General features: G+C 66.1%; 54 protein-coding genes (2 of these 54 cut by a window edge). 35 read left to right on the top strand and 19 right to left on the bottom strand.

Annotation, left to right across the window (positions count from 1 at the left end):
* Together gatB and FYJ91_RS02795 are read left to right on the top strand one after the other, a co-directional pair.
* Positions 1-678 carry the end of an Asp-tRNA(Asn)/Glu-tRNA(Gln) amidotransferase subunit GatB gene (gene gatB, locus FYJ91_RS02800; RefSeq protein WP_149520747.1) on the top strand. The gene continues 822 nt to the left of window position 1, outside the view, so 678 of the gene's 1500 nt are visible here — the last part of the coding sequence; its start codon lies off the left edge, out of view; it ends in the stop codon at positions 676-678.
* Between the two features lie 127 nt (positions 679-805).
* Positions 806-3934, top strand: coding sequence for a hypothetical protein (locus tag FYJ91_RS02795; protein WP_149520746.1), 3129 nt, complete (start codon positions 806-808; stop codon positions 3932-3934).
* On the opposite strand, the gene FYJ91_RS02790 is transcribed toward FYJ91_RS02795, so the two are convergent.
* A complete protein-coding gene (locus FYJ91_RS02790; RefSeq protein ID WP_181008316.1) occupies positions 3931-5340 on the bottom strand; it encodes an ArnT family glycosyltransferase in 1410 nt (469 codons plus the stop codon). The genes FYJ91_RS02795 and FYJ91_RS02790 overlap by 4 nt on opposite strands.
* Positions 5341-5441: 101 nt before the next feature.
* Here FYJ91_RS02790 and FYJ91_RS02785 point away from each other — a divergent pair, with 101 nt between their 5' ends.
* From FYJ91_RS02785 to FYJ91_RS02770, 4 genes are read left to right on the top strand one after another with little or no spacing between them, the layout of a single operon-like run.
* Entirely contained in the window at positions 5442-5882 is a 441-nt protein-coding gene (locus FYJ91_RS02785) for an iron-sulfur cluster assembly scaffold protein (protein ID WP_181008315.1), read from the top strand.
* On the top strand, positions 5879-7690 hold the full coding sequence (locus FYJ91_RS02780; protein WP_149520743.1) for a cation:proton antiporter domain-containing protein: 1812 nt from the start codon (positions 5879-5881) through the stop codon (positions 7688-7690). Before FYJ91_RS02785 ends, FYJ91_RS02780 begins: the two co-directional genes overlap by 4 nt.
* Positions 7665-8021: a DUF423 domain-containing protein gene (locus tag FYJ91_RS02775; protein ID WP_149520742.1), complete on the top strand. Its 357-nt coding sequence runs from the start codon at positions 7665-7667 to the stop codon at positions 8019-8021. Before FYJ91_RS02780 ends, FYJ91_RS02775 begins: the two co-directional genes overlap by 26 nt.
* Positions 8021-9463 carry an amidohydrolase family protein gene (locus FYJ91_RS02770; RefSeq protein ID WP_149520741.1) on the top strand — a complete coding sequence of 481 codons (1443 nt, stop codon included), beginning with the start codon at positions 8021-8023 and terminating at the stop codon, positions 9461-9463. Before FYJ91_RS02775 ends, FYJ91_RS02770 begins: the two co-directional genes overlap by 1 nt.
* Before the next feature lie 126 nt (positions 9464-9589).
* Here the strand turns inward: FYJ91_RS02770 and FYJ91_RS02760 are convergent, their stop codons facing one another.
* Complete coding sequence (locus tag FYJ91_RS02760) at positions 9590-10774, bottom strand: serine hydrolase domain-containing protein (protein WP_149520740.1); 1185 nt, start codon at positions 10772-10774, stop codon at positions 9590-9592.
* Between the two features lie 26 nt (positions 10775-10800).
* On the opposite strand from FYJ91_RS02760, the gene FYJ91_RS02755 reads away from it, so the two are divergent.
* Both FYJ91_RS02755 and FYJ91_RS02750 read left to right on the top strand, forming a co-directional pair.
* Positions 10801-11895, top strand: coding sequence for an MBL fold metallo-hydrolase (locus tag FYJ91_RS02755; RefSeq protein WP_149520739.1), 1095 nt, complete (start codon positions 10801-10803; stop codon positions 11893-11895).
* An 84-nt stretch (positions 11896-11979) separates the two neighbouring features.
* Positions 11980-12162, top strand: a complete 183-nt coding sequence (locus FYJ91_RS02750) for a hypothetical protein (protein ID WP_149520738.1) — start codon at positions 11980-11982, stop codon at positions 12160-12162.
* Here FYJ91_RS02750 and FYJ91_RS02745 read toward each other — a convergent pair.
* The 7 genes from FYJ91_RS02745 to FYJ91_RS02715 form a co-directional block, all read right to left on the bottom strand.
* Positions 12147-13439, bottom strand: a complete 1293-nt coding sequence (locus FYJ91_RS02745; RefSeq protein WP_149520737.1) for an MFS transporter — start codon at positions 13437-13439, stop codon at positions 12147-12149. The two genes, FYJ91_RS02750 and FYJ91_RS02745, sit on opposite strands and share 16 nt — an antisense overlap.
* A gap of 116 nt (positions 13440-13555) precedes the next feature.
* Positions 13556-14392: an arylamine N-acetyltransferase family protein gene (locus FYJ91_RS02740; RefSeq protein WP_149520736.1), complete on the bottom strand. Its 837-nt coding sequence runs from the start codon at positions 14390-14392 to the stop codon at positions 13556-13558.
* The gene (locus FYJ91_RS02735) at positions 14383-14841 is read right to left on the bottom strand and encodes a DUF3617 domain-containing protein (protein ID WP_149520735.1); all 459 of its coding nucleotides are present in this window, start codon (positions 14839-14841) and stop codon (positions 14383-14385) included. The genes FYJ91_RS02740 and FYJ91_RS02735 overlap by 10 nt, the downstream gene beginning before the upstream one ends.
* A gap of 217 nt (positions 14842-15058) precedes the next feature.
* Positions 15059-15844, bottom strand: a complete 786-nt coding sequence (locus FYJ91_RS02730; protein ID WP_149520734.1) for a metal-dependent hydrolase — start codon at positions 15842-15844, stop codon at positions 15059-15061.
* Entirely contained in the window at positions 15841-16962 is a 1122-nt protein-coding gene (locus FYJ91_RS02725) for an epoxide hydrolase family protein (protein WP_149520733.1), read from the bottom strand. The genes FYJ91_RS02730 and FYJ91_RS02725 overlap by 4 nt, the downstream gene beginning before the upstream one ends.
* The gene (locus FYJ91_RS02720) at positions 16959-17984 is read right to left on the bottom strand and encodes a zinc-dependent alcohol dehydrogenase (RefSeq protein WP_149520732.1); all 1026 of its coding nucleotides are present in this window, start codon (positions 17982-17984) and stop codon (positions 16959-16961) included. Before FYJ91_RS02720 ends, FYJ91_RS02725 begins: the two co-directional genes overlap by 4 nt.
* Before the next feature lie 64 nt (positions 17985-18048).
* On the bottom strand, positions 18049-18891 hold the full coding sequence (locus FYJ91_RS02715) for a 2OG-Fe(II) oxygenase (RefSeq protein WP_149520731.1): 843 nt from the start codon (positions 18889-18891) through the stop codon (positions 18049-18051).
* Positions 18892-18976: 85 nt separating this feature from the next.
* On the opposite strand from FYJ91_RS02715, the gene uvrB reads away from it, so the two are divergent.
* The 4 genes from uvrB to FYJ91_RS02695 all read left to right on the top strand — a co-directional run bounded on the left by uvrB (position 18977) and on the right by FYJ91_RS02695 (position 24392).
* A complete protein-coding gene (gene uvrB, locus FYJ91_RS02710; protein ID WP_149521308.1) occupies positions 18977-21172 on the top strand; it encodes an excinuclease ABC subunit UvrB in 2196 nt (731 codons plus the stop codon).
* 185 nt (positions 21173-21357) lie between these two features.
* Positions 21358-22974: a flavin monoamine oxidase family protein gene (locus FYJ91_RS02705; RefSeq protein WP_149520730.1), complete on the top strand. Its 1617-nt coding sequence runs from the start codon at positions 21358-21360 to the stop codon at positions 22972-22974.
* Complete coding sequence (locus FYJ91_RS02700) at positions 22971-23384, top strand: c-type cytochrome (RefSeq protein WP_149520729.1); 414 nt, start codon at positions 22971-22973, stop codon at positions 23382-23384. Before FYJ91_RS02705 ends, FYJ91_RS02700 begins: the two co-directional genes overlap by 4 nt.
* Before the next feature lie 162 nt (positions 23385-23546).
* Positions 23547-24392 (top strand): LLM class flavin-dependent oxidoreductase, encoded by an 846-nt coding sequence (locus FYJ91_RS02695; protein ID WP_246152374.1) that lies wholly within the window; start codon positions 23547-23549, stop codon positions 24390-24392.
* Positions 24393-24536: 144 nt separating this feature from the next.
* Here the strand turns inward: FYJ91_RS02695 and FYJ91_RS02690 are convergent, their stop codons facing one another.
* From FYJ91_RS02690 to FYJ91_RS02680, 3 genes are all read right to left on the bottom strand, one after another.
* Positions 24537-24779, bottom strand: a complete 243-nt coding sequence (locus FYJ91_RS02690) for a hypothetical protein (RefSeq protein WP_149520727.1) — start codon at positions 24777-24779, stop codon at positions 24537-24539.
* Positions 24780-24980: 201 nt separating this feature from the next.
* Positions 24981-25583 (bottom strand): YdeI/OmpD-associated family protein, encoded by a 603-nt coding sequence (locus tag FYJ91_RS02685; protein WP_149520726.1) that lies wholly within the window; start codon positions 25581-25583, stop codon positions 24981-24983.
* A gap of 3 nt (positions 25584-25586) precedes the next feature.
* Entirely contained in the window at positions 25587-26108 is a 522-nt protein-coding gene (locus FYJ91_RS02680; protein ID WP_149520725.1) for a hypothetical protein, read from the bottom strand.
* 128 nt (positions 26109-26236) lie between these two features.
* Here FYJ91_RS02680 and FYJ91_RS02675 point away from each other — a divergent pair, with 128 nt between their 5' ends.
* Genes FYJ91_RS02675 through FYJ91_RS02665 form a run of 3 tightly spaced genes read left to right on the top strand, consistent with a single transcriptional unit; the run spans position 26237 to position 28123 of the window.
* Positions 26237-26752, top strand: coding sequence for a hypothetical protein (locus tag FYJ91_RS02675; protein ID WP_149520724.1), 516 nt, complete (start codon positions 26237-26239; stop codon positions 26750-26752).
* Between the two features lie 47 nt (positions 26753-26799).
* Positions 26800-27549 carry a hypothetical protein gene (locus FYJ91_RS02670; RefSeq protein WP_149520723.1) on the top strand — a complete coding sequence of 250 codons (750 nt, stop codon included), beginning with the start codon at positions 26800-26802 and terminating at the stop codon, positions 27547-27549.
* Between the two features lie 46 nt (positions 27550-27595).
* Positions 27596-28123, top strand: a complete 528-nt coding sequence (locus FYJ91_RS02665) for a hypothetical protein (protein ID WP_149520722.1) — start codon at positions 27596-27598, stop codon at positions 28121-28123.
* Positions 28124-28335: 212 nt separating this feature from the next.
* On the opposite strand, the gene FYJ91_RS02660 is transcribed toward FYJ91_RS02665, so the two are convergent.
* Positions 28336-28731: a DUF4345 domain-containing protein gene (locus tag FYJ91_RS02660; protein WP_149520721.1), complete on the bottom strand. Its 396-nt coding sequence runs from the start codon at positions 28729-28731 to the stop codon at positions 28336-28338.
* The gene (locus tag FYJ91_RS02655) at positions 28728-29198 is read right to left on the bottom strand and encodes a DUF2721 domain-containing protein (RefSeq protein ID WP_149520720.1); all 471 of its coding nucleotides are present in this window, start codon (positions 29196-29198) and stop codon (positions 28728-28730) included. The genes FYJ91_RS02660 and FYJ91_RS02655 overlap by 4 nt, the downstream gene beginning before the upstream one ends.
* A gap of 243 nt (positions 29199-29441) precedes the next feature.
* On the opposite strand from FYJ91_RS02655, the gene FYJ91_RS02650 reads away from it, so the two are divergent.
* Positions 29442-29729: a hypothetical protein gene (locus FYJ91_RS02650; protein ID WP_246152373.1), complete on the top strand. Its 288-nt coding sequence runs from the start codon at positions 29442-29444 to the stop codon at positions 29727-29729.
* A 78-nt stretch (positions 29730-29807) separates the two neighbouring features.
* Here the strand turns inward: FYJ91_RS02650 and FYJ91_RS02645 are convergent, their stop codons facing one another.
* The gene (locus tag FYJ91_RS02645; protein WP_149520719.1) at positions 29808-31016 is read right to left on the bottom strand and encodes an LL-diaminopimelate aminotransferase; all 1209 of its coding nucleotides are present in this window, start codon (positions 31014-31016) and stop codon (positions 29808-29810) included.
* A gap of 125 nt (positions 31017-31141) precedes the next feature.
* Between FYJ91_RS02645 and FYJ91_RS02640 the strand changes: the two genes are divergently transcribed.
* From FYJ91_RS02640 to FYJ91_RS02620, 5 genes are all read left to right on the top strand, one after another.
* Positions 31142-32914 carry a PHA/PHB synthase family protein gene (locus FYJ91_RS02640; protein ID WP_149520718.1) on the top strand — a complete coding sequence of 591 codons (1773 nt, stop codon included), beginning with the start codon at positions 31142-31144 and terminating at the stop codon, positions 32912-32914.
* A gap of 191 nt (positions 32915-33105) precedes the next feature.
* Positions 33106-33927 (top strand): phasin family protein, encoded by an 822-nt coding sequence (locus FYJ91_RS02635; RefSeq protein ID WP_149520717.1) that lies wholly within the window; start codon positions 33106-33108, stop codon positions 33925-33927.
* Between the two features lie 210 nt (positions 33928-34137).
* On the top strand, positions 34138-34464 hold the full coding sequence (gene clpS / locus FYJ91_RS02630; protein WP_149520716.1) for an ATP-dependent Clp protease adapter ClpS: 327 nt from the start codon (positions 34138-34140) through the stop codon (positions 34462-34464).
* Positions 34465-34566: 102 nt separating this feature from the next.
* Positions 34567-35847, top strand: a complete 1281-nt coding sequence (murA, locus tag FYJ91_RS02625) for a UDP-N-acetylglucosamine 1-carboxyvinyltransferase (protein WP_149520715.1) — start codon at positions 34567-34569, stop codon at positions 35845-35847.
* A gap of 11 nt (positions 35848-35858) precedes the next feature.
* The gene (locus FYJ91_RS02620) at positions 35859-37142 is read left to right on the top strand and encodes a VOC family protein (RefSeq protein ID WP_149520714.1); all 1284 of its coding nucleotides are present in this window, start codon (positions 35859-35861) and stop codon (positions 37140-37142) included.
* On the opposite strand, the gene FYJ91_RS02615 is transcribed toward FYJ91_RS02620, so the two are convergent.
* Positions 37139-38806, bottom strand: a complete 1668-nt coding sequence (locus tag FYJ91_RS02615; protein ID WP_149520713.1) for a tetratricopeptide repeat protein — start codon at positions 38804-38806, stop codon at positions 37139-37141. The genes FYJ91_RS02620 and FYJ91_RS02615 overlap by 4 nt on opposite strands.
* Before the next feature lie 357 nt (positions 38807-39163).
* On the opposite strand from FYJ91_RS02615, the gene FYJ91_RS02610 reads away from it, so the two are divergent.
* The 14 genes from FYJ91_RS02610 (at position 39164) to FYJ91_RS02545 (ending at position 52672) form a co-directional block, all read left to right on the top strand.
* On the top strand, positions 39164-39538 hold the full coding sequence (locus FYJ91_RS02610; protein ID WP_149520712.1) for a DUF983 domain-containing protein: 375 nt from the start codon (positions 39164-39166) through the stop codon (positions 39536-39538).
* Positions 39539-39652: 114 nt separating this feature from the next.
* On the top strand, positions 39653-40417 hold the full coding sequence (locus FYJ91_RS02605; protein ID WP_149520711.1) for a type II secretion system protein N: 765 nt from the start codon (positions 39653-39655) through the stop codon (positions 40415-40417).
* A gap of 5 nt (positions 40418-40422) precedes the next feature.
* Complete coding sequence (gene gspD, locus FYJ91_RS02600; RefSeq protein ID WP_149521306.1) at positions 40423-42573, top strand: type II secretion system secretin GspD; 2151 nt, start codon at positions 40423-40425, stop codon at positions 42571-42573.
* On the top strand, positions 42570-44075 hold the full coding sequence (locus FYJ91_RS02595; RefSeq protein ID WP_149520710.1) for a GspE/PulE family protein: 1506 nt from the start codon (positions 42570-42572) through the stop codon (positions 44073-44075). The genes gspD and FYJ91_RS02595 overlap by 4 nt, the downstream gene beginning before the upstream one ends.
* Positions 44068-45291 (top strand): type II secretion system inner membrane protein GspF, encoded by a 1224-nt coding sequence (gene gspF / locus FYJ91_RS02590; RefSeq protein WP_149520709.1) that lies wholly within the window; start codon positions 44068-44070, stop codon positions 45289-45291. The genes FYJ91_RS02595 and gspF overlap by 8 nt, the downstream gene beginning before the upstream one ends.
* Positions 45291-45806: a type II secretion system major pseudopilin GspG gene (gspG, locus tag FYJ91_RS02585; protein WP_149520708.1), complete on the top strand. Its 516-nt coding sequence runs from the start codon at positions 45291-45293 to the stop codon at positions 45804-45806. Before gspF ends, gspG begins: the two co-directional genes overlap by 1 nt.
* Positions 45781-46245: a GspH/FimT family pseudopilin gene (locus FYJ91_RS02580; RefSeq protein ID WP_181008372.1), complete on the top strand. Its 465-nt coding sequence runs from the start codon at positions 45781-45783 to the stop codon at positions 46243-46245. Before gspG ends, FYJ91_RS02580 begins: the two co-directional genes overlap by 26 nt.
* On the top strand, positions 46235-46603 hold the full coding sequence (gspI, locus tag FYJ91_RS02575; protein ID WP_149520706.1) for a type II secretion system minor pseudopilin GspI: 369 nt from the start codon (positions 46235-46237) through the stop codon (positions 46601-46603). The genes FYJ91_RS02580 and gspI overlap by 11 nt, the downstream gene beginning before the upstream one ends.
* Positions 46600-47208 (top strand): type II secretion system minor pseudopilin GspJ, encoded by a 609-nt coding sequence (gspJ, locus tag FYJ91_RS02570; RefSeq protein ID WP_181008314.1) that lies wholly within the window; start codon positions 46600-46602, stop codon positions 47206-47208. The genes gspI and gspJ overlap by 4 nt, the downstream gene beginning before the upstream one ends.
* Positions 47205-48188: a type II secretion system minor pseudopilin GspK gene (gspK, locus tag FYJ91_RS02565; RefSeq protein WP_181008313.1), complete on the top strand. Its 984-nt coding sequence runs from the start codon at positions 47205-47207 to the stop codon at positions 48186-48188. Before gspJ ends, gspK begins: the two co-directional genes overlap by 4 nt.
* Entirely contained in the window at positions 48185-49279 is a 1095-nt protein-coding gene (gene gspL / locus FYJ91_RS02560) for a type II secretion system protein GspL (protein ID WP_149520704.1), read from the top strand. The genes gspK and gspL overlap by 4 nt, the downstream gene beginning before the upstream one ends.
* On the top strand, positions 49276-49749 hold the full coding sequence (gspM, locus tag FYJ91_RS02555; protein WP_149520703.1) for a type II secretion system protein GspM: 474 nt from the start codon (positions 49276-49278) through the stop codon (positions 49747-49749). Before gspL ends, gspM begins: the two co-directional genes overlap by 4 nt.
* 23 nt (positions 49750-49772) lie before the next feature.
* Positions 49773-50477 carry a type II secretion system protein N gene (gene gspN, locus FYJ91_RS02550; protein ID WP_149520702.1) on the top strand — a complete coding sequence of 235 codons (705 nt, stop codon included), beginning with the start codon at positions 49773-49775 and terminating at the stop codon, positions 50475-50477.
* A gap of 167 nt (positions 50478-50644) precedes the next feature.
* Positions 50645-52672, top strand: coding sequence for a protein-disulfide reductase DsbD family protein (locus tag FYJ91_RS02545; protein WP_149520701.1), 2028 nt, complete (start codon positions 50645-50647; stop codon positions 52670-52672).
* A gap of 89 nt (positions 52673-52761) precedes the next feature.
* Here the strand turns inward: FYJ91_RS02545 and FYJ91_RS02540 are convergent, their stop codons facing one another.
* The 3 genes in view from FYJ91_RS02540 to FYJ91_RS02530 are tightly spaced (each overlapping or abutting the next) and all read right to left on the bottom strand, a layout consistent with a single transcriptional unit that may run on beyond the window.
* The gene (locus tag FYJ91_RS02540; RefSeq protein WP_149520700.1) at positions 52762-53088 is read right to left on the bottom strand and encodes a DUF952 domain-containing protein; all 327 of its coding nucleotides are present in this window, start codon (positions 53086-53088) and stop codon (positions 52762-52764) included.
* The gene (locus tag FYJ91_RS02535) at positions 53085-54368 is read right to left on the bottom strand and encodes a PepSY-associated TM helix domain-containing protein (RefSeq protein ID WP_246152371.1); all 1284 of its coding nucleotides are present in this window, start codon (positions 54366-54368) and stop codon (positions 53085-53087) included. Before FYJ91_RS02535 ends, FYJ91_RS02540 begins: the two co-directional genes overlap by 4 nt.
* A protein-coding gene (locus FYJ91_RS02530; RefSeq protein ID WP_149520698.1) for a TonB-dependent receptor crosses the window boundary here: on the bottom strand, positions 54365-56152 show its 3' portion. The gene runs 510 nt beyond the window's last position; the window shows 1788 of its 2298 coding nt (coding positions 511-2298); its start codon lies beyond the right edge, outside the window; its stop codon occupies positions 54365-54367. Before FYJ91_RS02530 ends, FYJ91_RS02535 begins: the two co-directional genes overlap by 4 nt.

Here is a 56152-nt window from a genome sequence, read left to right as displayed (position 1 = left end):
ATGCGGTCGAAGGAAGATGCGCATGATTATCGCTACTTTCCCGATCCGGACCTGCTGCCGCTTGAACTGAGCGACGAATTCCTGGCCGAGTGCGCGGCGAGCCTGCCCGAATTGCCCGACGCCAAGATCGCGCGCTATCGTGAGGTGTTGGGGGTGTCTGCGGGGAATACCGAAGTCATCACCGCCGACGTCGCCAACACCCGCTGGTTCGAAGCATTGCTGCGTGAAGCCGCGGCGAAGCAGGGCAAGTCGGAGGCCGATGTCGCCAAGGCCGCGTCCAACTGGCTGGTGTCCGATCTGTTCGGCGGCCTCAACCGCGTCGGCAAGTCGATCGAGGACAGCCCGATCTCGGTCGCGCAGGGTGCCGAACTGATCGCGCTGATCGCCGATGGGACACTGTCGGGTTCGCTTTCCAAGCAGGTGTTCGAAATCATGCTCGAAACCGGCGATGATCCCGCGAAGATCGTCGAGGAGAAGGGCCTGAAGCAGACCAGCGACACCGGCGCGATCGAAGCGGTGATCGCCGAGGTCATGGCCGCGAACGAGGACAAGGTCGCCGATTATCGCGGCGGCAAGGACAAACTGTTCGGTTTCTTCGTCGGCCAGACGATGAAGGCGATGGGCGGCAAGGCCAATCCGGGCGTCGTCAACGATCTGCTCAAGAAGGCGCTGGGCTGAAGCGCATGCTGTCGCCTCTGTCCTCGTCATTGCGAGGAGCCGGAGGCGACGAAGCAGTCCATTCCGAACGGCGGATTGGATTGCTTCGCTACGCTCGCAATGACGAGTGGAGGAGGATGTAGCGGCGATGATCTACGGCGATCCCGGCAGCATCATCTCTCTCGGCCTCCAGCCGCGCAGCGAGGGTCCGTTCCGTCTTTCGGTGCCCGATGGCCTGAACCTCGTCCGCGTCGGACGGGTCGACCGGGTCCAGCGCCGCGCCGCGACGTGGCGTTTCGATGGGGATGGCGGTCGCTTCGCAAGCGAGGGTGATGCCTTTACCGCACCGATCCCGCTGGGCGTGCGGAACGGCACCGGCCCGATCACGGGCGGGCTGATGACCCTGCGGCGCGAGGCGTTCCTTCAAACCGCGCCGCTCGGCCTCTCTTTCGACGACGATCCCGCCGCTCGCGGCACGCCGTTGCGGATGCGACTGTCGTTCGCGGGCGTCGTGCCGCTCGATGCGGGGCCGCCGCTCCTCGACATCTTCGCCTGGGGCAAGGGCCGCTTCTCGCTCTATGCGAGCGGAGAGCGCGGCCGGCTGTCCTGCAACATCGAGGGTAAGGGCGGCTCGAACAACTTTTCCAGCACCATCGGCCGCAACGGCACGACCGAGCAATTGCTCGAAGTCGAATGGACCGACATCGTCGGTACGCCGGGCGGCACGCTCGCCTTCTTCATCGACGGCAAGCCGGCCGGCGGCCCCTTCGCGACCAATATCAAGCCGCACCTCCCGCCCGAGGTGGAGATCGAGACCAACGCCTCGCTCGGCAATACGCGCGACAGCGCCGCCATTCGGGTGCGGCGGATCGGGATCAGCTTCGACCACAAGGTTGCCGATCCGGACTATCGCGCGGTCGCACCCGGCTTTCTCCTGTCCGATGCCGACCTCGCGGCGCTCGCGGTCGATGCGCGGCGGGTGACCGCGCCGCAACCGCCGCGCACGATCGGCTTTGCCGGGCTCGACGGGCAGGTGACGACGATCGACGTCACGATTGGCCCGCTCGTGGTGCCAGCCGGGCAGGCCTATAAGGCTGTGCTGGTCGACTGGTCGTCGGGGCAGGGGGCGCCGCACCCGAACGAACTGGTGATGACGCGGATCGCCGCGCAGAATTGCCAGTTCGAAGATGCTTTGCTTGGCGCACGGCAGGCGCCGTGGATCGAATGCCTGCCGCGGGGTCCGGTCCCCAATATCGCGGGCATCGATTATCGGTGCGAGGCGATACGCTGCGGCGACTATGTCCAATTCCAGTTCGGTTACGATTGGGATGCCGCGACCATGCCGGCCAATCCGTTCGGCGATCCCACCGGCAAGCATAGCTATATGATCCCGCACACATGGCTGGTGCAGGATGCGGAAGGGCGGACGATCGCGACGATCGCGCGGCCCGATGGTGGCCCGCTCAACGGCACCGATATCCCGCGCATGTTCGAAGGGCCGTTCGACGGGCGCGGCTGCGCGAAGACGGACAAGACGCACCGTTGGTATCCGCACGGCACGGTGCGGGCGGGGATCATCTGGCGCTCGGCCGATCCGCCGGCGCATGCGCAGGGCGATGTGCGCGCGATGGTGCCGCTCTACGATCAGTCGGTCCCCTTCGGCAGCCATTGCGACTTTTCGGTCAACGGCTTCGATCTGCGCATCTTCGCGGGCGGATCGGGCAATGACGGACAGGCGAACGGCTTCGCCAATTGTCGGGTGATGAGCTGGGAGCCGAGCGACTATCCGTCGATGCAGAGCGAAGGCGGGCGCACCCGCGATCCCTATCGCGCCTCGCTTTATTCATCCAATTCGCTCGCCGCCAATGCCGCCGTCTGGCTGCGCTATACCCCGTTCAACGTGCAGGGCCGTTCCCCGACGACGGGACCGGGCGGCACCCGCGACGATCGGCAGATCATCGCCGAACCGGTCGCCCGCTATGCCAGCGACCCGGCCGCCACCCGCGCGCATGACGGGCGGCCATGGCGCGCGATCGCGCTCGATTATCTGACCGGCTATGCCAGCGATCCGGTCCACGCCTTCGAACGCGGGCGCAACGTGCCAGTGTTCAAGGGCAATCCGAACCGCACCGTCACCCTGCGCAATCACTATTACGGGCAGGGCAATATGGGCCTTCCCGCGTCGCAGGCCTGGTATGCGCAGGGCGGCCGCCTGAGCGATTGGCAGACGGGGACCAGTCCGTTGCGCGTCGCGGTCCCATATGCGGGCGATGCGCCGGATGCGCCTTATTTCGGCGGCTCGCAGATCGACAAGTCGCACGCGCACCAGTTCCCCGGCTGGGGAAGCCTGTTGTTCCGCACCCCCGAATTCGCCTTTCTCGGCACGCGTTTCTGGGATCAGAACCGGCTCTACAGCAACGATATTCTGACGATCGGCCAATGGTCGTCGCGCGACGGCGCCTGGGCCTTCATGCACGCGGCGCTCGCGTGGAAGACGGGGAGCGCCAGTTCGACCCGTCTCTACAGCCGCTCGGAAATTCTGGCCTTTGTCGCCGCCGATTTCGAGCGTTTCCATGACGAACATTACGCAACAACCCCCGGATTCGCGCATCCGCCTACAAACATCCTGATCGACGGACGGTTCGACGGGCTGAAGGCGATCTATGCCGCCGCCGCGCTTTTCGGGCCGGTCACGGCGGATAATGGCGATCGGCTGATCCAGCTCGATTTCCAGCTCGGCTACTGGCTGACGGCATTGGGTGCGGCGGAGAAGATGGGCTTCAACGATGCGCTGCGGGCGTGCGGACCCAAGGTGCGCACGGTGATCGACTGGCTGATCGCCGCGCATCGCCGCCGCGTGGTCGGGCGGATCAACGGCGCCCCGCACATCCTGCACGCCGACGCCACGCCCTATCTGACGCCTTTGTGGACGCGCGAGATGATCATGGCGGCTGGCGGCGATGTCGCGCAACTGCCGCAGGACTATGCCGCGATGCAGGCGGCCTTCGGCGCGAGCGAACGCTGGGATGTCTTCACGCACGAAGGGCGCGAAGCTTCGCGCGACGGGCAGGCGATGGACCAGTTGATCGCCGCTCCCGCGACGTTGCGCTATCTGCTGCGCCAGTCCGGCGATGATATCGACCGCGCGATGGCGACCACCGCCGGCTGGCGTCGCGAGAAGATCGCTGCGGAACTCAGGAAGGGTGAGGATGCCGGCAGCGGCTGGTTCCTCTACCTTCAGGCGACGAACAACCCGCCGACGGCGGCGCAGTCCTAGCGGATCGTCCGTACCTCGGCCGCATCGCCCGGCGCCGACAGCCGCTTCCGTGCGCCACCGGGCAGCGCGCCTTCCAGTCCGATCGCGCGGAATAACGCCCCGATTACGGTCGATGGTGGCGCGATCGGCGTGGCGGCCTCGCCTGGCGCACCGTCGCACGGTCCGCAGACGTAGAGCGAACCCGCTGCAGGTGCGCCGATCTTCACGTTGCGGACGCCTGCGAAGCGAAGCGGAAGGGCTGCGCGATCATAGGTCGCCTTGTCGGTGAAGATGGTCCGCTTCGGGTTCGCTTGCGCAGTTATAACCAGCATCTCGCTCGCCCAATGCGGATGACGATTGGCGAGCGACAGGGCCGCGAAATTGGTGGCCACCAGCACCATAAGCAACACCGCGCGCAGCACCGGCCGCAACTTCACCAGCCATAGCGCCACCACGATCGTCGCGGTCACTGCCGCCAGGACGAAATAGCGCGGGTTGAGGACCAGTTCGTGCACCAGCGCGCCGACGACGAAAAACGCCGCCACCGCCATCGCCGCCAGGATCAGTAGCCGCGCCTTAGCGCGCTCGCGCAAACCCGCCCACGGCCGCGCGATTACGGCGGGGATCAGCAGCCAGAACAGCAAGGCGAAATCGTCATTGATCAGCAGGACGAGCAGCGGGTCGATCGCCGGGTGGAGCAGGAAATTGCCCTCGGCATTGGCGGCGCGGTCCATCTTGTCGTCATGGTTGATCGCAAGGCCATAGCGGTGGAGCGGATCGCCCGTCACCGCCCACTGGAACAGCGCCTCGGCCCCCTGCACCGCGAAGAAGCCGACCCCCGCGGCGATCAGCGCGCACCGCCCGACCGGCCGTCCGATCAGGAAGATCGGCACCAGCCCGACCAGCGGCAGGATCGCCGTCTCGCGGCTCAGGAAGGCAAGGCCGAAGCAGAGTCCCGCCGCAAAACCCTTGCGCTGATCGTCGCGCCCGACGGGGAGCAGCGCGATCCCGCCGAGCATGAAGACCAGTTCGGGCATGTCGCAGTTGACGATCGATGCGAAGGTCGCCAGCACCGGCATCGTGCCGGTCAGCATCACGGCGATCCACCCCGCGCTCGCGCCGCCGATCCGCTTCGCCGTCAGTCCCACTGCCGCCAGCAAAGCCGCGCACCAGCCCAGCGACATGGCGTGGAAGGCCGCGAAGCCCTTTCCAAAGATCGCGATCGCCGCCGCGAAGCTCAATTCGACCGGAAAACGCGTCGTCCAGTGATCCACCCCGGAATAAGGTGGGCTATCGACCCACTTCACCGCGCCGAAATAATAGAGGCCGTCGTCCGATGCGATGAAGCCTACCCAGCCTAGCCACAAGGCGATCGCCACCACGATCACGGTCGGCACCGCCCAGCGCCAGCTTTGGTCGTTCTGCATCGTCACCCCCAAAGCTTTCGTAAGCGGAATCCCGATACAGGCAAATCCCATCCCACCGATGAGGAAACGAACCTCTCGCAACCGTCGCCTTTCCCCCCTAAATGGCTCGCATGTCGGCCGATCTTTACAACCCCACGATCCTGCGGCTGGCGGCGACCATCCCGCACCATTCCCGCCTCCCCGATCCGCAGGGGAGTGCCGCGAAGCGTTCGCCCATCTGCGGCAGCCGGGTGACGGTCGACGTTCGCCTCGACGGGGATGGCCGGGTCGCCGAACTCGGCCTCGAGGTGCGCGCCTGCGCGCTCGGCCAGGCATCGGCGTCGTTGATGGGCGCCCATGCGATCGGGCGCAGTCTTGCCGAACTCGAAGCCGCGTGCGACGCGCTCACCGCTTTCCTCGCCGGGGAGCGGGCCGATCCGGGCGACTGGCCAGGCATCGATATCTTCCGGCCCGCCGTCGCCTATCCCGCGCGCCATGCGTCGATCCGCCTCGCCTTCGAAGGTGTCGTCGAAGCGGTTGGCGCTGCGCGGGTCGCGGCATGAACGAAGCGCATCAGGCGGGCTTCCTGCTGAAAGACGGCGTGCTGCTGCTCGGCATGGCGATCGTCTTCGTCCTGCTGTTCCGCCGGCTCGGTCTGGGCGCCACGCTCGGTTATCTCGTCGCGGGGGCGCTGATCGGGCCGCACGGCTTCGGTCTGATCGGCGATGCCGAGGCGAAGCTGGGCATCGCCGAACTCGGTATCGTGTTGTTGCTGTTCCTCGTCGGGCTGGAGCTTCATCCCAATCGGCTCTGGCGATTGCGGCGCGACATCTTCGGGCTCGGCCTGGTTCAGGTCGCCCTGTGCGGAGCCGCGATCAGCGCGGTCATCTTCCTGACGACGGGCTTCAGTTGGGCCGCGGCGCTCGCGCTCGGACTGCCGCTGGCGCTGTCGTCGACCGCGCAGGTGCTGCCGATGCTGCAATCGGCGGGCCGGCTCAACACACCGTCGGGGGAGCGCGCCTTTTCGGTCCTGCTGTTTCAGGATCTGTCGCTGGTCCCTTTGATCACGATCACCGCAGCTTTATCTCGCACGCCGCCGGCGCCCGGCACGCCGCCGGGATGGCTGCTGGGTCTCTATACCGTCGGCGCGATCATCGGCCTCGTCTTGATGGGCCGGTTCATCATGAACCCGCTGTTCAAGATCATCGGGCGGCTGGGCGAGCGCGAGTTGTTCGTCGCCGCCGGCCTGTTCGCAGTGGTCGCGGCGGCGGCCCTGATGGAGGCGCTGCACCTGTCGGCCGCGCTCGGCGCCTTCATCGCGGGCGTGATGCTGGCGGACTCGCCCTATCGGCATGAGCTGGAGGCCGATGTCGAGCCCTTCCGCACGATCCTGCTCGGGCTGTTCTTCATCGCGGTGGGCATGCTGCTCGATCTCCACGTCATCGCCGAACGCCCGCTGTTCGTGATCGCGATGGCATTGGCGGTGGTGGTGACCAAGGCGGTCGTGATGTTCGGCATCGCGCGCGTTTTCGGCGTTGCGTGGCGCTCCGCGCTGTCGTTCGCGCTGCTGCTCAGCCAGGGGGGCGAGTTCGCCTTCGTCCTCTTCGCGCAGGCGCAGAATGCGCTGCTGATCGCGCCCGAGGCCGCCAGCCTGTTCAGCGCGATCGTCACCCTGTCGATGGTCACCACGCCGATCCTGATGATGGTGGCGCAACGCTTCCTCAATCCGGGCGTGAAGGCCGAGGAGGATCGCCCCGGTCCCGACGGCAGCGAGACGGGCGATGCGATCGTCGTCGGCTATGGCCGCTTCGGGCAGACGGTGGCGCAGATGCTGATGGCGTCGGGCGCGCCGGTGACCCTGATCGACAACAAGGCGTCGCAGATTGACATATCGGGCAGCTTCGGTGTGAAGGTCATGTACGGCGACGGCACCCGCGTCGATCTGCTGCGGCTGGCGGGCGCGCAGGATGCCCGCGCGATCATCTTTTGCATTGATGGTGCGGGGCTGGGCAAGAAACAGCTCCAGCCGATCCTCAACGCTTTTCCCAAGGCCGCGATTCTGGTGCGCACGTTCGACCGGCGGCACATGATGGAACTCGCCCGCCTCGACGTGACCGGCATGGTGCGCGAATTGTTCGAAAGCGCGGTGCTGCTGGGGCGTGAGGCGCTGGAGGCGGTCGGCGTCAGCGATCGCAACATCGACACGGTCGAGGCCGAATATCGCCGGCGAGATGGTTCGCGGCTCGAGGCGCAGATGGCGTCGGGCGATATCGCGGCGCTGCGCGAACAGATGTTCACGCGCGAACGCCCGCTCGATCTGAGCAAAAGGGATGAAGGGGATGACGATGGCGAACCGAAGCGGGAAGGGTGATTCCCTCGCCGCGTTGCTGGCGGTGGCCGGCGCGGTGGCAGTGATCGGCGGGGCCTATGGCTCGCACGGCGCGACGGGCACAGCGGCGGAGTGGCTCAAGACGGGCGCCATCTACCTGATGATCCACGCGGTGGCCGGACTCGTCGCCATCCAGGCGGGTCGGCGTGGGCCGGCAGGGCTGTTCCTGCTCGGCGGCGCGGTTTTTTCGGGCACGCTCTTCGCAATGGCGTTCGGCGCGCCGCGCATGCTGGGCGCGGTCACGCCGCTGGGCGGCCTAGCGATGATCCTCGGCTGGGTGTGGCTCGCGATCGCAATGCTGCGGAGGCGGTGATGCGCAGGATTCTCGTCCTCGCCAGCGCGCTGCTGCTGACCTCTCCCGCGCTCGCCGCAAAGTCGGCGGCGGATCTTTCGATCCGCGCCGTCACTGTGATCGACGTCGAACATGGCCGTCGCATTCCGGGGCAGACCGTTGTGATCGCAGGCGACCGGATCGTCGCGACCGGCCCCGACGCCGCGATGGCAAAGGCGTGGGCACCCACGCGCGCCATCGACGGCAAGGGTCGCTTCCTGATCCCCGGCCTGTGGGACATGCACGTCCACTTCGGTGGTGGGCCGGATCTGATCGAAGAGAACAAGGCGCTCCTCCCGCTCTACCTCGCCAACGGCATCACCACGATCCGCGATTGTTCGGGCGATCTGCCCGAACAGGTGCTCGCGTGGCGCGGTGAGATTTCGAACGGCACCCTGTTCGGCCCGCGCTTGCTCTCATCTGGCGCGAAGATCGAAGGGCTCAAGCCGGTCTGGAAGGGCACGGTCGAGGTCGGCAGCAAGGCTGACGTCGATGCCGCGATCACGCGCCTTCAGGATCGGGACAAGGTCGATTTCATCAAGATCACCGACAGCACGCTCGACCCGCAGCTGTTCCTCTACGCGGTGGGTCAGGCGCATGCGAAGGGCATCCGCACGTCGGGTCATATCCCGATGGCGTTGACGGTCCGGCAGGCGGTCGACGCCGGGATCAGCTCGATCGAACATATCGACTATGCGTACAAGGCGGGCGTGAAGGACGAGGCGGCGGTCGCGGCCGACTTCGCCGCGGGGAAGATCGATCGCGCGGAGGCGAACCGCCGCATCGACGCCGGCTTCGATCGCGCGACCGCGATGGCGGCCTATCGCGATTTCGCGGCGAAGGGGGTATTCGTCACGCCCACGCTCAACGGCAGCCGCATCCTTGCGTGGCTCGATAGCGAAGATCATTCGAAGGACGACTATCTTCGTCTTGTCGGGCCGAAGCTGCGCAAGACCTATGACTGGCGCATCCAGCGCGCCGCGCAGGCCGATGCCGCCGCGATTGCCGATCGCCACGCGCATTTCGATCGCATGGCGGCGATCCTGCCGATGCTGGCACAGGCCGGCGTCACGATCATCGCCGGCACCGATGCAGGCTTCCTCAACTCGTTCAACTATCCGGGGCAGGGGCTGCACGACGAACTCACCCTGTTCGTGAAGGAGGGGCTGACCGCGCAGCAGGCTCTGTCATCGGCCACCCGCGCGGGGCCGGCCTGGTTCGGACAGCTCGATCGCTACGGCGCGGTGGCGCAGGGCAAGGCTGCCGATCTCGTTCTGCTCGATGCCGATCCGCTGAAGAATATCGATGCGACCCGCACGATCCGCGCCGTCGTGATGCGCGGCAAGCTGTACGATCGCGCCGCGCTCGACGCGATGCTGGCCGAAACGCGCGCCAAGGTCGCGGCGTGGGATGCTGGCCAATGAAAATCCTCCCCGGCACGGGGAGGGGGACCATGCAGAGCATGGTGGAGGGGGCTCGAGGCAAAGCGGGTCGCTTGTGGCAAACCCCCTCCGTCGCCTTCGGCGCCACCTCCCCGTGCCGGGGAGGATCTATTTGCCCGTCGCCATCCGTTCCTCGGCGGCCGTGAAGGCCGAATGCGCCCCCGGCGGCGCATCGTCGGGGATGGCGGTGACGAAATAGGCGACCCCGGTCTGCGCCGCGCGGTCGATCCACAGTCCGGATCGTAGCCCATATGCCTCGCCCGCATGGCCGACGCGCGGCACGCCGTCGCCGAACACATCTTCGCGGCAGCCGTCGCGTTGCGTCGCGAGCGTCTGGCTGGCGAGGCCGTAGCGGCAGATCGTGCCGGGGGTGCTCTCCCCCGTGATCCCATTGGTGCCGTTATAGGTCCACAACGGAGCGAACAGCGCGTCGACCGACGTCTTGGCCAGGATGCGCTTGCGCCCGAACCGACCGTCGTTGAGCAGCATCTGCCCGATCTTCGCAAGGTCGCGCATCGAGATGCGCAGGCCGCCCTGCGGCGAGAAGCTTGCCCCGTTCCAGCCCGCGCGCCAGTGGCTCAGGTCGCAATCGCCGTCGGCGGCGGGGACGATCGTGCAGGCGGGGCGCTGGCCGTGATCGTCGTCGCGCACGGGCTTGCCGCCTGCGTCGTAGAGGACAACCGCGTGGCCGATCGTCGCATCGTCGCAGCTCGCCCAGTTGTAGCACCCCTTCAGCCCCATCGGATCGAGCACGAGCCGCTTCATCAGCCGGTCGAACCGCTCCCCGGTCGCCGCCTCCATCACCGATGCGACGACGGGGAAGTTAAGGTTGGTGTAGCGGAAGAAGCTGCCCGGCCTGTGTGCGCCATCCCACACCTTCGGATCGGCGAGTTGCCCGCGCACCGTGCGATCGAAGGGCAGCACATAGCCCGCCGCATCGGTCAGCGACGATTGGTGCGACAGCAGCAGGCGCAGCGTGATCGGCGTGTCGTGGAAGGCGGGATTGCGAAGCGGCCAGCCGAGCTTGTTCGACACGTCCTCGTCAAGATCGAGCGTGCCCGTCTCGACCAGCCGCAGCACCCCGATCGCCACCACCAGCTTGGATATCGACGCGATCCGCACGGGATCGTCGGCGGTCACCGCGCGTCGGGTGGTGCGGTCGGCCAGCCCCTCGGCCGAATGCGTGCCCAGCGCGGTTGCGGTAAACGGCTGGCGAACCGCCGCTGGAACAACAGGCTGCGCCTGCGCGTCAGAGGCGATGAGAGCGGCAAGAGCGATCAGGATGCGGCGCATGGCGCGCATCATGCGGAGGAAGTGGGATGGGCGCAACGCGATCGAAATGGGTGCGTCGCGTGGTCGTCATTCTCGCGATCCTGATCGCGCTCGGCGTCGCCGCCCGCTTCGCGCTGCCGCCTCTGCTCGACCGGACCTATTATAGCGGCCCCGTCAGCGACCATTATGACGGGCAGCGTTTCTTCAATCCGGAGGGCGAGTTCGGCAGCGGCGGATCGCAGAAGGTGATGACGCCCGCTCGGATCTGGCGCGCGATCACCGGCGCGCCCGGCCCCGGCTGGCCCAAGTCCGCGCCGGTTCGCCAGACGAGGCCCCCCGCGCGCGTTGCGGGCGATGGCCTGCGTGTCACCTGGATCGGCCATGCGACCGTGTTGATCCAGACGCAGGGGCTCAACATCCTGACCGATCCGGTCTGGGCCGATCGCGTCGGGCCACTCGGCATCACCGGCCCGGTCCGCGTCCGCGCGCCGGGGGTGAAGCTCGCCGATCTGCCGCGCATCGACTTGATCCTCGTCAGCCACAACCATTATGATCACATGGATCTCGGCACGCTGGAAACATTGTGGCGTCGCGATCGACCACGGATCGTCACCAGTCTCGGCAACGATACATTGCTCAACGATCGCGGCATCGCGGCGGTCGCGCGCGACTGGGGCGGACGCGTGCCGGTGAAGCCGGGTGTGAGCGTGGTGGTCGATCGCGTCCATCACTGGGGTTCGCGCTGGGGATCGGATCGCAACCGCGCCTTGTGGAGCGGCTTCACGATCATTCTGCCTGGCGGCAACATCTTCTTCGCGGGCGATACCGGCTGGGGCGACGGCGCGTGGGTGCGGCAGGCGGCGAAGCATGGCCCCTATCGCCTCGCGATCCTCCCGATCGGCGCATATCATCCGCGCGACGTGTTCAGCGGTAACCACATCGATCCCCAGCAGTCGACGACGGTCTTTCAAACGCTCGGCGCGCGGCAGGCGCTGGGCATCCACTGGGGCACGTTCCAGTTGACCGAAGAGGCGATGGACGAACCGCGCGTCGAGCTCGCCCGCACCCTCGCTCAGCGGCAAATCGATCCGTCGCGATTCCGCACCTTCTTACCCGGACAAGGCTGGGATGTTCCGAAATAAGATTCAAAACAGGGCGTTAGCACGGGAACCTGTTACGCTTTCGTGCGATTAATCGGGCGTTCACGTAAAAGGGATGTGACGACGATGCGACTGGCACTGGCGATGGCAGGAGGTCTCGGGCTTGGCGGCGTGATCATGCTCGCGCCTTTGGCGGCGGGCGCGCCCGCTGAAGAACCCGCAATCGAAGCACCTGCGAAGAAGGTTCCCGAGAAGGGCGCGATCCGCATTCACGGCAAGAAATTCAAGCTGGTTTACGCGGTTCGCTGACCCGTCTTGCGGGGCGCCGTCTCCGGCACGAACAATGTGGTCACCAGCGCGATGGCCATGCATCCGGCGACGTACCAGAAGAACGCCGCTTCATAGCCCGCGCTCTTGAAGCCGAGAGCGACCGATTCCGCGGTTCCTCCGAAGAACGCCTGGCTGATCGCATAAGGCAGGCCGACGCCCAGCGCGCGCACATGCGGCGGGAACATCTCCGCCTTGACCACCGCGCTTGTCGCGCTCGATCCCGAGATGACCAGATAGGCCGCGCAGATCAGGAAGAAGGCCGCCGTCCCGCTGCCCGCTGCGCCGATCGCGGTGAACAGGGGCACCGTCGTCAGCACGCCCATCACCCATGTCCACATCAATAGCGGCTTGCGCCCGATCCGGTCGGACAGCGCACCCAGCATCGGCTGGATGACGATGTAGAAGATCAACGCCGCCGAGCAGATCAGCGACGCCTTGTCCTTCGCGAACCCCGCCGACGCGACCAGATATTTCTGCATGTAGGTGGTGAAGGCGTAGAAGCTGACATTGCTGCCGATCGACAGGCCGAACACCAGGGCCACCTGCTTGGGATGTTCGCGGATCAGCGTCAGGAAGCCACCCTTCTTGCGCTCGCCGGTCGATTCCTCGACGAAATCGGGGGTCTCGTCGATCCCGCGCCGCAGCCAGAACACGCTCACCGCCAGCACCGCGCCCGTCGCGAAGGCGAAGCGCCAGCCCCATTCTTCCAACTGCGTCTCCGTCAGGAACACGAACTGCAGCAGCACCAGCAGGCCGAGCGCGAGCAACTGCCCCGCGATCAGGGTCACATATTGGAAGCTCGACCAGAAGCCGCGCTTTTCGGGTGGTGCGATCTCGGTCAGGTAGGTCGCCGCCGTGCCGAACTCACCGCCCAGGCTCAGCCCCTGCGCCATCCGCGCGACGGTCAGCAGGATCGGTGCGGCCACCCCGATGCTCGCATAGGTCGGGCACAATGTGATGATCAGCGATCCGAAGCACATTAGCATGATCGACCAGGTCAGCGCCGCCTTGCGCCCGTATTTGTCGGCGGCCAGGCCCAGCACCCACCCGCCCAGCGGCCGCATCACGAAGCCGATCGCGAAGACGATGCTCGTCGACAATAGTTGCGCGGTCGGATCGTCCTGGGGAAAGAAGCTCTTCGCGAAATAGAGCGAGAAAGCCGAATAGACGTACCAGTCATACCACTCGACCAGATTGCCCAGCGATCCGCCGACGACCGAACGGACGGCGTGGCGGGGTTTGGTCGCTGACGTCATCCGATTTTCCCTTTCGTCATCCCAGCGGAAGCTGGGATCTTATGCGGCTCTTGCCGGAACCTCGTCTCCCCACCAGAGATCCCAGCTTTCGCCGGGATGTCGAGCGGGGAGGGCGGCTATTCAAAAAGCCCCAACCCCATCACCTCGACCTCATCGAGCGCGATCCCGAACACGAAGTTGAGCCGCAACCGATAGGCGGTCGCGCTCTCGATCTCGGCCTCGACATGCTGGTCGCCGTTGCGGCGGGTATAGTGGGCGTCGGTCAGGCTCGCGAAACCCGAGGGGAGGACCAGGCTGACCACCGAAAGCGTCGTGAAGCGCGTGTCGGGGCGGGTCGAGGTCCAATGGTTCGACAGTTCCAGGTCGATGCTAGCCACCGGATCCAGCGTGAAGCTGTATTGCGGCTGCCAGTCTTCGACGAGCGTGCGCCCGTCGGTCAGCGCGGGATGGCCCTTGCGCTCGAGGAACCAGCCATGATCCTCGTGGATCGACAGGCGATAGCGCGAGCCGTCGGGCGCCTCGACCTCGGGCCCCGCGATCAGCGGCATCGGCGGCGAATAGCTGCCGCCGAAACCCGCGTCGGCGATCCATTGCATCCCGTCGATCGTGACGAGGTTGAGCGTGTGCGTCTTGGGCGGAACCCCGTCGGCCATCAGCCACACACGCGCCAGAAGCGGCCGCGCGTCGAAACCCAATGCGGTCAGCGCGCGCAGGAACAGCTGGTTCTGTTCGAAGCAATAGCCGCCGCGCCGCCGGTTCACGAGCTTGTCGAACACATGTTCGGGATCGAGGCTGATCCCGCGCCCCAGCCGCACGTCGAGATTCTCGAACGGGATCGACAGCCGGTGCTGGCGCTGGACGGCGGCCAGCCCTGCCGCATCCGCCTCGGGCAACAGGCCCAGGCCGATCCGCGCGAGATAGGCGTCGATGTCGATGGGGGGGCTTATTTGCATGCGCCGATCCGCTGCCCGCCGCCGGTGGTGATGATCTTCACGGGCTTGCCGTCCTTGGTGCCTGTCGATGTGGTGGCGATCGTATAGCTGCTGGGCGTGTATGTGCCCTTCGATGCGATCATCAGCCCGTCGGGAAAGCGTTTGTTGGTGCAGAAGGTGTCGTAAACGAACTTTCCGCCCTCCATCGCGAACTTGCGCGGCTTGCACACCGCGGCGTCATCCTGCGTCAGCAACGCTTCGGGACGCGCGGCGGCCTGGGGGGCGGTGAAGCAGCTCTTCCGCTTGCTGTTGCCCGCGAACATCTTGACCACCCATTGCGGCACGCCGGGCACCTCGGCGCTGACCATCTCGGTCCAGTGCGACCACTGGCCGGGCGCGAAGCCGTCGGCATGAGCAGCGGCGGGGGCGACCGCTAAGGTGAGCGGGATAAGCATACGGAAGCGGATCATCGGCAACCTCGGGTAAAGCTGCGCGACCCTAGCGCGTGGTGGTGACGGTGCAAGTGCGGGAGGTCACAGACGGCGCGCTCATCTCCTTTCCTCGTCATGCGAGGAGCCGCAGGCGACGAAGCAATCTAGGCCCGCATTTGAGAGGCTCGCGCGCTATTCGAGTGCGAGCCTGGATTGCTTCGCTGTGCTCGCAATGACGGAGTGGAGAGGCGCTGGCTCAGCCCATCGCCGCCAGATATTCCGCGCTGCCCCTTGGCTGCGGCTTTCTGCGCGGATCGTAGAAGGGAGAGAGCAGCTTGAGCATCTCGCGCTGCCCCGATTTCTTGCGGCGCGCGCGATATTCGGCTTCCTCGGCGATCGAAGCCGCGCGCTCCGCCTCGCTCATGTCGGCGCGATCGACGCTCAGCATATAATCGGCGACGCGGCGGCTGTGCGCCATCAGGTGGCGGATCGCGGCGAACAGCCCCTTGATCCGGTCGACATAGCCGCCGCCCGCGGCCTTCAGCACATCGTAGCAGACGGTGCGATGCTCGAACTCTTCGGCCAGATGCCATTTCCACAGCCGCACCAGCCGCTCGTCTGCGCCGTCGAGCAGGTCGTCCGCTTCTTCGAACACGAAGCGCGTATAGACGATGCCGACGCTTTCGAAGCCCTCGCAATAAGCCGCATTCCACACGAGCGGCTTTTCGGCGAGGAAGCGATCATAATCGGCGTTGAGCGCCGCTTCATACTCGCGCACCTTCGGATAGCGGCCGTAGAGCGCCTTGTTGAAGGCGCGGTGCTGCCGATAATGATTGCCTTCCTGCGCGCAGAAAAGCGCCGCATCGGCCTTCAATGCAGCATCGCCATGCGTGTCGGCGACGCGCGTCACGACCTTGTTGAGATACGTTTCAATCGGCACCAGCCCGGTCGAGGTCGCATTGCTGATCTGCACGAAGGCGCGGTTGGGCGCCCAGTGGGGCAGGGCATCGGTGAAGTCGATCTTCGGCTTGCGCGCGATCATGGCAGCACCTCCAGAAACGCCAGCAGGTCCGCGACGAACAGGTCGGGCACCTCCATTGCCGCGAAATGCCCGCCCATCGGCGGCTCGGACCAATGGACGATGTTGTAGCGCGGCTCGATCAGCTGGCGCGGCGTCTTCATCACCTCATAAGGATAGACCGCGATCCCGCAGGGGGGCTCGATAGGCGCCTGGCTCGAAGGGTTGCGGAACATGTCGCGGTACAGCCGCACCGAGCTGCCGATACAGTTCGTAGCCCAATAGAGCGCGACTCCGTCGAGGATGTGCTGGTCGCGTGCCAGCGGCTTGCCCGCCTCGTCGCGCCCGCTCCACGCGATGAACTTCTCCCCGATCCACGCGAGCAGGCCCAGCGGCGAGTCCGCCAGGCCGACGGCGAGCGTCTGTGGCCGCGTCCCCTGGATCGCCTGATAGCCAGAACCGTCCATCCGCATCCGATCGCTGCGCGCGATCCACTGCTTCTCCGTCTCGGTTGCGGTCTCACGGATGGGATCGCCGGGCATCACCATCATCGGCACCATGTTCACATGAACACCGATCAGCCTGTCCGCGTGGAAGCGGCCCATTTCGGACGCGATCACGCTGCCCCAGTCACCGCCCTGTACGACGAAGCGAACATGGCCGAGCGCGGCCATCAGCTCGACCATCACGTCGCCGATCCCGCGCGGCGGCAGGTCGCTTTCGAGATCCCGGGTGGAGAAACCGTAGCCGGGCAGCGAGGGGCAGACGATGTCGAGCGGCTTGCCGCTGGTGATCAGCAGGTCGATCGCATCGCCGAACTCCAGGTAGGATCCCGGCCAGCCGTGGAGCAGCAGCAGCGGCAGGCGCTCGGCCTCCGCCCCCGTCGTCACCCGGACGAAATGCATTGTCTGCCCTCGGATCGGCAGCGTGAGGGCGGGATGCCGGTTCGCGCGGCCCTCGAACGCGGTCCAGTCGAACGCCTCGAACCCGGCCTTGAGCCGCGCGAGATCGGCGGGCGCGATGCCCATGCCGGCATCGGGATCGGCCGCGACCGGAGCTGCGCGCGCGTTGCGCAGTCGTGCCTTAAGATCCTCGACCATCGCCGCCTCCGCGGCGAAGCGGAAGGGGGCGGGCGCGCTCATGACAAGCTCGGATCGAGCAGGATCTTGCAGTCCTTCGGCGCCTTGCCCAGCTCCTCGAACGCCGCCGGGAAATCGGCGAAGCCCACCGATCGGCTGTGCATCGGCGCGACGTCGATCCGCCGCCGCGCGATCGCGTCGATCACCGCGGCGAAATCGCCCTCGCCATAAGCCTGGCTGAACTTCAGCGTCACTTCCTTGCCCAGCGCGACCATCGGGTTGATCGCGTCCTCGCCCATGCAGACGCCTGCGACGATGACCTGCCCGCGCATTCCCGCTAGCCCGATCGCCTGCTTGAGCAGCCCCGGATTACCAACGCATTCGAACACGATCTCGGGCGCGCGGCCGGTGATTGCGGCAAAGCGCGCGGCGACATCCTCATTCTTCGGATCGATCACCGCCGTCGCACCCAGATCGATCGCCAGCGCGCGGCGATCTGGGCTCGGTTCGCTCACCACCACATGCCGTGCGCCCTTCATGCGCGCGAACAATGCGGTCGCGGCGCCGATCGGGCCGATGCCCATGATCAGCACCGTGCTGCCGCTGTTCACCCCGGCCATCTCGACCGCGTGGTGCGCGACCGCCAGCGGCTCGACCATCGCCCCTTCGCTGAACGACACGCCTTGCGGAAGCCGCTGGAGCATGTGCCGATCGACCGCGACATATTCGGCATAGGCACCCGGCTTGTCAGGCCGCGTCCCGATGAAGGCGACGCCTGCGCAGAGCGAGGGCAGGTCCGCGTCGCACGCCGCGCAATTCTTGCACGACAAAACGGGCAAAGCAGTCACGCTCTCCCCGATCGCCCAGCCGTCCATGTCGGCGCCCAGCGCGACGATCGACCCGGCGAATTCATGTCCGAAGATCGTGCCGCTGGGCAGCCGGTTGAGCTGTTTCAGATGAAGGTCGGATCCGCAGATCCCCGCGCCAGCGACCTGCAGGATCGCTTGGCCCGCCTTGGGCGTCGGATCGTCGACCCGCTCGATCACCAGCGGCACGTCGGCCGACATATAGACTGCAGCGCGCATCCCCATCTCCCGTCAGTGGGCGTTTGTCCGCCCTTATGCGCCCGACCATATCGGTTGCCCTGCTTCAGCGAAAGCGATTCAGGCGGCGCGCGAGCGGCTGGAGACGATGGGGTATCCAATCGCGGACGAAATGTTCGAAAGCGACTCGCCGATCGGGGCGATCCTCCGTTCCCGGTCGCACGCGAAAATTGGTGGTGCGGCTGGGCAGGGCGGCGACGCCCTGTTCGGGCGCAGTGTAATAATAGGTCGCGATCGACCGGCGCGATCGATCGGGTGGACAGGCGAGCGGGCTGGGATGCCCGTGAAAGCTGTCGAGCGCTGTGTTGAAGACGACCGCGCGACCCATCACCGGCGCGATGTGCGCGACCGGCCCGGTCATCGCCTTGTCCCACAACTCCAGATCGCCGCCCCATTCCGGCCGCCAATCGTCGTTCAGGTAGATCAACAGGTTCAGCCGGCGCTCCAGCCGCATGATCCGATGGACGTTGAAATCGGCATGGACACCCAGATGCCCGCCCGCCAGCGTCTCGTGCAGCCCGCCGCCGGTAAAATAGGGATCAGGCACCAGCCCGCCTATGCCGGTCAGTTCCTCCAGAAAGGCCAGGAACGGGCGCGCATTGAGCTGCGCCAGCAGGTTGCGCGCGCCCGCATCGTCAATCTCTTCGGGGGCATATTGATATTTGTGCCGCTCCTGATCGCGGTCGAACGCCGTTCTGGTCTCGCGATCGGGATAAGCGGCGGCGACGGTGCGCAGGATTGCGGGATCGATGAAGTCGTCGATCACGATGTGCGGGAAGGGTTCGGCCGTCCGATAACGCTCTGCCAAGGCGGTCCCGGCCGCCCGGCACTGCGCCTCGTCGAAGCGCGCAGCGCCGTCGCGGTCGTCGAAGGGCAGAACCACATTCATCGCCCGCACCCTATCGCCGCGCCCGTCCGCGACAAATGCTTTTCATGGGCTGGAACAAAAGGCGTCCGTGCACCATATTGCCGTCATGGTCATCCAGATCCGCACCACCCTCGATGAGCCCGAGACGGGCCAGACCTTCGTTCCGCACCGTCCCGACCGGCCCGACAAGACCGAGGGCGGGAAGGCGTTCAAGCTCGTGTCGGGATATGAGCCGTCGGGCGATCAGCCGACCGCGATCGCCGAACTGGTGGCGCAGGCCGAGGCGGGGGAGCGCGATCAGGTGCTGCTCGGCGTCACCGGATCGGGCAAGACCTTCACGATGGCGAGCGTCGTGCAGCGGCTGCAGCGCCCCGCGTTGATCCTCGCGCCGAACAAGATCCTGGCCGCGCAGCTCTACGGCGAGTTCAAGCAATTCTTCCCCGACAACGCGGTCGAGTTCTTCGTCAGCTATTACGATTATTACCAGCCCGAAGCCTATGTCGCCCGGTCGGATACCTACATCGAGAAAGAAAGCTCGGTGAACGAGGCGATCGATCGGATGCGCCATTCGGCCACCCGATCCTTGCTCGAACGCGATGACGTGCTGATCGTCGCGTCGGTCTCGTGCCTCTACGGCATCGGATCGGTCGAAACCTATTCGGCGATGATCTTCGATCTGAAGAAGGGCCAGACGGTCGACCAGCGCGAGATCATCCGCAAGCTCGTCGCCCTCCAGTACAAGCGCAACGACGCCGCCTTCGGCCGCGGCAATTTTCGCGTGCGCGGCGACAGCCTCGAAATCTTCCCGTCGCATTATGAAGACAGCGCATGGCGCATCGCCTTCTTCGGCGATGAGATCGAGGAGATCGTCGAGTTCGATCCGCTGACCGGCAAGAAGGCCGCCAGCCTCGACTATGTCCGCGTCTTCGCGAACAGCCACTATGTCACCCCCGGCCCGACGATGAAGCAGGCGATGGAGGCGATCCGTTTCGAACTGAGCGAGCGCCTTAAGGAGCTTCAGATCGAAGGCAAGCTGTTGGAAGCCCAGCGGCTCGAACAGCGCACCAATTTCGATCTGGAGATGATCGCCGCGACCGGCAGCTGCGCGGGGATCGAGAATTACAGCCGCTTCCTCACCGGCCGCATGCCCGGCGAGCCGCCGCCGACCCTGTTCGAATATCTGCCCGACAACGCTTTGCTCTTCATCGACGAGAGCCACCAGACGATCGGCCAGATCAACGGCATGGCGCGCGGCGATCACCGCCGGAAGATCACGCTCGCCGAATATGGCTTCCGCCTTCCATCATGCATCGACAATCGCCCGCTGCGCTTCAACGAGTGGGAGGTGATGCGCCCGCAGACGGTCTATGTCTCGGCGACCCCCGGCAATTGGGAGATGGAGCAGACCGGCGGCGTCTTCGCCGAACAGGTCATTCGCCCCACCGGCCTGATCGATCCGCCGGTCGAGATCCGCCCGATCGAAAGCCAGGTCGACGATCTGGTCCATGAGGCGCGGCTGACCGCCAAGGCCGGCTATCGCACCCTCGTCACCACGCTCACCAAGCGCATGGCCGAGGATCTGACCGAATATCTTCACGAAGCGGGGCTCAAGGTCCGCTACATGCACTCCGACGTTGAGACGCTGGAGCGTATCGAGCTGATCCGCGATCTGCGGCTGGGCGTGTACGACATCCTCGTCGGCATCAACCTGCTGCGCGAAGGGCTGGACATTCCCGAATGCGGGCTCGTCGCGATCCTCGATGCTGACAAGGAGGGGTTCCTGCGATCGGAAACCTCGCTCGTCCAGACGATCGGCCGCGCCGCGCGCAACGTCGACGGGCGCGTGATCCTCTACGCCGACAGCGTCACGGGATCGATGGAACGCGCGATGGCGGAAACCCAGCGCCGCCGCGAAAAGCAGGTCGCCTATAACGAGGCGCACGGCATCACGCCGGAAACGATCCGCAGCAACATCACCGACATCGTCGGCCACCTCGCCTCGCGCGATCAGGTGACGGTCGAAACGGGGATCGAGGACCGCCCCCACATGGTCGGCCACAATCTGCGCGCCTATATCGAGGATCTCGAAGCCAAGATGCGCGCCGCCGCCGCCGACCTGGAGTTCGAGACAGCCGGGCGCCTGCGCGACGAGATCCGCAAGCTCGAGCAGGAAGAACTTGGCCTGCCGGTGGAGGAGCATCGCGCGCCGGTCAAGTCGAACAGTTTCGGCGGCAAACCGGGCACGCGGACCACGCGTTACGGTAATTCACGCAAGGCGAAAGCGGCCAAAAACAAGCGTTGAGCCGCAAGACCCGTCATACCTTCGACGAACCGTATTGCATTGCAGCAACTTTGCTCACACGTTTCCTGACAGGTCACATCGTCGATTCTGATGAAAGGTGACCATCAACGATAAGGTCGCAATGACGATCCCCGAAACGCAGGCGGAATAAGGAGAATAGCAACCAAGCGTCCTGCGGAGCTTTCATGACCGATCCTGTTTCTTCCCCGGCCACCGGTGGATTCGTGCCCAGCCGTCGTCAGCTTCTCACGGCGATCGGCAAGGCCGGCGGCGCAGCCGCGCTCTATCACGCGATGACCGCGATGGGGCATGCCGCGCCGAGCCAGTTCAACGGCCCTCCCAAGCTGAGCGGCGCCAAGAAGGGCGCGACCGTGATCGTGCTGGGCGCGGGCCTTGCGGGCATGCTCGCCGCCTATGAGCTGATGAAGGCGGGCTACAAGGTCAAGCTGCTCGAATATCAGCACCGGCCCGGTGGCCGTAACTGGACGGTGCGCGGCGGCGACGTGATCCAGGAGATCGGCGGCGCGGTGCAGAAGGTCGGCTTCTCGCCCGGCAATTATCTGAACCCCGGCCCGTGGCGCATCCCGTATCATCACGAGGCGGTGCTGCATTATTGCCAGGAATTCGGCGTCGCGCTGGAGCCGTTCGTCCAGATCAACCACAATGGCTACGTCCACAGCAGCAAGGCGTTCGACGGCAAGCCGGTGCGCTACGGCGCGGTCGGCACCGACTTCAAGGGCCATGTCGCCGAACTGCTCGCCAAGGCGGTGAACAAGGGCGCGCTCGACGATACCGTGTCGAAGGAGGACAAGGACAAGCTGCTCGAAGCCATGAAGGGCTGGGGTATCCTCGACAAGGACATGAACTACGTCAAAAGCCTGCGCACCTCGTCGTCGCGCGGCTATGATCGCCCGCCGGGCGGCGGCGTCGGCGGCGCGCCGATTCCGTCAGAGCCTTACGGGCTCACCGACGTGCTCGATCCACGCATGTGGATGACCAACGCCTTCTACTTCAACAATGTGATGCAGACGTCGATGTTCCAGCCGGTCGGCGGCATGGACATGATCGGCAAGGGCTTCGCCAAGCAACTGCCGGGCATGATCACCTACAATGCCAAGGTGACGAAGATCGCGCAGTCGGACAGCGGCGTGACGATCACCTATGAGGATCTGTCGAAGGGCAGCGCGGTCAAGACTGCCTCGGCCGACTATTGCGTCTGCACGATCCCGCTGACGATCCTCAGCCAGATCGAGGTTCAGGCGAGCCCCGAGATGGTCACGGCGATCAAGAGTGTGCCCTATCATTCCTCGTGCAAGGTCGGCCTCGAAATGAAGCGCCGCTTCTGGGAGGAGGACGACAAGATCTACGGCGGTCACAGCTTCACCAACCAGTCGATCTCGCAGCTCAGCTATCCGAGCTATGGCTTCTTCAAGAAGGGGCCGTCGGTACTGCTAGGCGCTTATGCGGGCGGTGCGGCGGCCTATACGTTCGGCGGCCTGACCCCCGAGCAGCGCGTCGAAGAGGCGCTCAAGCAGGGTTCGGTTTTCCACCCCGAAAGCTATCGCAAGGAGTTCATGAACGGCACCGCGGTCGCATGGAGCCGGCTCCCCTGGATCGCCGCCTGCGCGTCGAGCTGGAACGACGATGCGCGCAAGGCGCATTATCAGAACCTGGTGAAGATCGACGGGCGCCTCGTCCTGGCGGGCGAACACGCCTCGTATATCGGCGCGTGGATGGAGGCGGCGCTGCTCTCGTCGCTCGACGCGGTCGAGCGGCTGCACAAGATGGCGCAGGCCGCATGATGCGCGGCACGATCGGTATCGCGACGGTGGCGGCCCTCGCCATCGCCGCCACCACCGCTCTCGCACAGGGCACGGGCGACACGTCGGGGCACGATCCGGGCGCGGGCGGCGCCACCGGGGAGGCCGTCTATCGCGAGGTCTGCCAGGCGTGCCACATGCCGGCGGGGGAGGGCGGCACCGGCGCCGCCGCCATTCCGGCGCTGGCGAAGAACGCCAAGCTCGCCGACGCCGACTGGATGGTCAGCACGATCGTCAAAGGCCGCGGCGGCATGCCCACCTTCAACGGCATGCTCTCTCCCGACCAGATTGCGAGCGTCGCGACCTATGTGCGCGGGCATTTCGGCAACGCTTACGCCAAGCCTGTCACCGTCGATGACGTGAAGCGCCTGACGCCCGAGGGGGAGGAATAAGGTCGGCCGATACTTCCCCGTCCGTGAGGGCGGGGAAGATCATGGTTCGCCATCTCGGAACCGCGACGATAAGCATCGACAATCCCCCGTCTCTCCCTTGACACGATGTCACATACATCGCGGGAGAGGACAGAAACGATGCGATTCCATTGTTCCGAGGCCATGACGGCGATCGACAACTATATCCCGCTGGCAAAGGCGGTGGAGGAGGCGGGCTATGCCGGCTTCCTGGTGCCCGATAGCCTGATCTATCCGCAGGCGTCCGACACCGAATATCTCTACAACAGCGACGGCAGCCGCGATTTCCTAGAGAACAAGCCGTTCGTCGAGACCTTCATCCTGGCTTCCGCGATCCTGACCGCGACGAGCCGGCTCGAAGTTACCAGCAACGTCGTGAAGCTGCCGGTCCGTCAGCCGCTTTATTCGGCAAAGCTCGCCTGCTCGGTCGATGCACTGAGCGGGGGGCGTTTCAACTTCGGCGTCGGGCTCAGCGTCTGGCCCGACGATTATCAGGCGATGGGGGTCGATTATGCCAAGCGTGGCAAGCGGCTCGACGAGTGTATCGCGATCGTCCGTGGCCTCGCGACCGGGGACTATTTCGCGTTTCACGGCGAATTCTATGACATGCAATCGGTCAAGATTAACCCGGTCGCCCGCCGTCCGCTGCCCATCCTGGTGGGCGGTCACAGCGATCCCGCGCTACGCCGCGCCGCGCTCCACGACGGGTTCATCTATGCGGGCGGCGCGTTGGACGATTTCGTCGCGCTGATCGAAAAGCTGCGCAGCTATCGCGCCGAGGCGGGAACGGCGGACACGCCCTACCGCATCTTCGCGCGCACCTATGACGCGGTCACGCCCGATTATGTCCGCCGCATGGAGGATCTGGGCGTCACCGACATGCCCGTCGCCTTCCGCAACATGTATGCAAACGAGGAGGACACCCAGCCAATCGACGAGAAGATCGCCGATTATGTGCGCTTCGCTGACGAGGTAATGGCGAAGTTGTAGCCTCATCCAATCCTCCCCCGCCAGGGGGAGGTGTCAGCGCAGCTGACGGAGGGGGAGGACACGACCAACTCTGGATCATCGGATCCTCCCCCTCCGACGCCTTCGGCGCCACCTCCCCCTGGCAGGGGAGGATCATGAGCGGCCTTACGGCATCGCCAGACTGCTCAGCTCGCGGATCGAAATGCCGTAGGTTTCGCAGATATGGTCGCGCAGGATCGCCTTGGCCTGCGCCATCTCCGCATAGGCGTCTTCCTCTGCCGCTTCCATGTCGAGGTTGACTTCGAAATGGCTGGGGACGAGCGCTTCCCAGGTGGTTTTGTGGACGGCGGCTGCGGCGCGCACCATCGCTACCAGATCCCGCCCGTCGCCTCGGATGATATCGGTCATCCCTTGCCAACGCCCAAAACGCGCGGAGGGTTCAGTCGGCTGTCCTACAGGCGGACGGAACCGTAGGCTGGCCCCATGCCCAATGCTGCCGCGAACCTGTCCTATCGTCTCCGCAGGGGATCGTCGGGGAAGCGATTTCGACGCAGACGTAGTGACAACTTTGACAACTTCCGAGCATGTTCGCGTACGTCGAATCGCGGCTCAGCAGCGCTCATATTTCCAGTTGCGGCGCTTGCCTTCGGCCATCCACGCGACCGCATCGGCGATGCGGCTCGCGCGCGTTTCGGCGCGCTTGGCGTCGGTGATCCACTCGACATATTCGCGCTTCTGCCCCTCGGGGAAGCCGTCATAGGTCGCCTGCGCGGCCGGCATCGCGACAAGAGCGGCGGCCAGATCGTCCGGCAGGGCGACCGGGGGCTTGGGATGCTTGATCGGGCGGGGCGCCTTCACACCGCTGTCGATCACCGCCATCGCGCGCTCGATCATGGCCGCGAGTTCGGCGTCGGACGGCAGGTCACCGACTTGGGTCAGTCGGCCGAACTGGCCCATGGCGTCCTTGTCCTTCGCGGGTGCCTCGCCCGTCGCCTGCTCGCGTTGCCAGAAGCCGAAGCTCGCATGCGCCTTGAACGCCGCCATCTGGCACAGGATCGATCCGTTGTAGGTGAAGCTGGGCATGCCCCAGCGGATCGTCTCCTCCACCTGCGGGCAGGCCGCGTGAACGGCCGCGCGCAGGTGTGTCAGGATCGGTGCCGCAAAGGATACGGACTTCGCGATATAGGCGTCGATGCGGGCATCAACCGCCATGGTCTATTCGGCGGGTGCGGGGGCTGGCGCGCGGCGCGAACGCAGCTTTCCGACATTGGTCGCCGCCAGGAACAGCAGCCCGCTATAGGCCGCGCCGTAAACGACGCCGATCGCGATGTTGAGATGATCGTTGGTCTCGCCGACCATCGGGATCGTGCACACCGTCAGGAACAGCATCAGCCCCAGGTTGATGACCAGCGACACCTTGCCCTGGATCAGCAGCCATGTCGTGACGCACAGGATGGCGAGCAGCGCGATCCCGCCCGCCGTGCCCTGCAGCGGCAACCAGTGGCAGAGGAAGGCATAGCCCACGCCCATCAGCGCACCGCACAGATCGGGCCAGTAAGCCGTCGGGTTCGCGGCGTGGATCGCCGACCAGTAGAGCGTGAACAGGAAGCCCGACCACAGATGGACCACGCCGATCGTGCTGCCCAGGATCATGTAACCCGCCACCAGCGGAATCAGCACGACGACGATGATCGCGGCCTTCAACGCGCTCGGCGCGGCATGTCCTTCGTTCGACATGAAATCTCCCCTCTCGAATTTTAAAAGGGGTTATGCAGGGGTTCGCCGGCGGGGGCAATGCGGATCACCTTGCCGATGGGGGCGGGGTGCGCCAAGGTTATTGGGAACAAGGCCGGGGGGCTTAGAAGATGCGGAAGATGAATGGTATCGCGCTGATCGGCGCGGCGGCGATGGCGCTGTGGAGCGGGGCGGGTTGGGCGCAGGGGGCGGCTTGCACGAGCCCGCCGGCAACGGGCGCCCGTCTGGCCGGCGACATGAAGCTCGCCGAGGAAGGCCACGCGATCGACATATCGAACGACAGCGACAGCGACGCCGTGATCAAGCTGCGTCATGTCGACACGGGCAAGCTCGCCGCCAGCTTCTACATCGCCCATTCGGAATCGATGACGATCGAAGGCGTGCCCGATGGCGCCTATCTTCTCCAATATGCCTTCGGTCCCGGCTTGGGCGCCGATTGCCGCGCGCTGTCCAGCATCATCAAGGCGAACCAGATGCCGGGCGCAGACGATCTGCGCACCGAGACGATCGACGACGAGGATCATACCGAGGTCAAGCGCCGCTCGGTCTCCTACGCGCTGTCGGTCAGCCAGGATGCGAACGTCCATGCGGTGGGCATCAGCGCAGCCGCATTTAACGCTGATTGACGATCGTTTGCATTGCGAGGTTGGGCCCGAGAGGTTAGCTTTGACGCATGGTTTATCCGCCACCCACGCTCGTCCGTAAGCCCACGTCCCGTGCGGTGTGGATACGCCGCCTGGTGCTGGTCGGCACGCTGCTGGTCCTTGTCGGCACCTGGGCGGTCAGCAATTTCATGAAGAGCGGGGAACGCGAACCGCTGGTCACCGCCGGTCAGGATCGGCTGGCGGAGGATATGGCCGTGGATGGCGGCACCGAAACCACGCTGGGCCCGATAGACGGGCAGGAAGCGGCCTTGCCTTCTCCCGCAGACCCTGCTCCCGCGCCGGATGCGGCGCCGGCCGAGCAGGCTGCCGTTGCCGCTCCGCCGGCACCCGAACCGGTCGCGACGCAGCCGCGTTCGAGCGACTCGCGGCTGGCGAATAACTGGCACTATGTCCCCAGGCTCGGCGACGGCCCGGCCGCGATCTTCACGCGCAACGGCGGCGCGTGGGACTATGCGCTCGCCTGCAACACCGCGCGCGGTCAGATCGAGTTCATCGCGGTCCGCACCGGCGATCCGCAGGGCTTTGGTGGGCAATATATGCGCGCCGGCGGCGTGACCGCCCGCATGGACGCGACCTATTCGCGAACGGCTGGCGGTACGATCTCGATGGTCCTGCCCGCACGCCACCAACTGTTCGACGCGGTCGCGGGGCAGGGGCAGGCGATCGAGGCACAGGTCGTCGCAGGCGCGCCGGCGATGCTCCCGGTCAACGGCGATGTCGTCCGCCTCGTCCGTCAGTGCCGCGGGCAGGGCGCCTGATCGCGACGGGCTTCCCTTGCTCGCCGCTTTCGCGCATGCAGCATTGATGATCGACTACCGTCTTGCCGGGCCGGCCCTCGGCCTCGCCTTGCTCTCCGCCTGCACCACCCCTGCTCCGGTCGCCAAGCCGGTCCCCACCGTGGCACCGCCGTCGGTGCCCGTTGTGGTCACCCCGCCGCGCGACTGGCGCGATGCCGCGCTGACCCCGGGCACATGGCGCTACGTCCCCGGCACCGCGCACTCCTATGCGGCTTATGGCGTGGCAGGTGCGCAGCCCGCGCTGGTAATCGCGTGCGACAAGACCGCTCGGACGATCGCGATAATGCGGCAAGGTACGGCGACCAGCCTGACCGTCACCACCTCATACGGCGCGGCCACACTGCCGGCGGGCGGACTGTCGCATGAGGGGCAGGCGATGACGGGCGCTCGATTGTCGGCGCGCGACAATCTGCTCGATCGGATCGGCTATAGCCGGGGGCGCTTCGCGGTGTCGGGGTCGGGGCTCTCGCCGGTCATCGTGCCGGCCTGGGCCGAACCGTCGCGAGCCTTAGAGGATTGTCGACAAGCGTCATAAAATCAAGACTTGTTCGCATCCGCAGAATGATCCACCTTCGAGTCCTCGGCAACATTGCGAAAGGAGGTGATCCGATGTCTCATGGTTCAGCGTGGGGGTCGGTTCTGTCCGTTCGGGAGGCGCGCTTCTAAAGCGCCAAGGGTCTCCCGGGCCGGCACCTTCCGGCCGCTGACCATGTTAGGGGGCTGCCGGCTTTGGCCGGCAGTCCTTTTTCATATGGAACGCTTTTCCACCCGCCATTGGCACAGAACGAGCAGCGGCACGACGCCCAGCTCCATCACCAGACCGAAGCGGTGCCCGAAGCCAGGCGCGCCCACCTCCACCCAGCTCAGCGCCCGCGCCATTCCGCCGACGATCACCATCGCGGCAAGCATGCGGAAGCGCGCGCCCTTCCGCTCGATCGCTGGGATCGTCGTGACGAAGCCGACGCCCATCATCAGGAAGATGCCCGACATGTAGCGGAAGTGGCTGTCGAGATCGGCGGCCGGTGCGGTCACCTTTACGAAATGCGCACCCTCCAGAACGCCGCGCAGCCCTGCATTGAGCGGCACGAGGCAGGCGATCGCGACCGCGATCTGGAGCAGGCGGCGCTCGATCGCGGGCTTCATGGTCGCCCTTCGCGTTCGAGCATCGCATCCTCGACCTGCACGGCGTGGACAGCGAGCCGTACCTCGACGAGGAATAATGTCAGCCCGGCGATCAGCAGCAGCATCGCAAGGATGAACAGTGACGCGGTCAACCGGCCGAAGCCGAGTTCGAGCAGGTTGGCGACGAATAGCCCCGCGACGACGATACAGATGAGCACCGCGCTCGACGTGCACAGGAAGATCGCGTTGCCGACGATCCGCATCCTCTTGTCGAGCAGGCGGAGCCGCTTGACCTGTTTTGCGTGGATCGGGTCGTCGACCGGCGTGAACTCTCGCTCGATCCGGCGGGCGTGGTCGACGATCCGCGACAGGCGACTGGCGAGCAGATTGAGAATCGATCCTATGCCGGTCAGCAGGAAGACCGGCGCGAGCGCAGTCTGGATGACATGCGCGATGTCGGTGGGCAGCACGGGCAGGATCGGAAGCATGGTCCATGGGTGCGCGCTGACGATTTTTTGGTCAAGCGCGGTGGCCTGACTCGTACTTACAGCCACGACAGGAATGGCGGAAATCCGATTATTATTATGCATTATAATTGTTGTAATCACACTGATTGCATTTCATGCAACTGTGAGCGCAATCCTTTCAATTGCGATGATGTCCTCGCTAGCCCATTTCGCAGTGCAACAAGATTGAGGACGCTGACGGCTCAAATCGAAAGGAGTTTTCTGATGAAGAAGATTATCGCTCTCGCCATCCTGACCTCCGCGGTCGCCGCTCCGGCGCTCGCCGATACCCAGAGCTTCACCCGCGACGGCCAGACCTATCAGTATCAGGTCACCCAGGCCGGCGACGTCGCCATCGTCGACGGTGTCGACCAGTCGGGCAAGGCTTTCACGCTGCGCGTCCGCAACGGCCGCGTCTCGGGCAACTATGCCGGCACCGCCGTCGCTTTCGCGGCGCCGAAGGTCCAGACGGCTGCTGCGAACAGCTCGGAGAGCCCCCTGGCGACCCGCTGATCGCATCGATTGTAATAGAAAAGGGCCGCGGAGTAATCCGCGGCCCTTTTTGTTTGTGCGGCGCACAAATTTGCGGATTTATCCCGCCGTGCGCGCCGGGGTATTGACCCCCATCGACTGGAGATATTTCTTCACGTTGCGCGCGGCCTGGCGAATGCGTTGTTCGTTCTCGACCATCGCGATCCGGACGAAACCTTCGCCATCTTCGCCATAGCCGACGCCCGGGGCGACGGCGACGCCCGCATGGGTGAGCAGCTGCTTCGAGAATTCGAGGCTGCCCAGATGCGCGACTGCCGGCGGCAGCGGCGCCCAGCAGAACATCGACGCGCGCGACGGCGGAACGTCCCACCCCGCGCGGCCGAAGCTTTCTACCAGAACGTCGCGACGCCGCTGATACAGTTCGCGGTTCTTCTGAACGATATCCTGCGGTCCGTTGATCGCGGCGCAGGCTGCCGCCTGGATCGGCGTGAATGCCCCATAATCGAGATAGGACTTAACGCGCGTCAGCGCCGCGATCAGCGTCTTGTTGCCGACCGCGAAGCCCATGCGCCATCCGGCCATCGAATAGGTCTTCGACATCGACGTGAATTCGATCGCGACGTCCTTCGCGCCCGGCACCTGCAGGATCGAAGGCGTTGGGCAGCCGTCATAATAGAGTTCGGAATAAGCGAGGTCGCTCAGGATCCAGACCTTATGCTCCTTCGCCCAGGCCACGAGCCGCTCGTAGAAGGCGAGATCGACGACCTCCGCGGTAGGATTGGACGGATAGCCGACCACCAGCACCGACGGACGCGGCACCGTGAATTTCATCGCGCGATCGAGCGCCTCCCAATAGCGTTCGTCGGGCGTCGTCGGCACCGAACGGATCGTGGCGCCGGCGATGATGAAGCCGAAGGTGTGGATCGGATAGCTCGGGTTCGGTGCCAGCACGACGTCGCCCGGCGCGGTGATCGCGGTGGCGAGGCTCGACAAGCCTTCCTTCGATCCCATCGTCACGACGACTTCGGTTTCGGGGTCGACCTCCACACCGAAGCGACGCTGGTAATAATTGGCCTGCGCCTTGCGCAGACCGGGGATGCCCTTCGACGCCGAATAACCATGTGCATCGGGCTTCTGCGCCACCTCGACCAGCTTGTCGATGACGTGCTGGGGCGGCGGCAGATCGGGGTTGCCCATGCCGAGATCGATGATGTCCTCACCCCGCGCTCGCGCCGCTGCCCGCATCGCATTGACTTCGGCGATGACATAAGGCGGCAGACGCTTGATGCGGTAAAATTCCTCGGACATGACGATTCCTAGTGTTTGCTCCTTGGCGGCACCGGGCCGATCGCCCAATGTCACCGGGACGGGCTTATACGCGCGGGCGCGCCGAATTGGCAGGCGTTCGCGCGAAAAAATCGGCGGAGTACGGCATGGGTGATCTCGGCGAGGATTGGGGCAAGCAGGCGACGGCATCCGAACTGCCGCCGCTGGCCGAAATCCAGCACTGGACCGGCATTGTCGGGCAGGCGCAACAGATGATCATGGAGCATCTGGTCCACGCGATGCCCGATGCGAGCGGGATGCCGCTGGGCGACGTCCAATTCCCGGATATGGGCGCGATCATGGGCGACACGACCCGGCTGGTCGACCTGCAGAGCGATGCCGTTGGCGACGCGCTGGGCCTGTGGACCGCGCTGATGAAGGGCGATGTCGAAGCGCTGAAGGTGGCCGATCGCGATCGGCGCTTCAACGCCGAGGCATGGCGCCAGACGCCTTTGTTCGATGTGATCCGCCAGGCCTATCTGCTGCTGTGCGAGCATTTCATGCGCGCGGTCGACGCGATCGACGGGGTCGAGCCCGACGTGCGCAACAAGATCCGCTTCGCGATGCGCACCATCACCGAGGCGATGTCGCCGGCCAATTTCCCGCTGACCAACCCGCAGGTTCTGGAGCGGATCTTCGAGACGCGCGGGCAGAATCTGCTGCGCGGCCTCGAACATATGCTGGCCGACATAACGCGGGGGCAACTGACCCAGGTGCGGCAGGGGGCGTTCGAACTTGGACGCAACATCGCCGCCACGCCGGGCAAGGTGATCCACGAAACCCCGCTCTATCAACTGATCCACTATGCTCCGACGACGGAGGTGGTGTTCGAAACGCCGCTGCTGATCTTCCCGGCGTGGATCAATCGCTTCTACATCCTCGACCTCAACCAGCGGAACAGCTTCGTCCGCTGGGCGGTCGATCAGGGGATCAGCGTATTCCTGGTCTCGTGGAAGTCGGCGGACGAGAGCATCGCGAACATCGGCATGGACGATTACGTGATCGGTGGGCAGATCGATGCGATCGACGCGGTTCGCAAGGCGACGGGTGCCGAGAGCGTTCACACGATCGGCTATTGCGTGGCGGGCACTGTGCTCGCGATGACGTTGGCCTATCTGGCGGCGAAGGGGGAGGCGGGCAAAGTCGCCAGCGCGACCTTCTTCACCGCGCAGGTCGATTTCGAGGAGGCGGGCGAGCTCAAGCATCTGTTGAGCGACGAGCTGATGGCGATGCTGCCGATGCTGAGCGGCGACAAGGGTGTACTCGACGGACGTTTCCTTGCCGCCTCGTTCAATCTGCTGCGCGCGCGCGACCTGATCTGGAATTATGTCGTCCAGAACTATCTGCTGGGCGAGGATTATCCCGAATTCGATCTGCTCCACTGGAACAACGATACCACCAACCTGCCCGGCGAATGGCACCGTGGTTATATCCAGGCGCTTTATCGCGATAATCTGATGGTGCAGCCGGGGGCGATGAGCGTCGCGGGGGTGCCGATCGACCTGACCAGCATCAAGACGCCGGCCTATGTCCAGGCGGGGCGTGAGGATCATATCGCCCCGGCACCGAGCGTGTGGCGGATCATGGAGCATTTCGCCGGCGAGCGGCGCTTCGTCCTTGCCGGGTCAGGCCATGTCGCGGGCGTCGTCAATCCGCCGGCGGCGAAAAAGTATCAATATTGGACCAATACAGGCGCGACCAGCTTCGCCGACTTCGTGGCGGGCGCCGCCGAAACGCCAGGCAGCTGGTGGAGCGACTGGATAGGCTGGATGGCCGAACGATCGGGCCCCAAGGTGCCCGCCAAGGGCAAGCGCTTGCCCGGAAAAGGGCCGCTAAAGGCCATCGAGGATGCGCCCGGTCGCTATGTGCGGATGCGGTAACAAAAGCGTCCCGGAAAAAATTATCCACAGGCTGGAACCCCGTGATCGCAAGCGCGTTGGCGGGGTGGGGCAAACAGCGGAAAAGCGCCAATTTCTCTATTGTGTATCTGCAATGTTGCACTGCACAATGAGGCTTGACCTGATTCGTCGCTCCCTGTATTGTGCATCGCAACATCAGGAGCAGGTGGGCAATGGCTGACGACAACACCCCGGCGACAGGTGCTAAGGCGCCCGTGAAGCCGGTGACGGCGGAAAAGCCGAAGGCGGCACCGGTGGCGGCGAAGGCTGCCCCCGTCGCGCCGGCCAAAGTTGCCGAACCGATCAAGGCCATCGAACCGGTTAAAACCGTCGAACCGGCCAAGGTTGTCGAGCCGGCAAAGCCGGTCGTCGCGGCCGTTCCCGCTCCTGCGCCAAAGGCGGCCAAGCCGGCCGTGAAGAGCGCCACGAAGGCGCCGGTCAAGACGACGCCCGTCAAGGTGGCGCCCGCCGCCAAGGCGGCTGTCGCGCCTAAGGCCGCGAAGCCCGTGGCCACGCCCAAGTCTCTGTCGAAAGGATCTTCCGGGATGCCTGCGTTCGAAACTCTTTCCACTTCTCCCATCACCGAAAAGGCGAAAACGATGTTCACCGAAATCAGCGATCGCGCCAAGACCGCCTTCGAGAAGAGCTCGAAGGTCGGCGAGGAAATCACCGAATTCTCGAAGGGCAACCTTGAGGCTCTCGTCAGCTCGGCGAAGACCGCCGCCAAGGGCGCCGAAACGATCGGCCAGGAACTGGCCGACTATGGCAAGAAGAACTTCGAAACCGCGTCGGCGACCGTCAAGAGCATGACGATGGCCAAGACCCCGACCGAGCTGTTCCAGCTGCAGAGCGATTATGCTAAGTCGTCGTTTGACAGCGCCGTCGCCGAAATGTCGAAGCTCAGCGAGACCTGGCTGAAGCTGGCCGGCGACGTGTTCCAGCCGCTTTCGAGCCGCTACGCGATCGCTGCCGAGAAGTTCAAGACCGCGGCCTGATCCGCCGCCCCTGATCTTCCAGTATCTTGGCGTAACGACCGGTCGCTCCCCGCGTGGGGGCGACCGGTTCGTCGTTATGGTGCTGTCGCGAATGCCGGGCGCACGCTCGTGACACTTGCCGAATGCGCCGGCGGTGCCATATCTTGGGCCATGCTTTCAACCGAGTCTGAATCCACGATGAGCCTGCCCTCCACCCGTAGCGATATCGTCATGGCCGTCCGTAAGGATGGCGAGGACGGTGGCACCGGCCTGGGCCTCGCGACGCGCACGCGGACCCGAACGAAGAAGCCGACACCTTACAAGGTGTTGATGCTGAACGACGATTACACGCCGATGGAATTTGTCGTCCTGTGCCTCCAGCGCTTCTTCCGCATGAACATCGAGGACGCGACACGCGTGATGCTGCACGTCCACCAGAAGGGCGCCGGGATCTGCGGCGTGTTCAGCTACGAAGTCGCCGAGACCAAGGTCAGCCAGGTCATGGACTTTGCCCGGCAGAACCAGCACCCGCTCCAGTGCACGATGGAGAAGGCGTAAACGCCTGATCGCCACCCCGGTCTCCGCCGGGGCGACGGCTTTTGGGGGCCGTCCGTTACGGCGCCACCTTGCGCCGCCGCACGCTTCGGATAAAGCGTGTCCATGGATCGTATTATCATTCGCGGGGGCCGCACGCTCAAGGGCCAGGTACCGATTTCGGGCGCCAAGAATGCCGCGCTCACTCTGCTGCCGTGCGCGCTTCTCACTGACGAGAAGCTGACCCTCACCAATTTGCCGCGTCTCGCCGACGTCGACAGCTTCGGCCATCTGCTCAACGAGCTTGGCGTGTCGACCAAGGTCCAGCGCGGAACCGACGGATCGATCGGTCGCGAAATGACGATGGACGCGAAAAGCCTCGCGTCGACCGTCGCCCCCTATGACATCGTCCGCAAGATGCGCGCGTCGATCCTGGTGCTCGGCCCGCTGGTGGCGCGTGCGGGCGAGGCGAAGGTGTCGCTGCCGGGAGGCTGTGCGATCGGCAATCGCCCGATCGATCTCCACCTCAAGGCGCTCGAGGCGCTCGGTGCGCAGATCGAACTGGCGGCGGGCTATGTGAAGGCGACCGCGCCGGGCGGGCTGACCGGCGGGCGTTATTCGTTCCCGGTGGTTTCGGTCGGTGCGACCGAAAATGCCCTGATGGCAGCGGTGCTGGCGAAGGGCGAAACCGTCCTCGACAATGCCGCGCGCGAGCCTGAGATTGTCGACCTCGCCAACTGCCTGGTCGCGATGGGCGCCGAGATCGACGGCATCGGCACCGATCGCCTCGTCATCCGCGGCAAGCCCAGGCTGAACGGCGCCCGTTATCAGGTGATGCCCGACCGGATCGAGGCGGGCAGCTATGCCTGTGCCGCGGCGATAACTGGCGGCGAGCTCGACCTGATGGGCGCGCGCATGGGCGATATGGCGACGATCTTCGACGCGATGCGCGTAACCGGCGTCGACGTGACCGAGATCGAGGGCGGCATCCGCGTCAGCGCGAATGGCCGGCTCAAGCCGTCGAACGTTTCCACCGCGCCGTTCCCGGCCTTCCCGACCGACATGCAGGCGCAGTTCATGTCGATGCTCGCGCTCGCCGACGGCACGTCGGTGCTGACCGAGACGATCTTCGAGAATCGCTACATGCACGTGCCCGAACTGGCGCGAATGGGCGCGGACATCCAGGTGCACGGCCGCACCGCGATCGTGAAGGGTGTCGACGGACTGGTCGGCGCCGACGTGATGGCGACGGATCTGCGCGCGTCGATGAGCCTGGTTCTCGCGGGGCTGGCGGCGAAGGGCGAGACTGCGGTTCACCGCGTCTATCATCTCGATCGCGGTTATGAGCGGCTCGAGGAAAAGCTGTCTGCGGTCGGCGCCGATATCGAGCGCCTGAGCGACGGCTGACGCCGGGCCACATGGCCGAGTTCGTCGAACCCGATCGCATCCGCGCGGCCTTCGCGCTGGCGATGTCGGACATGTACCGCGCCGAAGTGCCACAATATGGCGCGCTCGTCGCTTTGGTCGAACAGATCAACGCCGACGTGCTGGCGCGCGATCCGGAATTGGCCGTGGGCCTGGAGCGGGCAGGGGGGCTCGATCGGCTGTCGGGCGAACGCCACGGCGCGATCCGGGTCGGCACGGCGGAAGAATTGCGGCTGTGCGCGCGCGCCTTCGCGGTCATGGGGATGGAGCCGGTGGGCTATTACGACCTCGCGCCCGCGGGTGTGCCGGTCCATTCGACCGCGTTCCGTCCGGTCGATCCGGCGGCGCTGGCGCGCAATCCGTTCCGGCTGTTCACGTCGCTGCTGCGGCTCGAACTGATCGCCGATGACGCTCTGCGCGCCGAAGCGGCAGCGATCCTCGCGCGGCGACAGATCGTGACGTCCCATGCGCTTGCGTTGATCGAGCAGGCCGAACGCGACGGCGGCCTCGACGAGGCGCATGCGAACCGCTTCGTCGTCGAACTGCTCGAAACCTTCCGTTGGCATGCCCGGGCGACGGTCGATGCCCAAACCTACGCCAAGCTGCTCGCCTCGCACCGCCTGGTCGCCGACGTGGTCAGCTTTCGCGGGCCGCACATCAATCACCTGACCCCGCGCACGCTCGATATCGACGCGGCGCAGGCTGCGATGCCCGCCGCCGGGATCGCGCCCAAAGAGAACATCGAAGGGCCGCCGCGTCGCCGCTGCCCGGTGCTGTTGCGCCAGACAAGCTTCAAGGCGCTCGATGAGGCGATCGATTTCGACGGCGTCGTCGGCCGTCATCTCGCGCGGTTCGGGGAGATCGAGCAGCGTGGGGTGGCGCTGACCCCGAAGGGGCGGGCTCTTTACGACGCGCTTCTGGCGCGTGGTGGCGATGCCTTTGCCGATCTTCCCGATGACTGGGATGTCCTGCGCCGTGAAGGGCTTGCCTATTTTGCCTACACGCCGACGGAAAAGGCAGGAGCGCCCGAAGGCACCTCGCTCGATTCCCTGGTTTCCGCTGGCCATGTCGCGGCCGACCCGATCATCTACGAGGATTTTCTGCCGGTCAGCGCGGCGGGAATATTCCAGTCCAACCTCGGCGATGCCGCCCGCGCGCATTATCAGGGCCAATCCAGCAAAGCGGCGTTCGAAGCCGCGCTGGGTCGCCCGGTGATCGACGAATTCGCGCTCTATGCGGCGCAGCAGGCCGCCTCGATCGCCGCCTTGGCGCTTTAGCCGCTGGCGAGACCGATCTTGCGCAGATCGGCGATAACCCGCGCCGCGATTTCGCGCGAGATGCCGGTGCGTTCGAGATACTGGGCGGGATTCGCGGCGACGCCCGGATCGGCGGCCTTGAGCTGATCCCAGGCGGCGGTGGCGCGGGCATTGTCGCCGAGCATCGCATAGCCTGCGGCGGTGATCAGGTGGTAACGCGGCCGCCGCCCGATGACCGGCGGGGTCATGCGGTCGAGCGCTTCGGCCGCCAGCGCCCGATCGCCGCGATCGATCGCCACCAGCACCAGCGCCCAATAGAAGCGCCCGTCGGGCCCGGCATCGATCGTAATCGCGTCGCGGATCAGCTTTTCCGCCCGCGCGTCGTGGCAATTGAGCAGAATCACCCCGGCATCGGCGAGGACGACGGGTTCATAGGGGGCAAGGTCGGCCGAGGCGATCGCGTTGCGGATCGCACGCGGGCACGCCTTCTGTACGCTCGCGACGCGCGCCTGCGCGCTCACTGCCCAGGGATCGGTCGGGTCGATCGTGGTCGCGAGCTGCGCATGGGTCTGGGCCTCCATCAGCAGAGCCTTACGATGCGACGCGCCACGCGATCCGGACAGGCGATCGAGCGCGAGATAGGAGGCCGTCGCCTGCAGCAGCGGACTGTCCGCCTGTGCGATGCTCTTCGGCACGCAATGCTCCAGTTCGCCGCGATCGGCATCGGTGCGCTCGCGGCGATAGCGGTGGTAGGTGAGCATGCAGCGATAGGGACCGGCCGGGGCGCTGGCATATTCCTGCGCCGCGACAAGCCCGTCGGCACGGCTGATCAGCGCGATTGCGGGGCCGAGGCGCTGGACGATATCGATCTGACGGACGTCGGCCGAGGGCAGCGAATAGCTGCCCGACCAGAGCAGCCGGTCGGGGCTGAGCCGCCACAGCCGCAACGTGACGCGCGGGGCATCGCCCGGGGGTATGTCCACCGCGAGCCGATAGCGTGCTTCGGTTGCCTTCGGATCGGGCGGGAGGACGCTGCGCGTGGTCCGCACGTCGAAGACCGCGCTGCGCCGCAACCCGTCCAGAAGGACAGCGCGCACCTGATCGCTCAGGTCCGAATCGGGCGTCTTGGCATTTGCGGCGGCGATTTCGAGCATCGGGCGGCTGCTGCCGGTCGTCACTTCCTCATGTCGCGGCAGGATCACCAGCGCGACGACGGCGGTGATCGCGATCACGATGAAAAAGGCCGCGGCGATCGCGACCCAGAGGAGAACGGGCTTGCGCGCCGGCGCCACGGGAATCGGCGCGGTCGGCGCTTCCGGTTCGATCGGCGCGGTGCCGCGATCGAGTTCGACGCGGTAACGTCCCTGTGGAATCGACAGCCGTCCGGCTGGGCCAGGCGCGGTCTGCGCATAATGTTCGATGATCAAGCGGCGGAGACGGCCTATCTGGACACGCGGATAACTGTCTGCGCGCGCGTCATAATCCGGCGCGCGGCCGAGGCCGTCGACCGCGACCGAATATGCCTTGAGTTGCTCCCCGCGCCCGGCCAATGTTTCGGCGACCAGATATTCGAGCAACCTTTTCATGATCGGTGCGCGCGAAAAGGCGGGCGATGCGAGCAGCAGCGCGAGCTCGTCGCGCAGCGCCGCAGCCTCGATCGGATCAATTTCCCGCGGCCCCGCCATCGTCTCTCCGATCACTATCGTTGGGGCATCCGAATCGTCCCCCCGATCCGCTTCCATGCCCGCAGGCCGGCCTTGTAACGGTTACAGAGACGGGGAGAAACTGGTTTTGGCGATCCCAAACGCCTTGAGAGACGGCGTCCGTCGTGCTGCACCGCCGACGGTTCGATGCAAGGCAGGATCGGGCTACCCCCAACGGCTTGATCCATATGCCCCATCGCCAATGAGCCGGTTGCCGATGGCCCCCACCGTCGACAGCCGGCTTTTTGATTCCGGCTTCATATCAGGTTGCGCCAGGCGCAATCCCGATGACGAACTTCGCGCTGCGGCGCGCGCTTCTCCCATGCTAAGGGCGCCCGCATGACCGAAGCTGCCGAACGCCCGCTCGTCCCCGCCCTGATCCTGGGTCTCAAGGGACGTTGCCCGTCCTGCGGAGAGGCGCCGTTGTTCGGGCGATTCCTGCGTCCCCTGCCGGAATGTCCATCGTGCGGGCAGGATTGGACGCCGCAACGCGCCGACGATCTGCCCGCTTATATCGTGGTGCTGACGGTCGGCCATGTCCTGGCGCCCTTCATCTGCGCGATGAACCTGTCCTATGACGTGTCGATGCTGGTGCAGATGATCCTGTGGCCCGGGCTCGCGCTCGTCATGTCGCTGGCGATGATTCAGCCCGTGAAAGGTGCCGTCATCGCATTGCAATGGGCGCGTCACATGCACGGATTCGGCCGAGGCTGATTCCGGCGCCAGTTGGCGCTTTGTGACGGAGGATCGCCTCGCCTATAGCGGGAGTCGCAGGTGCGACGTTCGGGGGTTGGGCGCGTGAAGGGTTTGAGTGTTTGGCGTGGCCGGGTGCCCACGCGCGATTTTGTTTCGCCCAATCCGTTCAAGCTCGCCGAATGGGGCATGGTGGGGCTCGTCGGGCTGCTTTCGATCGCTCTGGTCTGGGCGTTGGCGGCACCGACGGGGGAGGGTGTTCGGCCCGGCGTCGCGACCGCCGACGGCTCGCCCGCATCGTTCGCCGCCTTCGATCCCTTCTTTCGGCTCAATGGCGGCGGCCCTTCGGTCATCACGCCGCTCGACCTCAGCCTGCACGGCGTGCGCGCGGATCAGGCGTCGGGCCGGGGTTCGGCGATCATCGGCCTGCCCGATGGCACGCAGAACAGCTATGCGGTGGGCGATGAGATCCTGCCCGGGGTCAAGCTGACCGCTGTGGAGTTCGACAGCGTGACGATCGATCGCGGCGGCGCCCCGGAGAAAATCTATCTCGACCAGTCGGAGGAAGCGTCGGCGCCCGGCGTAATGCCTGTGCCGGCTCCGCAGCCTGCGCCCGTCGCGGCCGGCGCGGCCTCGCTGATGGCCGATCTGTCGCTGTCGCCGCGCATCGATGGTGGCCGCATCACCGGCTATCTGATCCAGCAGCAGGGCGATGGCCGCGCGCTTGCCGCCGCCGGTTTGCAGCCGGGCGACATGCTGACCAGCATCAACGGCGTTTCCGTGTCCGATCCCGGCGCGACCACCCGCTTCGCCGAATCGACCCAGGCGGGCACGCCCGTCACGATCGTCGTCCAGCGCAACGGTGAGAGCCGCACCCTCCAGATCGGAGGCGCCAAGTGAAGCGCATGCTCCTCACCGCCGCAGCGCTGATCGCGGTTGCTCAACCCATCGCGGCGCAACAAGTGCTCAACCTGCGCGATGCCGATGTCCGCGCCTTCATTCAGGATGCGGCGCGCGTCACCGGGCGCAACTTCGTCATCGATCCGCGCGTGCAGGGCAAGGTGTCGGTCGTCACCGATCGCGCGCTCAGCAAGTCCGAATATTTCGAACTGTTCCTGTCGACGCTGCGCGCGAGCGGCCTGGTCGCGGTGCCGCTGACCGGGGGCGCCTTCCGCATCCAGCCGATCGAAGGCGCGGCGACGATCCCCGGGCGGATCGGATCGGCGGGCATGTCGGGCAACAACTTCGTCACCGACGTGATCCGCCTGCGATCGATCGACGCGCAGGCGGCGCTCGATTCGCTGCGCCCGCTCGCCAGCCCGCAGGGATCGATCACCGCGAACCGCAACGCCAACTCGCTGATCATCGCCGATTATGCCGACAATATACGCCGCATGCGGATGCTGGTCGGCCAACTCGATCGCGACAACAGCAACACCCGGCTTGTCCCGCTCAAGAATGCTGGAGCGCGTGAAATCGCGACCGCGCTGACCCAGTTGATCGGGGGAGGCGGCACCGCGCAAAGCGGGGCGTCGACCGGCGTCAGTGTAATCGCGGTCGACAGCGGCAACGCGCTGCTGATCCGGGGCGATTCCGGTGGCGTCGCGCGCATGGCCGCGCTGGCCGAGGATCTTGACCGGCGCGCCGCCAATGCGTCCGAGATTCGCGTCATCTTCCTCGAATATGCCGACGCGGCGAAGCTGCTCCCGGTGCTTCAGCAACTCGTCGGCCAGGCGCCCGATGTCGTCGCGACCAGCTCCACCACCGGCAGCGCGGCCGGCGCTCCCGCCCCAGCGCCCGCAGCCGCCGCTACGCCGACGTCACGAGGCGCGGCCGGCGCGATCGTGACGCGATTTGACGGCGCGAATGCGATCATCATAGCCGGCCCCGCCGATGTGCAGCGCACCTTGGGCGAAGTCGTTCGACAGCTCGACACGCGCCGCGATCAGGTGCTGGTGGAGGCGATCATCGTCGAGATTTCGAACGATGCGGCACGCAAGCTCGGCGTCCAGTTCCTGCTGGGCGGAAAGCCGGGGTCGGGCGTGCCCTTTGCCGCCACCAATTATTCGAATGCGGCACCCAACATCCTGACGGTCGCCGGCGCGATCGGTGCGCGTGAACTCGCGACCACGACCACCACGGTCAACGGCACCACCACGACCACGACGACGAACACCGAGATCAGCGACCAGCTGGCCGAAGCCGCGGTCAGCTCGATCCTGAACGCCGGCGGCGGTTTTGCGGGCTTTGCCGATACGCTGGGCAGGAATGCCATTTTCGGCGCGATCATCAACGCGGTGCAATCGGACACCAAGTCGAACGTCCTTTCGACGCCATCGGTCCTGACGCTCGACAATCAGGAGGCGAAGCTGCTGGTCGGGCAGGAGATACCGATCACCACCGGACAGGCGCTTTCGAACAATTTCGACAATCAGTTCCGCACCGTCCAGCGCCAGAATGTCGGCGTCCAGCTCGAGGTGAAGCCGCAGATCAACGCGGGCGGCGCGATCAAGCTGTTCCTGAAGCAGGAAGTGTCGTCGATCGCGGGGCCGGTGACCAACGGCTCATCCGACCTGATCCTCAACAAACGTCTGATCGAGACGACCGTTACCGTCGACGATGGCGACATCATCGCGCTGGGCGGTCTGCTCGACGACAATGAGCGGCGGACGATCGAGCGTATCCCGTTGCTCAGCGACATTCCGGGCCTTGGCGAACTCTTCAAGTCGCGGTCGCGCAGCCATGTGAAGACCAATCTGATGGTCTTCATCCGCCCGACTATCCTGCGTTCGCGGCAGGATAGCCAGCGGCTCGCGGCGCAGCGTTATGGCTATATTCGCGGCGAGCAGGCCCGCTTCGGCAAGCCGGGCGAGGAGCCGTCCATTGACGAACTGGTGCGCGACTATATGGGCGCCGCCCTTCCGGTCGGACCCTCGCCCTCCGCCGTGAGCGCTGCGCCTGCCGGGCCACCCGAGATCATTCGTCCTTCCGTCACGACGAGCAGCCAGATCGTCCGCCCGGTCGACGTGCAGCCGTCGAAGAAGCCGAAGCAATGAGCGATCTGGCGGAGGATGTCGCGGTTCCCGCGCCTCTTGCGCCTGCGATCCCCTATGCGTTCGCCAAACGCGCCGGACTGGTCCCGCTTGGCACCGCCGACACACATGGCCGGCCGCTGATTGGCTTGCGTCCCGATGCCGATCGGTCGGCGCTGATCGAGCTGCGCCGCGCGATGGGACGCGCAATCGCGGTCGAGCCGCTTGCCGCCGATCGCTTCGAACAGGCGCTGTCGGATCATTATGCGATGGACGGGCAGGCGGCGGCCCTGCTGGGCGGCGCGATCGGGCTCGACGATCTGGGCGAGCTGCCGAGTTCGGAAGACCTGCTCGACAGCGCCGACGATGCCCCCGCCATCCGCCTGATCAACGGCATCATCGCCGATGCGGTGCGGCAGGGCGTGTCCGACATTCACGTCGAGCCGTTCGAGACCGGGCTGGTCGTGCGGATGCGGATCGACGGGGTTCTGTCCGAACGCCTGCGCCTGCCTGCAGCCGTCGCGCCGGTGGTGGTGAGCCGCATCAAGGTGATGTCGCGCCTCGACATCGCCGAGCGGCGCCTGCCGCAGGATGGGCGCATCGGCCTGTCGATCGGCGGGCGTCTGCTCGACGTTCGCGTCTCGACATTGCCGGGCCGCGCGGGCGAGCGGGTGGTGCTGCGCATCCTCGACAAGGAAGCGGCGGGGATCGATCCCGATCAGCTGGGTATGCCGCCCGCGGTCGATCGCGCCTTTCGCGCGGCGCTCGCCGAACCCAATGGCATCCTGCTCGTCACCGGGCCGACCGGGGCGGGCAAGACGACGACGCTCTACGCCGCGCTCCGATCGCTCAACGACGGCAGCCGCAACATCCTGACGGTCGAGGATCCGATCGAATATGCGGTCGACGGGGTGGGGCAGACGCAGGTCAATCCCAAGGTCGGGCTTGATTTCGCCGCCGGGCTGCGCGCGATCCTGCGCCAGGATCCCGACGTCGTCATGGTCGGGGAAATCCGCGATGGCGAGACCGCGCAGATCGCGACCCAGGCTTCGCTGACCGGCCACCTCGTTCTGTCGACCCTCCACACCAACGATGCGGTCGGCGCAATCACGCGGTTGCGCGACATGAAGGTCGAGCCGTTCCTGATCGCCTCCACGGTGCGCGCCGTCATCGCGCAACGGCTGGTGCGCCGGCTCTGCCCGGTATGCAGCATCGCCGACACGCCGAGTCCTGCGATCCGTGCGGCGCTCAAGCTGAAGCGCGATCCGAGCGTGCGGGTGGCGCAGGGTTGCGAGGCGTGCGGCCATACCGGCTATCGCGGGCGGATCGGCCTATTCGAAGTCATCCGCATCGACGACACGATCCGCGCGATCATCAACGCCGATGGTGACGAGGTCGCGATCGCCAAACATGCCTTCGCGACCGGCGATACGCTTGCCAAGGCCGCGCGGCGGCTGGTGCGCGAGGGCGTGACGAGTCCGGAAGAGGCGTTGCGCATCATCCGCGGGGATGGCGCGGATGAGTGACTTCGCCTGGCACGCGATCGACACGAGCGGGCGCGAGCGGCGAGGGCATATTGCGGCCGAGACGCCCGAGGATGCGCGTACGCAGCTCGAAGCGCGCCGGCTCTACGTCGTCGCGATCGACAAGGGGCAGGGTGCGACGCGCGGCCCCAGCCTCGGCGCACAGCTGATCCGTCGCCGCCGTCGCCTGTCGACGCGCGAACTGACCCTCGTCACCCGCCAGTTCGCGAGCCTGATCACCGTCATCCCGGTCGAAGAGGCGCTGCGCACGATCCAGAAGCAGACGGGCAGGGCGACGACCGCCGCTGTGCTCGGATCGGTCCACGATGCGGTCGTGCAGGGGCATCGTCTCGCCGATGCGCTGGCCACCGAGCCACAGAGCTTCCCGCCGCTCTATCGCGCGATGGTCGCGGCGGGGGAGGCGTCGGGGACGTTGCCCGAAATCCTCGAACGGCTCGCCGACCTGCACGAACGTCAGGCGAGCGTGCGCGGCAAGCTGATCACCGCATTGGCCTATCCTACCGTCCTCGCGATCGTCGCGACCGCGGTGGTGCTCGGGCTGATGCTGTTCGTCGTGCCGCGCATCGTCGAACAGTTCGACATATCGGGGCGACAATTGCCGCTCATCACCCGGATCGTAGTCGGCGCCTCCGAACTTTTGATCCGCTTCTGGTGGATCGCCCCTTTGGTCATCCTCATCGGCGTTTTCGCCTTCGGCCGGATGATGACGGATGAGGGACGGCGGCTGCGCTTCGACACGCGCCTGCTGCAACTACCGCTGATCGGTCGACTGCTGCGCGATCTCCATGCCGCACGGATGGCGCGGACGTTGTCGCGGATGGTCGAGAGCCGGTTGCCGCTGATCGAGGGGATCGCGATCACCGCGCGCACCGTCCACAACCGCGCCTTGCGCAGCGGTTCGGAGGCGATGGTCGAGGACATCCGGGGCGGCTCCAGCCTGTCGGCGGCGCTGCGCCGTACCGATCTCTTTCCGCCGATCATGGTTTATATGGCGGCGTCGGGCGAGGCGTCGGGCCGGCTCGACGAGATGCTCGAACGCGCGGCCGACTATCTGGAGCGTGAATTCGACATGTTCACAGCGACCTTGCTGGCGCTTTTGGAGCCGCTGGTGATCGTCTTCATGGGGGTGATCGTCGCGCTTATCGTGCTGTCGATCCTGCTCCCCGTCCTTCAACTCGATACGCTGGCAGGCATGTGATGATGACCGATGAATTAGAACTCCGTTCGTCTCGAGCGCCGTCGAGAGACGTCGGCGGGCGTGAACGTGTCTCGACTGCGCTCGACACGAACGGAAGCGAGGGCGAGCGCGGCTTCACCCTCGTCGAGCTGATGGTCGTCATCCTGATCCTTGGCCTGCTGACCACCGTCGTCGTGATCAACGTCCTGCCCGCGCAGGACAAGGCGATGACGCAGAAGGCGCAGACCGATATCGCGCTGCTCGAACAGGCGCTCGAACGCTACCGGCTCGACAATTTCACCTATCCGCCGACGGGCGCGGGGCTGCAGGCGCTGGTGCAGCCGCCGGTCGGCCTCGCCCATCCCGAACGCTATCCGCGCGGCGGCTATATCAAGCGGCTGCCAAATGATCCGTGGGGCAATCCGTACCAATATCATTCACCGGGCGAGCATGGCGCGTTCGACATCATCAGCTACGGCGCGGACGGCAAGCCGGACGGCGAGGGGCAGGATGCCGATATCGGCAACTGGAAATAAGCGGGACGGCGAGCGGGGCTTCACCCTCGTCGAACTGCTTGCGGTCCTCGCGATCATGGGGATTGCGGCGGCGGCCGTTTTGTTCGCGATGCCGTCGCAAAGCACCGAGGCGCGATCGGCCGCCGCTCGCTTCGCTTCGGCTGCGGAGGCTGCGCGGGACTCGGCGATCCTCGCTTCCGCCCCAGTCGCGATCCGGGTCGATCGGACCGGTTATCGTTTCGAACGCTGGGAAGGCGGTGCCTGGACGCCGTTGAGCCGTAAGCCGCTTCAGCCCGTCGCCTGGCCCGAGGGTGTCACGACCCGGATCGATCCGGCGGGCGAACGCATCCGCTTCGATGCGACCGGCCTCGCCAATCCGGTCAGCGTGCTGTTGAGCGCGGGTGGAGTGACCGCGCGAGTGACGATCGATGCGGGCGGCGAGGTGACTCTTGTCGCCTGAACAGGATCGCGGCTTCACCCTGATCGAGGTGATGGTCGCGCTCGCCATCTTCGCGCTCGCGGCGCTGACGCTGCTCAAGCTCGAAGGAGCGACGCTTTTTGGAGCGGTCGCTATAGAAAGGAAGGCAGTCGCCCAGATCGTCGCACGCAACCAGGCGGTCGAGATCCTCACCGATCCGGTCGCGCCGGCGTATGGCGCCACCAACGGCGTCGAGGAGAATGCCGGGATCGCGTGGCGCTGGACCCGGATCGTCGATCGTATGCCGGAAACGCGGCTGCAGAAGATCGCGATCAGCGTGATGGATCCCGACGGCAATGTTGCCGCGCAGCTGATGCTGATCCGGAAGGGCGGGACGTGAGGCGCGCATGCGGTAGGGAGAGTGGCTTCACCCTCGTCGAACTGCTCGTCGCGCTGGCCATCTTCGCGATCATCGCGCTGGCGAGCGTCGCGCTGCTGAGCATGGCGACGGGGACGCAGGGGCAGGCGCTCGGCGCGCTCGATCGCACCGCCGCGCTGCGCCGGATGACCGCGCTCGTCACCGCGGATCTCGCACAGGCGACCTCGCGCGCTAGCCGCGACGATCGCGGCGACGGCCAGAAGGCGTTCGTCGGCGTGCAGCCGGGTGGTCCGGCACCGATCCTGCGCTTCGTCCGCGCCGGCTGGGTCAATGAAGGCGATGCCCCGCGATCGACCTTGCAGAAGGTCGCCTATCGGATCGAGGATGATCGGCTCGAACGGCTGAGCTGGCCACTGGTCGACGGCGTGCCGCAGGATCGCGCGGTGACATCGACCGCGATGCGCGGAGTCTCGGCAGTCCATCTGCGCTTCCGCAAGGATGGCGTGTGGTCCGACACTTGGGATCAGCGCAATCCGCTGATGATGCCCGACGCGGTCGAGATGGTCGCGACGATCGACGGCATCGGCGAGGTGCGGCAGCTTTTCCTGATCGGATTGGGGCGGTGAGGACGCCGCGTGGACACCCCGAGCAGGGAGCAGCCCTGCTCGCCGTCCTGCTGCTCGTCGCGCTGATCGCGACGCTGGCGATGCTCGCGGTGGATCGGCTCGGTCTCGCGACCCGCCTCGCGGGCAATGCCCGCGCGATCGATCAGGCGCGGGCTTATGCTTATGGTGGTGAGGCGCTGGCGGGCCTGATCGCGGCCGACCTCACCGATCGCAATCGCGGGGATATGACCGCGCGCCCCGAATGGCGCGATGCCGAGCGGGTGATCCCGGTCGAAGGCGGCATGATCCGCGCGCGCCTGTCGGACGGCGGCAATTGCTTCAACCTCAACAGCGTGGTGCAGGGCGACGTCTTTTCGGGCTGGAGGGCGCGCCCGCAGGGGATCGATCAGTTCGGAACCCTGTTGCTCGTTCTCGGCATCCCCCAGTCGCGCGCCCGGTCGATCGCAGCAGCGCTGGGCGACTGGGTCGACAGCGACGGGACCCCGGCCGCCGGCGGCGCGGAGGACGAAACGTACGCGAGGGCCACCATGCCCTATCGCGCCGCCAACAGCCTGATCGGCGATCCCAGCGAATTGCGCACCGTCGCGGGCGTGACGCCCGCCATCTACAAGCGCGTCCGCCCATGGATCTGCGCGTTCAATTCGCCCGAGCTCGCCGCGATCAACATCAACACGATCCGCTCCGATCAGGCGCCGTTGCTCGCGATGCAGTTCGGTGGCCGGCTCTCGGTCGCGCAGGCGGCGGGCATCATCCGCAGCCGCCCGGCGAGTGGCTGGGAATCGGTCGAGAAGTTCACGGCCGATCGGCTTGGCGGGCTCGGCAATGTCACCGGATTGAACCCGACGCTCGATATCAGGACGCGCTGGTTCGTGCTCGACCTTGACGTGACCGTCGACGGTGCGCAGGTGAGGGAAAGGGCATTGATCGACGCCGGCATTCCCCCGCCACGGGTGGTGATGCGGCAATGGGGGACTGAATGACCGTGACGCGGGCCTTGCTGCTCTTCGCGCGCGCCGATGTCGGCGCGATCGAGGGCTGGTTCCGTGTCGAGGACGGCCGCGTCGTCGCGCGCGACACCGCGCTCGATCATCTGCCGCCGCTCGAACCGGACGAACGCATCATCCTGGTCCTGCAGGGTGACGAGGTGACGATCCGCTGGATCGAACTGCCCGCGCTGACCGATGCGCAGGCCGCCGCCGCCGCCCGGATCGCCATTGCCGAACATAGCATCGGCGCGCCCGACACGCTGCATGTCGCGATCGGCGATGTGCATGGCGGGCGGAGGATGGTCGCGACGGTCGATGCGGATCTGCTCCAGCAGTGGATCGGCTGGGCGCAGGCGATCCGCCTCGACCTCCATCATGTCGTGCCGCTGCCGCTGTTGCTTGCCTATGGCGATGGGGCGCCGCGTCTCTGGGATCGCCCTGGCCTGTCAGTTGTACGCGGGCACGATCATGCCTTCGCGGTCGAGCCCGACCTTGCGCACGCGATCCTCTGCACGATCGTGCCCGAGCCGATGGACGACGCCCGTTTCGAAGCGGAGCTTCCCGCCGCGCTCGCGGTACTGCCGCTCGATCTGCGCCAGGGGCGTTTCGCCCGCCGTCGCGCGTGGCGGATCGACGATGCGTGGAAGCGGCGGATGAAGCGGCTCGCGATCGCCGCGGCGATCCTGCTGGTCGCGATACCCGTCGCGCGGATCGGCCGTATCGCCTTCGATGGCTGGCGGATGGAACGCGAGGCGTCGCGCGTCGCGCGCCTGGCGCTCGGCCGCGAAAGCCTGCCCGAAGGCGCGAATGCGGCGATGACGATGCGGGCCGAAGCGTTGCGCGGGCCGGGCATAGGCTTTCCGGGGGGCGCGGCGATGTTGTTCGGCGCGGTTCGCCAGACGCCCAATGTCGAACTGACCGATCTTGATTTTTCGGCCGAAGGCGTGCTGACCGCGTCGGTGACGGGCGCGAGCGCGGCCGATGTGTCGGCGCTGGTCGGGCGGTTGTCGCAAAGTGGCCTTGCGATCGAGACGCTGCCGGGCGGCGACGCCAACCGATCGACCATCAGGATCCGCCGCGCATGATCGACAGCGTCTTCATCTGGTGGCGCCAGCGCACGACGCGCGAGCAACGCTTGCTCTGGCTGCTGATCGTCATCGCGGTGCCGATCCTGCTGTGGTTCGGCGTAGTTCGCCCGATTGGCATCGGATGGCAGGCGGCGCTCGATCATCGCAACGCCGCCGCGCGCGACCTCGACGATGTCCGCGCGCTGGCCGATGAGATTGCGCGCGAAAGCCGCGCGGACGTGCGCCCGTCACCCGGTCCGCTCGCGGACGTCGCCAAGGCCGCCTCGGAAGCGGCCGGTTTCACGCCGCTGCGGGTTGAGACGCAGGGGGTGACCGTGGTGCTGAGCTATGAGGCGGTCAAGCCGCCGGCGCTTTTCGCCTGGGTCGCGGGGCTGGGCAAGCGGGGGCTTGTCGTCGAACGGCTGAACGCGCATCCCAATGCGGATAGGACGCTGGCCGCATCGATCACGCTGCGGCGGCGCAGATAAAAAGACGATCCGGGGGGAATGCGATGTTCAGGATACTGCTGTTTCTCGTCGTGCTTGTCGGCGCCGCGCTTGCCGCTGCAGCCTTCGTACCCCTCAAAACGATCATCGACCTCGCGCATCTCGAGAAGATCGGTTTCACCACATCGGGCACCGAAGGCACCGGGTGGCAGGGGCGCATCTACGACGCACGGCTTGGCCGGATCGCGCTCGGCGATATCGAGACGCATGCCGTTCCCGCCGAACTGCTGAAAGGGCGCCTGCGCATAGACATGGCCGGCACCGATCCGGGCACGCAGCTGAGCGGTGGTTTCAGCATCGGCTGGGGTGGCATCGGTATCGACGGTCTCAACCTGACCGCAAGCCTGCCCGGCGAAGGGCCCGTTCCGGGCGCCACCTTGTTCGTGGAGAATCTCACCGCGCGTTTCCCCGGCACGCATTGCGGCACGGCCGGTGGCGCCGCGCGCGCCTACATGCCGTCGCCGCTTGCCGGGGTGGTGCCGGCCGGATCGATGCAGGGGCCGGCCTTGTGCCGCGACGGCGCGCTGACCTTCGATCTCGCCAGCGACACGGGCGACGCGACGCAGGAGGTCGCGGTCAACGCGACCGGCGGCTACCGCCTGCGCGCGACGATCAAGCCGCGCAACGCGCTGATCGCGACGACGCTGGCGCGCAAGGGCTTCACCCCCGGACCCGACGGCTACGTCTATCAGACCGAGCGGCGCCTTTAGGTAAATCCTCCCCCGGAGGGGGAGGTGGCAGTCCGCAGGACTGACGGAGGGGTATTGGCCGGTGGCGAACCGCCCAGCCTCGAATACCCCTCCACCGGCTACGCCGGTCCCCCTCCCCCTCCGGGGGAGGATTTTGCTTGGGGCGCCATTGGCCCTATAGCGCGCAGATGCTTCGTCGCTTTTTCCTGCTCCTCGCCCTGCTCCTTGCGCCGTTGCGCGTAGAGGCGGCGGGGAACCACCTGACCGCCACGCTCCTTGCCGAGAGTGCGACGCCGAAACCTGGCAGCCGCATCACGCTGGCGCTCTCGATGACACCGGAAAAGGGCTGGCACGGTTATTGGGAAAATCCGGGCGATGCGGGCGTGCCGACCAGCGTCGAATGGAGCCTGCCCGACGGCGCGAAGATCTATGGCCTGCGCTATCCGGTGCCGCAGCGGCTGCTCCTGCTCGGCCTGATGAACTACGTTTATGAGGCGCCTTATGCGCTGCTGACGACGATCGACGTGCCGGCAAGCCTCAAGCCCGGTCAGCGTTTCACCGTGGCGGGCGACGCCAACTGGCTGGTTTGCTCGGCGTCGACCTGCGTGCCCGAAAAGGGGCGCATCTCGATCGATCTGGTCGCGGGCGACGGAGCGGTCGATCCGGCCACGCGCGGGGCATTCGATCGCTGGCGGGCTGCGCTGCCGCTGCCGCTTTCACAGCCCGCCCGGTTCGAAAAAAAGGGCGACCGCATCCGCCTGGCCATCCCCTATCCGGCCGCGCAGCCGGTGGCCGATCCTTATTTCTACCCCGCGATCGATGGCGTGATCGATTATGCCGCGCCTCAGTCGATCAGCCGCAACGGCGACCAGCTGATCGTCGAGGCGAAGGCGAAGGAGGGCGGCTCCGACGTCGTCGGCCTGTCGGGCGTGATCGCAACGGGCGAGGGGCGGGGGCTTTCGGTTCAGGCGGCGAAGGGGCCTGTGCCCGCCGCTGGTATTGCGATCGGTGCGGGCGGCGATGGCAAGGGATTCGATCTGCGCCCTTTCCTGATCGCGCTGGGCGGCGCGCTGCTCGGCGGTCTGCTGCTCAACGTGATGCCCTGCGTCTTCCCGATCCTGAGCCTCAAGGCGCTTAGTCTCGCCAAGGCTGGGGGAAGCGAGGCGCGGGTCGAGGCGCTGTCTTATGCCGCGGGCGTGATCCTGAGCTGCATTGCGCTGGGTGGGCTGATCCTGGGCCTTCGCGCGGGCGGATCGATGGTCGGCTGGGCGTTCCAACTGCAGGATCCGCGTGTGATCGCCGGGCTGTTGCTGCTGATGACGGCGATCAGCCTGAACATGGCCGGGCTGTTTGAACTGCGCACGATCGGCGTCGGCGACAGCCTGACCCACGGCAAGGGCGCGATGCCCGCCTTCTGGACCGGCGTGCTCGCGGCACTCGTCGCGACGCCGTGCACCGGGCCGTTCATGGCAGGGGCGCTGGGCGCGGCGCTGGTATTGCCGGCGGCGGCGGCAATCGCGGTGTTCGCTGGGTTGGGTTTCGGCCTTGCCTTGCCGTTCATCGTGATCGGCTTCGTCCCCGCGCTGCGGCGTAAGCTGCCCAAGCCGGGGCCGTGGATGGAGACGCTGCGGCACATTCTTGCCGTTCCGATGTTCGCGACCGCGCTCGGCCTCGCCTGGATCCTCGGGCGGCAGGCGGGCGTGGACGGGATGGTGCTGGGTCTCGGCGCGGCATTGTTGCTGGGGCTCGCTTTGTGGTGGGCCGGTGCACGGCAGGCCAAGGCGCGCCGCTTCGCCTTCGCGCCATTGTTGCCTGCGCTGGCAATTGCTGGTGCGGCGGCACTGCTGGTGCCGAAGGGGAGTGCGGTCGCGTCGGTCGCCAAGGTTGAGGGCGAGGCGTTCGACGAAGCCAAGCTTGCGTCGCTCACGGCCGAGGGCAAGCCCGTCTTCCTCTATTTCACCGCCGACTGGTGCCTCACCTGCAAGGTCAACGAAAAGGCCGCGATTGACCGCGACGAGGTGCGCGCGGCGTTCAAGCAGGCGGGCGTGACCGTGATGATCGGGGACTGGACCGACGGCAACCCTGCGATCGGCCGCTTCCTCGAGGCGAAGGGGCGTTCGGGCGTGCCGCTCTACCTCTTCTACCACCGCGACGGGAAGGTCGAGACGCTGCCCCAGTTGTTGACGCCCGCGACGCTGACGGGGTTGCGGGCCTAAAACTCACCGTTCGTGTCGAGCGAAGTCGAGACACGTTCCCACGCGCTTAGCCAACGTGTCTCGACTTCGCTCGACACGAACGGTTTGAGTTAAAGAATGTGCGTCCCATCCGTGCGCATCTCGATCGCCCGTTCCGCCACCACATCCTCCAGCGTCAGCGCGCGATACAGATGCGGGAACAGCGCGCCGCCACGCGACGCCTCCCACTTCACGTCGGGCGCGACGCGGGCCTCGTCGATTGTCAGCAGCATCAGCCCCTCGACGCCCCGGAAATGGGCGGCGAGGGTGCCGGCGACCTGATCCTCGGTCGACATGTGGATATAGCCGTCCTTGAGGTCGAGCGGGCTGCCCCCGAAGCTGCCGTCGCGGTGGAGCGTGGCGTGATCGTCGGCGGTAAGGATGCGGTAGATCGTCATGCGGCGATCCTCTGCCGCAGCCCCAGCCAGCGCGCAACCGGAGGCAGGCGACGGAACAGCACCCATTCGAGAATCAGCACCGCGATCAGGCTTAGCCCGAACAGCGGGAACAGGATGCCCAGCCCGGTGATCAGCGCCAGCAAGGGCGCGCGCATCGTCGGGCGGCTGAGCGGGATCGGCGCGCCGAGCAGGCCAATCGGACGCCGGCGCCACCACAATATCGCACCCGATATTGCGAGCAGGCTCAGCCCCATCGTCGCGACCATGCTCAGCAGCTGGTTCGCGAGGCCGAACAACTGCCCCTCATGCGCGGCGATGCCATAGCCGACCGCGCGATCGACCCAGTGGCGATCGGCAAAATCCTTGTGCGTCAGGATCTGCCCGGTGCCGCCGTCGATGCCGAGGTCGGCGCGCAGGGGCCGGTCGCCGCTATCCGACTTGGCGGTCCACAGCGCTCCTCCCGCCTTGGGCGGGGCGACCAGCACCGGCCCGGCGAGATGCGCGCCGGCGGCGGCGGGGACGACGCGGTCGATTTCGGTAAGGTCAACCTTCGTCGGCCCCATTGTCATACCATGATGGCCTTCGTGGGTGCCGGTCGTCCAATCCTGCGGGCCATCGGACAGGCCGGTGACGGCGCGCACCTCCTTGAAATAGCCGCCCCAGACATTGGCCCAGGGCAGGCCGGTCAGGATCAGGAACAGGGCGAGCATGCTCACCCAAATCCCTGTGACGGCGTGGATATCGCGCCAGAAGGCCCGCTTTCCCAGATGCAGGCGCGGCCAGATCACACCCGCCAATCCCGATCCTTTACGCGGCCACCACAGATAGAGGCCGGTCAGGATCATCACGATCGCCCAGCACGCGATCGTCTCGACGATCCAGCTTCCCGGATCGCCGATCATCAGTTCGCCGTGCAGGCGGAAGATCAGGCGCATCAGCCGATCCTGTTCGCCCACCGTCTTGAGGATCGCGAGGGTCGACGGGTTCACATAGACGCGCGTGTCGCCAACACTCACCTGCACGGCATCCCCGGGCGCGGCAGGCAACTGATATTTGGCGAAGTGCGATCCCGGCACGGCACCCACCGCCGCCTGCGCAATGCGCGAGGGCGGGGCGAGCGGGCCGGTCGCGATGCCAGCATAAGGCCGGTCGATCAGCGCCTCGATCTGCGGCTTCCACAGATAGATCGTGCCGGTGATCGACAACCACAGGACCAGCGGCACGCACAGCATCCCCGCATAAAAATGCCAGCGCCAGACGGCGTTGTACCAGCGGCTCACAGCGTCCACCCGGCTTCGATCGTGAAGGTACGCTGCGGATAGGGGTGGAATACCCATGCCTTGTCATTGGTCAAATTGTTGACCCCTGCCGACAGTCGCAGCCCATCCCGCAATCGCCAGTTGATCCGCGCGTCGATCTGCATCAGTTCGGACGTGTAACCATAAGTGTCCCCGCGCTGGCGCCCGTCGAGATCGGTATTCGGTCGCGAGGCATAGCGGAAGCCCAAGGCACCCTGCAGCTTCGGGGTGAGGTTGTAGCGGATGTTGCCGTTGATCCGCCAGCGCGGGATGCGGGGGAACTGAACGCCCTCGGAGGATGGGCTGGCGCGGTTGCGGACGGTTTCGGCGTCGATCATCGCGGCGTTGGCATCGATGTCGAGCCCGTCGATCGGCCAGTTCTTCGTGGCCGCGATCAGCTCGACACCCCATTGGCGAGTCAGGTCGATATTCTTGAAGTTCGAGGTCGAGACCCCGTTCTGGTTGAACCCGACATAGCTGAAGATCGCGTTCTTCACCCGCTGGTAGAAGACGCTCCCCGTCAGCGTGACCGGGCCGAGATGGCGGCGAAGCAAGAGGTTCGCGTCGCGGCTGCGTTCGGCTTTCAGATTGGGATCGAAGCTGTTGACGTTGAATGATCCGTCGCCGTTGAGCGAACCCTGGAACAGTTCGCCGACGGTGGGGAAACGCGTGGCGGTGGCGAGGCTGAGTTCGGCCGCCCAATCGGCGTCGATCGCCCAGCGGGCGGACAGTTTCGGGTCGACCGAGCTGTCGCGGCGGGGCGCATAGCTCTGCGTGACGATCCGTCCCGCCTGCGCGCCGCTGCTCGCCAATGAACCGAGCCCGCCGCCGAACGCCCGCCAGAAATCGGCACGGATGCCGGGGGTGAGGCTGAGACCACCGCCCAGATCGATCTCGTCCTCCGCAAAGATGCCGATCAGCCGGGTCCGGCCGAATGTGCGCGTGCGGAAGGTCCGCCCGCTCGCCGCACGCCAGTCGGTCGTGCCGAACACGGTCTGGTCGGTGTCATAGCGGTTGGCGTTGAGGCCGAAGGCGATAGAATGCGCCCCCATCTCACGCGTGGCGATCAGGTCGCCGGTGTACCAGCCGGTCGGCCCCTGCCGGGTCAATTGTCCCGCACCGTCGATGATGCCGTTCGCATAGCCGTTGGATCGGCGCGTGTCGGCCTGTGCGAAGCGCAGGGTCGACAGGTTTGCCGTCACGGTGAAGCCCGCGACCGGCGCCTCGATTTTGAGGCCGGCGAGCCACTGGTCGCGGTCGGCGATCGACAGGTTGAAGGTGGAGGCGGAAGGCAGCGTGTAGATCGTGCCATTCAGGCTCACGCGGCCCCCATTGACGGTCGATCCGTAGAACGGGTTGCCGCTCGCGTCGGTCAGGTAAGTGCGCGGATGCAGGTTCTTCTCGCGGTTCCACCAGTAGGTGCCGAGCAGCTCGACGTGGACGTCGCCCTGATCGAAGCGGATTTGCGCGCGGACCTGATCCTGCCGCGTGTCGGCATTTGCATAATCGCCGGCGACCGGGGTCTTGGTGATGAGCGCCGGATCGACCACGCCGCCGCCGATCGGCGTGGCGCTGCCCGTCGTGATCGCGCCCAGCTGATAGAACATCTGCGGCTGGCCGTCGTTGACGAGCCGGCGGGCCGAAACGCGCGCGGAGAACGGGCCGTCGGCCTGTTTCACGCCGAAGCCGAACTCGGTCGCGCCGCCGAACAAGGTGTCGCGCGTGCCATATTGGCGATAGGGCTGGACGAAGCCCTGCACTGTGCC

This window comes from Sphingomonas montanisoli (genome assembly GCF_008274695.1).
In the GTDB taxonomy this organism is placed as follows: Bacteria; Pseudomonadota; Alphaproteobacteria; order Sphingomonadales; family Sphingomonadaceae; genus Rhizorhabdus; species Rhizorhabdus montanisoli.
The sequence above is the reverse complement of the archived record's forward strand: the minus strand, read 5'-3'. Positions and strand labels throughout refer to the sequence as shown.

Bases quoted from the DNA above. Each gene is read 5' to 3' on its own strand.
- FYJ91_RS02795 (WP_149520746.1), top strand. From the start codon at position 806: ATGATCTACGGCGATCCCGGCAGCATCATCTCTCTCGGCCTCCAGCCG.
- FYJ91_RS02790 (WP_181008316.1), bottom strand. From the start codon at position 5,340: ATGCAGAACGACCAAAGCTGGCGCTGGGCGGTGCCGACCGTGATCGTG.
- FYJ91_RS02785 (WP_181008315.1), top strand. From the start codon at position 5,442: ATGGCTCGCATGTCGGCCGATCTTTACAACCCCACGATCCTGCGGCTG.
- FYJ91_RS02780 (WP_149520743.1), top strand. From the start codon at position 5,879: ATGAACGAAGCGCATCAGGCGGGCTTCCTGCTGAAAGACGGCGTGCTG.
- FYJ91_RS02775 (WP_149520742.1), top strand. From the start codon at position 7,665: ATGGCGAACCGAAGCGGGAAGGGTGATTCCCTCGCCGCGTTGCTGGCG.
- FYJ91_RS02770 (WP_149520741.1), top strand. From the start codon at position 8,021: ATGCGCAGGATTCTCGTCCTCGCCAGCGCGCTGCTGCTGACCTCTCCC.
- FYJ91_RS02760 (WP_149520740.1), bottom strand. From the start codon at position 10,774: ATGCGCCGCATCCTGATCGCTCTTGCCGCTCTCATCGCCTCTGACGCG.
- FYJ91_RS02755 (WP_149520739.1), top strand. From the start codon at position 10,801: ATGGGCGCAACGCGATCGAAATGGGTGCGTCGCGTGGTCGTCATTCTC.
- FYJ91_RS02750 (WP_149520738.1), top strand. From the start codon at position 11,980: ATGCGACTGGCACTGGCGATGGCAGGAGGTCTCGGGCTTGGCGGCGTG.
- FYJ91_RS02745 (WP_149520737.1), bottom strand. From the start codon at position 13,439: ATGACGTCAGCGACCAAACCCCGCCACGCCGTCCGTTCGGTCGTCGGC.
- FYJ91_RS02740 (WP_149520736.1), bottom strand. From the start codon at position 14,392: ATGCAAATAAGCCCCCCCATCGACATCGACGCCTATCTCGCGCGGATC.
- FYJ91_RS02735 (WP_149520735.1), bottom strand. From the start codon at position 14,841: ATGATCCGCTTCCGTATGCTTATCCCGCTCACCTTAGCGGTCGCCCCC.
- FYJ91_RS02730 (WP_149520734.1), bottom strand. From the start codon at position 15,844: ATGATCGCGCGCAAGCCGAAGATCGACTTCACCGATGCCCTGCCCCAC.
- FYJ91_RS02725 (WP_149520733.1), bottom strand. From the start codon at position 16,962: ATGAGCGCGCCCGCCCCCTTCCGCTTCGCCGCGGAGGCGGCGATGGTC.
- FYJ91_RS02720 (WP_149520732.1), bottom strand. From the start codon at position 17,984: ATGCGCGCTGCAGTCTATATGTCGGCCGACGTGCCGCTGGTGATCGAG.
- FYJ91_RS02715 (WP_149520731.1), bottom strand. From the start codon at position 18,891: ATGAATGTGGTTCTGCCCTTCGACGACCGCGACGGCGCTGCGCGCTTC.
- uvrB (WP_149521308.1), top strand. From the start codon at position 18,977: ATGGTCATCCAGATCCGCACCACCCTCGATGAGCCCGAGACGGGCCAG.
- FYJ91_RS02705 (WP_149520730.1), top strand. From the start codon at position 21,358: ATGACCGATCCTGTTTCTTCCCCGGCCACCGGTGGATTCGTGCCCAGC.
- FYJ91_RS02700 (WP_149520729.1), top strand. From the start codon at position 22,971: ATGATGCGCGGCACGATCGGTATCGCGACGGTGGCGGCCCTCGCCATC.
- FYJ91_RS02695 (WP_246152374.1), top strand. From the start codon at position 23,547: ATGACGGCGATCGACAACTATATCCCGCTGGCAAAGGCGGTGGAGGAG.
- FYJ91_RS02690 (WP_149520727.1), bottom strand. From the start codon at position 24,779: ATGACCGATATCATCCGAGGCGACGGGCGGGATCTGGTAGCGATGGTG.
- FYJ91_RS02685 (WP_149520726.1), bottom strand. From the start codon at position 25,583: ATGGCGGTTGATGCCCGCATCGACGCCTATATCGCGAAGTCCGTATCC.
- FYJ91_RS02680 (WP_149520725.1), bottom strand. From the start codon at position 26,108: ATGTCGAACGAAGGACATGCCGCGCCGAGCGCGTTGAAGGCCGCGATC.
- FYJ91_RS02675 (WP_149520724.1), top strand. From the start codon at position 26,237: ATGCGGAAGATGAATGGTATCGCGCTGATCGGCGCGGCGGCGATGGCG.
- FYJ91_RS02670 (WP_149520723.1), top strand. From the start codon at position 26,800: ATGGTTTATCCGCCACCCACGCTCGTCCGTAAGCCCACGTCCCGTGCG.
- FYJ91_RS02665 (WP_149520722.1), top strand. From the start codon at position 27,596: ATGATCGACTACCGTCTTGCCGGGCCGGCCCTCGGCCTCGCCTTGCTC.
- FYJ91_RS02660 (WP_149520721.1), bottom strand. From the start codon at position 28,731: ATGAAGCCCGCGATCGAGCGCCGCCTGCTCCAGATCGCGGTCGCGATC.
- FYJ91_RS02655 (WP_149520720.1), bottom strand. From the start codon at position 29,198: ATGCTTCCGATCCTGCCCGTGCTGCCCACCGACATCGCGCATGTCATC.
- FYJ91_RS02650 (WP_246152373.1), top strand. From the start codon at position 29,442: ATGAAGAAGATTATCGCTCTCGCCATCCTGACCTCCGCGGTCGCCGCT.
- FYJ91_RS02645 (WP_149520719.1), bottom strand. From the start codon at position 31,016: ATGTCCGAGGAATTTTACCGCATCAAGCGTCTGCCGCCTTATGTCATC.
- FYJ91_RS02640 (WP_149520718.1), top strand. From the start codon at position 31,142: ATGGGTGATCTCGGCGAGGATTGGGGCAAGCAGGCGACGGCATCCGAA.
- FYJ91_RS02635 (WP_149520717.1), top strand. From the start codon at position 33,106: ATGGCTGACGACAACACCCCGGCGACAGGTGCTAAGGCGCCCGTGAAG.
- clpS (WP_149520716.1), top strand. From the start codon at position 34,138: ATGGCCGTCCGTAAGGATGGCGAGGACGGTGGCACCGGCCTGGGCCTC.
- murA (WP_149520715.1), top strand. From the start codon at position 34,567: ATGGATCGTATTATCATTCGCGGGGGCCGCACGCTCAAGGGCCAGGTA.
- FYJ91_RS02620 (WP_149520714.1), top strand. From the start codon at position 35,859: ATGGCCGAGTTCGTCGAACCCGATCGCATCCGCGCGGCCTTCGCGCTG.
- FYJ91_RS02615 (WP_149520713.1), bottom strand. From the start codon at position 38,806: ATGGCGGGGCCGCGGGAAATTGATCCGATCGAGGCTGCGGCGCTGCGC.
- FYJ91_RS02610 (WP_149520712.1), top strand. From the start codon at position 39,164: ATGACCGAAGCTGCCGAACGCCCGCTCGTCCCCGCCCTGATCCTGGGT.
- gspD (WP_149521306.1), top strand. From the start codon at position 40,423: ATGCTCCTCACCGCCGCAGCGCTGATCGCGGTTGCTCAACCCATCGCG.
- FYJ91_RS02595 (WP_149520710.1), top strand. From the start codon at position 42,570: ATGAGCGATCTGGCGGAGGATGTCGCGGTTCCCGCGCCTCTTGCGCCT.
- gspF (WP_149520709.1), top strand. From the start codon at position 44,068: ATGAGTGACTTCGCCTGGCACGCGATCGACACGAGCGGGCGCGAGCGG.
- gspG (WP_149520708.1), top strand. From the start codon at position 45,291: ATGATGACCGATGAATTAGAACTCCGTTCGTCTCGAGCGCCGTCGAGA.
- FYJ91_RS02580 (WP_181008372.1), top strand. From the start codon at position 45,781: ATGCCGATATCGGCAACTGGAAATAAGCGGGACGGCGAGCGGGGCTTC.
- gspL (WP_149520704.1), top strand. From the start codon at position 48,185: ATGACCGTGACGCGGGCCTTGCTGCTCTTCGCGCGCGCCGATGTCGGC.
- gspM (WP_149520703.1), top strand. From the start codon at position 49,276: ATGATCGACAGCGTCTTCATCTGGTGGCGCCAGCGCACGACGCGCGAG.
- gspN (WP_149520702.1), top strand. From the start codon at position 49,773: ATGTTCAGGATACTGCTGTTTCTCGTCGTGCTTGTCGGCGCCGCGCTT.
- FYJ91_RS02545 (WP_149520701.1), top strand. From the start codon at position 50,645: ATGCTTCGTCGCTTTTTCCTGCTCCTCGCCCTGCTCCTTGCGCCGTTG.
- FYJ91_RS02540 (WP_149520700.1), bottom strand. From the start codon at position 53,088: ATGACGATCTACCGCATCCTTACCGCCGACGATCACGCCACGCTCCAC.